This is a genomic window from Rhizobium sp. AB2/73, assembly GCF_020871915.1.
Taxonomy (GTDB): domain Bacteria; phylum Pseudomonadota; class Alphaproteobacteria; order Rhizobiales; family Rhizobiaceae; genus Rhizobium; species Rhizobium dioscoreae.
The window spans coordinates 171,641-227,296 of record NZ_CP067072.1; the positions used below are offsets into that span (position 1 = coordinate 171,641).

Consider the following 55,656-nt stretch of genomic DNA (forward strand, 5'->3'; position numbering starts at 1 on the left):
CCAGACGCTGGTGCAAGAGGCCGGTGCGACGGGCGCGGATTCGGTCGTCGTTGCCATGCGCACCATGGGTTTCAGCGCCTTCCAGAAGGCAACGGCCGTCGCGCAGAACTCCAAGCTCGGCAATGGCGGCTCCAAACATCGCGAGGGAGCCAAGGGCCATTGGGCGGAGCATGGGCATCATGCGCTGATGCGCGTTGCCGCCTTCCGTGCCGTCGGCGGCTACGACGAAACCTTCAGCCATAACGAGGATGCCGAGCTGGATTATCGGCTGAACAAGGCGGGGTATCGGATCTGGCTGACGGACAAGACCGCCATGACCTACTATCCGCGCTCCAGCGTCCCGACGCTCTTCAAGCAATATCTCGGTTATGGCCGCGGCCGCGCGCGCAATATTCTCAAGCATCGCAGCATGCCGAGCCTGCGCCAGATGCTGCCGCTTGCGGTCGTGCCGATTTTCATCGGTGCCTTCCTGGCGGTGCTTAACTGGATTGCGGTTATTCCGGTTGGTCTGTGGGCTGTGGCCTGTATCGCCTACGGTTTCTGGATCGCTCTTGGCCAGAAGAACCCCTACGGCCCCCTGGCCGCAATTTCCGCCATGGTCATGCATTTCGCCTGGTCCATGGGCTTCTGGATGGAAGTTTTCAGCTTCCGCAATCGCAGGGTCGCGTCATGACACAAGTCCATCGACGCCCCATTAAGATCGACATAGCGGTCTGCACCTATCGGCGGGCAGAGCTCGATCAGACGCTGCTGTCGCTTGCCGTGCTCAACGTCCCCACAGGTGCGGTCATCCGGATCATCGTCGCCGACAATGATGTGACGCCGAGCGCGCGGGGCCGTGTCGATGCCATGCGTTCGGCCGTACCCTTCGAGATCGTCTATGTCCATTGCCCGGCATCGAACATCTCGATTGCCCGCAATGCCTGCCTCGATCATGCAAGCGGCGATTTCCTTGCCTTCATCGATGATGACGAGACCGCTTCGGAAGACTGGCTGACGGAAATGCTCATCATGGCCGACACGACCGGCGCCGACGCCGTTCTCGGCCCCGTGCAGGCGGTTTACGCGAATGTCGCTCCGGCATGGATGCAGCAGGGCGATTTCCATTCGACTCTGCCGGTCTGGGTCGCGGGAGAAATCCTGACCGGCTACACCTGCAATGTATTGCTGCGCCGCGGCGCGCCTTCGCTTGCCGGGCGGCGTTTCAATATCGCGCTCGGGCGCAGCGGCGGCGAGGATACCGAGTTCTTCACCCATATGCACAAGGCGGGCGGCAGGATCGCCTATGCCGCGGATGCGCTGGTCTACGAACCCGTTCCCAACAGTCGGGCAACCGTCTCCTGGCTCTCGAAGCGCCGGTATCGCATGGGGCAGACGCATGGTCGCATGCTGCTGGAAGCCAGGGGTGGCTTCGGGCGCTGGCGCGCGATCGCGCTTGCAGGCACGAAATCTGCCTATTGCTTCGTTGTTGCGGCGTTGCTCTCGGCGTCGCCCATCAAGCGCCATCGCTATGGCCTGCGCGGGATCATGCATGCCGGCGTCGTCAGCGGCCTCTTCGGAGTTCGCGAAATAGAACAATACGGAAATCTGGAGAAGGCACCGCAATGACGGATTTCATCCCCGATGTCAGCTTCGTCATTGCTGCCTATAATGCCGAGGAAACGCTCGAGCGCGCCATTGACAGCGCGCTGGCGCAAGGTGCCGTCAGCATGGAAGTCATCGTCGTCGACGATTGCTCGACGGACGGCACGCGCGAGATCGCCGGCAACCATCCCGATCCGCGCGTACGACTCGTCGCCATGGCCCGCAATGGCGGCCCGGGCGCTGCCCGCAATGCCGGGCTCGATGCGGCTCGGGGCCGCTGGGTGGCCGTGCTCGATTCCGATGATGCCCTGCGTCCGGACCGCATGTCCCGCCTGATCGCCAGGGCGGAAAAGGCCGAGGCGCAGATCGCGGTCGACAATCTCGACGTCATCCGCGAGGACGTGGGCACGATGCTGCCGATGTTCCCCGAGGCGATGCTGGCACGCATGCCGACGCTGACGCTGGCAAAGTTCATAGCCTCCAACATGATTTTCCAGTCCGAGCACAATTTCGGTTATATGAAGCCGGTCTTCGAGCGAGCCTTCATCGAGAAGCATCGCCTGCGCTTCGATGAGACCCTGCGGATCGGCGAGGATTACATTTTCCTGGCTTCCGCGCTCGCCCGTGGTGGCCTCTGCGTCGTCGAGCCGACCGTAGGCTACTTGTATTACATTCGCGATGGATCGATCTCGCGTGTTCTCAGGCAAGACCATGTCGAAGCCATGCTTGCCGCAGACACCAGATTCTTCGCCGAACATCCCTTCGGGGCCGCTGCCCTTGCCGCACAGCGGCGACGCACGCGCAATCTGAAGGACGTCATCGCGTTCCTGAAGCTGGTCGACAGCATCAAGGAACGTGAATTGCAGGCGGTGCTCAAGATCGCATGCCTCAACCCGCGGGCGGTGCGCCATCTCAGCATGCCGATCTTTGCGCGTTTTCGTCGGTTGGCCGCATCTCTGCGGAGCGGTCGCCAGCCGTCGCCTACCTCCCAACTTTCCTCCCCCCTGCCCAACATGGGCGCAGGCCCTCACTCTAACAAAGGATAGAGCCATGGACCCCAAACGTCGTGTGAGAAAAGCAGTCATCCCGGTTGCCGGCAATGGAACGCGCTTCCTGCCCGCCACCAAGGCGATGCCAAAGGAGATGCTGACGATCGTCGATCGTCCGGTCGTGCAATATGCCGTCGATGAAGCCATCGAAGCCGGCATCGAGCACATCGTCTTCGTCACCAGCCGCAACAAGTCGGCGATCGAAGACCATTTCGACGACACGCCGGAGCTGATTTCTTCGCTGCAAAGGGCAGGCAAGAGCCACCAGGTCAGCGAGCTGGAACGCCTCCTGCCGCGGCCGGGCGCTGTCAGCTTCACCCGCCAGCAGGCTCCGCTCGGCCTCGGCCACGCTGTCTGGTGTGCCCGCGATCTGATCGGCAACGAGCCATTCGCGCTGCTTCTGCCTGACATGCTCTGCTACGGCATTCGCGGCTGCATGGCCGGCTTGATGGACCTCTATAACGAGACCGGCGGCAACATCGTCGCCGTCGAGGAATGCGCTCCGGAAGAAACCTCGAAATACGGCATTATCGGCAAGGGCGAGTCCGTGCGCCATGGCTTCGCCGTGACCAAAATGGTCGAGAAGCCGCATCCGTCCGAGGCGCCTTCAAACTTTTACCTCAATGGCCGTTATATTCTGCAGCCCGAGATTTTCGACATTCTGGCCCGTCAGGAGCGCGGCGCCGGCAATGAGATCCAGCTGACCGACGGCATGCTGCGTCTTTCCGAGACGCAGACCTTCCATGCCCAGGTCTATAACGGACGCACGTTCGACTGCGGGTCCAAGCATGGCTTCATCGAAGCGAACGTCGCCTTCGCGCTCGCTCGCTCCGATATCGGCAGCTTGGTCTATGACTCGATCCGCAACATGGTCGTCTCGCACGAAGCGCAGATGACCGCCGCTTAAGCCTGTTCACATTGTGGCCTGCGGCCGGTAAGGCCGCGGGCCGTGGCTATTGTTCATTCGGGCTTCTCCGACAAGGTGGTCGCCATGCATCAGAAGAACTTCACTTTCCACAGCGCTCTTCCGCAAGCGGAGTCGCAGGATAGCTTTATCGATCTCGACCGGCTGATGGCCGTCGTGGTCCGGCGCATCCGCACCATCATTTTCGCCGTGGCCGCCTTTGTCATCCTGGCCGTCGTCTATCTGTTGACGGCCACCTCGAGCTATACGTCGATGACGCAGATATTGCTCGACGAAACCATGACGAAATATGCCGAGGATCAGCCGCCGGCGGCAAGCAGCCAGCAGGCGGACATGGAGATCGCCAGCGCGGTCGAAATCCTCAAATCGAACGAGATGGCGTTGCGTGTCGTCGACACGGCGGGCCTCGCGGACAACAATACCTTGCTCAATCCGCCCGTATCTCCGGCGGCGTTGCTCAAATCCGGCGTTAGCCTGATCGTCAGCGTCTTCACGCCTGGCCGCCCGCCCATGACGCCCGAGGAACAGCGGGAAGCCCAGCGCCAGAAGGTTGCTGCTGTTCTGCAGGACAATCTGAAGGTCGAGCGCGTCACGCGAAGCTCGGTCGTAGCCGTCTCCTTCAGTTCGACAGACAAGCGTCTCGCCGCCAAGGTTACGAGCGCTTATGCCGACGCTTATCTGACCGACCAGCTGAACGCCAATTTCGACGCAACCGAACGCGCTTCCGTCTGGTTGCAGGAACGCTTGAACGACCTGCGCCAGCGCGCTCAGGAGGCTTCGCTGGAAGTCGAGAAATACAAGGCGGACAATGGCCTGACGTCAACCGGCGGCGAACTGATGTCGGAACAGCAGATTTCCGACCTCAACAAGCAGCTGATCATCGCCCAGGCCGACACAGCCAGCGCCGCCGCCCGCTACAATCAGTATAAGTCGATCATCGACCAGGGCCCTGATAACGCCGTCAAGAACGCGACCATCTCATCGAGCTCGACCGACAATTCGGTGCTGCAGGATTTGAAAACGCGCTATCTCGCCGTCGAAAAGCGCGAACAGGATGTCACGCAGAATTTCGGCGCCGATCATCCGCAGGCAGTGGCGCTCAAAGCCGAGCGGCAGGACATCACCCGGCAGATCTATCAGGTCCTTCAGCAGCTCACCGCCAGCTACAAGAACGAGTATGATGTCGCTCAGTCGCGGGCGGAATCGCTGCGCGAAAGCATCGACAAGGTGGTCGGCAAGAATTCCGAGGCCAACAAGTCGCTGGTTCACCTGAATGAGCTGAACCAGAAGGCATCGGCGCTGAAGACGCTTTACGAATCCTATCTCGGCCGCTTCGAACAGGCGACCCAGCAGCGCTCGTTCCCCATCGCCAAGGCCCGCGTCATTTCGGTGGCCGGCGTGCCCACTGCGCCGTCCAGCCCGAAGAAGACGCTCGTCATGGCGCTCTCAGTCATCCTCGGTCTGATGGTCGGCTGCGGTGTAGCTGCATTCCAGGAGTTCCGCGACCGTTATTTCCGCGTCGAGGCCGACGTGCGGGCTGCTCTCGGTTTGAAATTCCTGGGCTATCTGCCGCTGCTCGGTCAGCAGAGCAAGAGCAAGAAGAAGTCGCGCAGGGCCGATGCCGGAGCGGAGCCGATAACGGCGGAAGAGGGAGAAAACGGCGTCGCCTTCGAGCGCATAATGCGCATCTCCGTCGAAGCGCCGCGCTCGATCTTCGCCGAGACCTTGAGGAATGCGAAACTCGCCAGCGACGTGATGCTGCAGGGGCGTGCCGACCGTGTTATCGGCGTCGTCTCGGCACTGCCGGGCGAAGGCAAGTCAACGACGGCTGCCAATTTTGCCGCTCTGCTTGCGAGCAGCGGCAAGCGCACGCTTCTCATCGACGCCGACTTGCGCAATCCAGGTCTTAGCCGGACGCTGAAGACGCCGCCGCAGGCGGGCCTGATCGAGGCTGTGCTTGGCGAGGTGCCCTGGACGAATGCCGTGAAGGTCGACCCGCGCACCAAGCTTGCCATTCTTCCGGTCGCCGTGCGTGATCATCTGCTGCACACCAGCGAGCTTCTATCCTCGCAGGGCATGCAGCATCTGATGGAAAATGCCCGCAAGATGTTCGACTACATCATCGTCGATCTTGCGCCGCTTGGTCCCGTCATCGACGCAAAGGCCTTCGCGCCGCAGGTCGATGCCTTCCTGCTGGTGACCGAATGGGGCGCAACGCCGACCAATCTGGTGCGTGATGTTCTCGAGCAGGAGCCGCAGATCAACTCGCGCATCCTCGGTGTGATCCTCAACAAGACCGACATGTCGGAACTGCCGCGCTACAGCGATTTCGGTGGAACGGAGCGCTACCGGCAGAAATATGTGAGCTACTATACCGAGGTGCAGCCACGCGCCCAGGTGGATGCTTAGCCCGCCGGTCTCTTGCAGGTCTTGAGCCGGGTTCTCGCCAGCGCATGTTCGCGCCAGATGGTGAATATGCCCGCCGCAACAACGATGAGCGCGCCTAAGATCATGGGCGCGCTCAGCTTTTCTCCGAATATCATGACACCGATAATGGCGGAAAAGACGAGCTGCAGATAGGTCAGCGGCTGGATCACCACCGCGTCCAGCATGTCGTAGGCTCGGATGAGGAAATAATGGCTTGAAACACCGGTCAGGCAAAGAATGCCCATGAAGATCCAGTCATGGGGCGCAAGCGGTGTCCAGAAGAACGGCCCGATGCAGGTCATGGCGATCGCGCCCACCACGCCCGTATAGAAAAAGCTGGTCATGGCGCCGTCTTCGCGGCTGACATAGCGTGTCAGGACGACGTAGAGCGAAAATAGCAATGCGCCGAAGAGCGGCACCAGGAAGCGCGCATCGAAGACGCCGCTTTCCGGCTTCAGGATCAACAGCACGCCGAAGAAACCGAAACAGATCGCCAGCCATCGCCGCCAGCCGACCTTCTCGCCGAGGATGGGGATCGACAGCAAGGCCACCATCAGCGGACCGGATGAAAAGATCGCCTGCGAATGGGCAAGGCCGACGACGACGAAGGACGAGATGGCGACGACGATCTGCGCGGCGAGCAGCAAGCCCCGGGCAATCTGTAGGACAGGACGCTTGGTTCCGACGTTGCGCCGCAAGCCGCCCGGTGCGCGCGAAGCCATTGCGATGGCGAAAAGCATGAAAGCCCAATAGCGGATCATCGCCACCAGAAGCGGCGGGTAGGCGCTGACAAGGTGCTTGGAGATGCCGTCCTGTATGGCGAATATGCTGATTGCCAACAGCGTGAAGACGTAACCGGTACTATTGGATTTCATGGCTTTCGAAGGAAGACGATGCGCGGGGCCAGGGAGGCGCCGGGACTCGGCACCACATTCACATTAGGTCATTCATCGGTTCAATCATAGGCTCCATGTTTGCGGTCCGGTCCACCCGCAGAGCCACGCATCAGTCCTTTTTGCGATCCGCGACGAAGGTCGTGAAGCCATCGATGAAAGCCGCAAGATTGTGCTTCACTTTCTCGTCGACGATTGCGCCATCGGCATCAAAAACACTGCCGGCACGTGACACCATGAGCCGACCGCCGAACCAGGCTTCGGCGCCGAGCGTGCGCAACACCGTCAACCAGGCGTTCTGGCTGAGGATGGTACCGAAATTGCCCGGCGAAGCGCCGAGGACGGCGATCGGCTTTCCGCCGAAAACCTGAGCGATGTCTGTAGAGGGCCGGCTCATCCAGTCGATTGCGTTCTTGAAAACGCCAGGAAGTGAATTGTTGTATTCCGGCGTAAACAGGATGAGGCCATCGGCTGAAATGGCGAGGTCTTTGAGTTCCCGTACTTTTTCCGGAATGCCATCCGCAGCCTCGAGATCGGCGTCGTAAAGCGGCACGCCGTGGATGGTGCGGGCGATCAGCTCGACGCCGTTTGGTGCCAATTCGACGGCCGCGTGCAGCAGGGCCGTGTTGAAGGAGCCTTTACGCAGGCTGCCCGGTATGCCGAGTATCTTCATCGCTTCCCCCATTTGCCGTGATGGGAAGACATTTACGCTTCGTCGTACTTCGTCAAGGCCTGACGGAATCTTATGTGGTGAGCAAGAACTTCGTTTGACCATACTTGCCGTCGGGGAGGCATGACCCGGATCGGCGCTGAAGCCGATGCTGGCCGCCGCCGGCATCGCTGGCCCTGTTGAAGCCGCTTGGTTTTGGTTGCCGCTCTCAAGGAGTGTCGCCTATATCATCAGCTCTGACGGGGTAGTCCGCGGGCAACTTGCCGTCCGCTCAGTCATGCAAATGGGGTACGGGGTGGTCTGCGCCGTCGTCGGATGGAATGATGTGCAAGTTCCCGAAGCGTACGCCGCGCTGCGTCACGACGCTGTCGGCAAAGGTCTTTATCTCGTCCACCTTACCCTTCAGCACGGAGACTTCGAGGCAATCTTGCCCATCGATATGAACATGAAGCGTCGAGACCGAAAGATCGTGGTGATCGTGTTGCGCCGTCGTCAGCCGGCGCGACAGGTCGCGGGTCTCGTGTTCATAGACATAGGCAAGGGCCGCGTAGCATCGCGCTTCGCCATCTATGGTCGGCTGCGCGCGGGTCACGGCATCGCGCACGAGATCGCGCAAGGTTTCCGAGCGGCTTGCATAGCCGCGCTGCGCGCTGATCTTGTCGATCGTCTCCAGAAGATCGTCATCAATGGTGATGGTGATGCGCTGCATTTCCTGATCCTCTTTTCCCCAACGGCTTGCCGCGATCGACTAGAGGAAATTTCGAGGGGATTTGCAACGGTGTCCGGCGTTATTGGCGGCCACGGAAACGACGCTGATAGGTGGGATCGTAGAGCGAGCTTTCGCGGAAATCGCTGGCGGCGAGCGACGGGCCGACGAAGATCAATGCGGTGCGCTCGATCGGCTGCGCCGCTACCTTTGCCTCAATCGTGGCTAGCGTGCCCCGGATAATCCGCTCATCGGGCCAGGAGGCCTTGACGACAATCGCAACCGGACAGTCCGCGCCATAAAGCGGCGTCAGATCCTCGACGACTTCCTTGAGTGCATGGATGGCCAGATGGATCGCGAGGGTCGCGCCGGTCGCGCCGAATTTCGCTAGCGTCTCATTGTTTGGCATCGGCGAGGCACGACCGGAAACGCGGGTCAGAACTAGGCTTTGGGCGACGGCTGGTATGGTCAGTTCGCGGCCGAGCGCCGAGGCGGCAGCCGCGAAAGCGGGAACGCCTGGGGTCAGTGTATAGTCGATGCCATGCTGCTCCAGCCGGCGGATCTGTTCGGCAACCGCGCTCCAGACCGAGAGATCGCCCGAATGCAGGCGCGCGACATCCTCGCCCGCTGCATTGGCTTTCAGGTATTCGGCCTCTATCTCGTCAAGCGACATCGGCGCGGTATCGATGATGCGGGCGCCGGGTGGGCAATATTGCAGCAGTTCCGGCGAGACGATCGAGCCGGCATAGAGGCAGACCGGGCATTTGCCGATCAGGTCGCGGCCGCGCACCGTGATCAGGTCGGCGGCGCCTGGGCCTGCGCCAATGAAATGCACTGTCATCACTCTACCTCATTCTCAATTATGGCTTGATCCAAGACCATTGCATCACCGGCATGGCTGGCCGCCAGCCGGTCATTCGGCCGACAGGTGCGGCGCGTGCTATATCGATGCGGATCAGGGAGCCGCCCCGGCGTGCCTGTTCGGCCAGCAGCAACGCTTCCATCTCGGTCGTAACGGCATTGGCGACCAGCCTGCCACCGCTTTTCAATTGGCCGATGGCGGTCTCCAGCACGCCGGCATTGCTGCCGCCGCCGCCGATGAAGATCGCATCCGGTGCCGGCAGGCCGGTAAGAGCAGCCGGCGCCCCGCCTTCGACAACTGTCAGGCCCGGTACACCGAAATTCGCTGCGTTTCGGCGGATTCGAGCGGCGCGTTCGACGGAAGCCTCAATGGCAATGGCGCGTAGCGAGGTATCAGCCAGCATCCATTCGATGCCGATCGAGCCGGAGCCGGCACCTATATCCCAGAGCAGCTCACCATAACGCGGCGCCAGAGCGGATAGCGTCATCGCGCGGATCTCCCGCTTGGTGATCTGGCCGTCATGCTCGAAAAGTTCGTCGGGGAGGCCTGCGCTTAGCGGCAAAATCCGCGCGCCGGCTTCCGCCTTCACGTCGACGCCGCAGATGTTCAGATCGTTGATGCCGGAGAGGCTAAAACTAGCCGCAGTTTCCCGGGAGACTTTTTCGTATGGACCGCCAAGCGCTTCCAGAACCGCCAGTTCTGACGGACCGAAACCAGAGCTGCGCAGTAGGGCGGCCAATTCGGCGGGGCCTTTGCCATTGGATGTCAGCACTAGGATCTTGCGGCCCGAATGCAGGTGCGGCCGGATCAAGTCGATGGACCGGCCATGGAGCGACAGAACCGTCGTCTCCTGCAGGGGCCAGCCGAGGCGCGACGCGGCAAGGCTGAAGGAGGAGGATGCTGGGATAACGGTCATTTCAGCGGCCGGAATGTGCCGCGAAAGTGTCGCGCCGACTCCGTAGAAAAAGGGGTCGCCAGAGGCGAGAACCACGGTCGGCTTGCCGCGCCGGGCAAGCACCACCTCGATGGATTTTTCGAATGGCGAAAGCCATGTCTGGGTCTCTCCGGTGATGACAGGACCCATCAAGTCGAGATGGCGCGCTCCGCCGAAGACGATGCGCGCTTCGGCGATCAGTCGCTTGGCGTCGTCGCCGATGCCGGCTGGACCGTCTTCGCCGATGCCGATAAGAGTAAGCCAGCGTTGAACTGAAGGTGTCTCAGCCATGGGCAAGGTCCGCATTCTGATCCTCGGCGGCACGACCGAGGCCCGAGCGCTGGCGGCGGCGCTTGCCCCGCGCACTGATCTCGATATTGTTTTGTCGCTTGCCGGACGAACCGCCGATCCGGCGCCGCAGCCCGTTCCGGTGCGCAGCGGCGGTTTCGGGGGCGCAGAGGGACTTGCCCGCTATGTCAGCGATGAAAAGATCGATCTGGTGATCGATGCCACCCATCCCTTCGCGGCCCGCATCTCCGCCAATGCCGCGCAGGCGGCTGCTCAATGCGCTGTTACGGCCTTTGCGTTGCGCCGTCCGGCGTGGGTGCCGGTCGAAGGCGATGACTGGCTTTCCGTACATAGCGTTTCGCAAGCCATCGCTGCACTCGGCGATGTGCCTTTGCGCGTTTTCCTGGCAACGGGGCGGCAGGAGGCGCATTATGCGAACGCGGCGCCGCAGCATCATTACTGGGTCCGCAGCGTCGATCCCGTCGAACCGCCGCTGACCGTGCCTGACGTCAGCTACATCCACAGCCGGGGTCCGTTCCGCCTGGAGGATGAGCTGGAGATGCTGCAACGGCATGGAATCGAGGTGGTCGTCGCCAAGAACAGCGGCGGTGACGCGACCTATGGGAAGATCGAGGCAGCGAGGCGGCTCGGCATCAAGGTGATCATGGTCGAGCGCGCGGAGACCGCCGGCTTGCCGGTGGTCGAAACGGTAGACGCTGCGCTCGATCGGATCGATCATTTCGTCTCTTCCCTGATGAAGCGTGGCGTATAGACCAGATCCGGTCGTCCCTCGCGGGCAATGACGCGCGTCTCGGCCGAGCCGATGATGACGCAGGTCGCCATATCCGCCTGCGAGGCCTCGGCATCGGCGAGCCGAGCCACTGTCATGCGCTCGTCGGGACGACCGGCGGCCCGACCGAAGATGACAGGTGTTTCACCGGGCAGCACGGCGCTCAGGATTTCGAAGGCTTTGCCAAGCTGCCAGGGCCGCGCCTTGCTGATCGGATTGTAGAACGCGATCACAAAGCCCGCTTCGGCGACGGCGCGGAGGCGACTCTCGATCAGCGGCCAGGGCTTGAGATTGTCCGAAAGCGAGATCGCGCAGAAATCGTGCCCAAGGGGAGCGCCGATGCGGGCCGCAACGGCAAGCATGGCCGTGATACCCGGCACGACGATAAGGTCTACCGTCCGCCATTCAACCGGACCATGATCGATCGCCTCGCAAACGGCGGCCGCCATGGCAAAAACACCAGGATCGCCGCCGGAGACGACGCAGACATTGACGCCGGCTGCCGCCCGCTGCAGCGCCACCTTGGCGCGATCCAGCTCCTCTCGATTGTCGGATGCCTGGCGCATTTGATCGCTGCGCAATGTCAGGCGGTCGAGATAGGGGCCGTAACCGTAAAATTCATGAGCATCCGCCACGGCAGCAAGTGCCTCCGGCGTCGTCTGCTGGGGATTACCGGGGCCGGTGCCGATGACATAGAGACGTCCGCTCATGGCCTGTTTTCCCAGCCAGGAACCAGCACAAGGGAGAAATAGGGCGCTTCGGCATCGTCGCGGCTGGCAAGCGGCGTCATTGCGCCGTTCGCCATCGTGCCGCGCTCGACATAGATCGCTTCCTCCAGCCGGCCGGCGGCATCGAGCGCGCGGCGGATTTTTGGCAGATTGCGGCCAACCTTCATGATCACGGCAGCCTGCGTATCGCCGAGGCGGCGGGTTAGCTCGGCCTCCGCCATCGTTCCCGGCAGCACGGAGAGAATGTCGTCTCCCTGCACCATTGGCAAGCCGGCGAGAGACCAGCAGCCGGACATGGCTGTCACGCCCGGGATGACTTCAGTGGGGAACCTATCGGCAAGGCGCACATGCAGATGCATGTAGGAGCCATAGAAGAGCGGATCGCCCTCGCTGAGTACGGCAACCGTCTTTCCTTCGCGAAGATGCGCCGCCACCATCTCGGCCGAGGCGTCGTAGAAGGCGGTGATCTGACGGAGATATTCCGGCGCGTCCTTGTCGATCTCGGTCGTGACGGGATAGTAGAGCGGCAGCAGCGTTACGTCCGCCTTCAGCAGATCGCCGACGATGGCTTTCCCATTGCCGCCTCTACCCTGCTTGGCGAAGTAAGCGACGACATCGGCGCGCTCCAAAGCCTTGACGGCCTTGACTGTCAGCAGTTCGGGATCGCCAGGCCCGGTGCCGACGCCGATCAGATTTCCGTTGGACGGCGCACTCATAGACCAGGCCTCGCAAGCGCGTTGAGGGCGGCTGCCGTCATGGCACTGCCGCCTAGCCGGCCGCGCACGATGGCAAAGGGAACGCCGTAGGAGTTCTCGGCAAGGGCATCCTTCGATTCCGCCGCGCCGACGAAGCCGACGGGCATGCCAATGATCGCGGCTGGTTTCGGCGCACCATCGCGCAGCATTTCCAGAAGGTGGAAGAGGGCGGTCGGGGCGTTGCCGATGGCGACGATCGAGCCGGCGAGGCGGTCTGTCCAAAGATGCATGGCCGCAGCCGAGCGCGTGTTGCCGATGGACTTGGCAATCTCGGCCGTGCGCGGATCCTGCAAGGTGCAGATCACTTCGTTGGCGGCAGGCAGACGGGCGCGGGTGACGCCGCGGGCGACCATCTCCGCGTCGCAGAAAATCGGCGCACCGTCAGTCAGCGCCTTGCGGGCGGATGCGACGAAATCGGGAGAGAAGAGAAAATGTTCTGCCGCTTCAACCAGCCCGCAGGCATGAATCATGCGGACGGCGACATCGGCCTCGGCTTCAGGGAAACGCTGGAGATCGGCTTCGCTGCGGATGATCGCAAAGGAGCGCTCGTAGATCGCATCCCCTTCGCGGATATAGTCATAGTCAGGCATTTCTATCCCTGTCGTAAGGCCGTCGCGATTGCGTCCCGGCCGAGCCGTTTAAGACACTGCTGTGCCGATTCGCCAGCAGCTTTGTTGTTTCGCACCAGTTCCCCGAGCGCAGCCAGCGCCGATTTCAGATCTTCCTTATGGATGTAAGCCACGGGCTCTGATGATGCTGACCCATTTACGACAATAGCATAGCCCGTTGCAGCACCGACGATGGTCAGCATCGCCGGGGAGGGATGGGCACAGCCTTTTGCGCAGCCGGATAGATGCACCTTGAACGAACCATCCAGCAGCTCACGCCCGATTTCGACCAGATCGGCGGCCGCCTGTTTCGTGGCGTAGTGGGCAGAGGCGCATGCGCCGGCACCGGAACAGGGAACGGCATAATTTGCGGGATCATCGGCGCGTGTCTGAAAGCCGCAATCAGCTGCCGCGGCGAGAATGCCTTTGATCCGCTCGCGCGGAAGGCCGAGCAGCAACAGGCTGTGTTCGGGGCCTGTCCGTAATTCATGCGCCCCAGCCATCTCTGCAAGGTCGAGAAATCGGATGAGGTCTTGAGCGTGGATTTGACCGAAGGCGGGCCGCAATCCGAGAGCGGGCTGTTCGTTGTCGAACGGAATGACGCCGATAGCAAGGACGGATGAGTTAGTTTCTCGTCGAGGGAAGCTGGAAGGGGCAGGAAACTGAGCTTGCAGGGGGGCAATCTCCAAGTCGCGGCCACGGGCGCGGGGTCCGATTCCAGCCAAGGTTTTGAGCAATGCCATGACACAGGCTATCGCTTCTTCGCCAGGCAAGACGACAAGCCGTGTGGCCGTCGCCTCGGTCCCCGCAACGGCAAGAGTCCAAAGCTCTCGGCCATCGGCGGCAGTGACAGCCTTCAGCCTGATATCCGCCGAGAGTTCGTCAAGCACGAGCCGTCCGCCGCCGTCAACGATAATGGCGAGCTTTGCAGCGAGCAATGGCTTGGGACGAAGTGCACTGATGGCGCTTCGCAGACGCTCAGAAAGCCCACGCGCATCAGCAATCTCGGACGGATCGACACCGCTGAGCGGCGGGACTTCGATCGCGATGCCGCTCTCTGGCACGATGCCGGCCCGATCGATATCGGCGGCCAGTCCAGGCATGCTTTGCAGCGTCATGCCACGTAGCTGAAAATTGCCGCGCGCAGTGATCTCGATCAGGCCATTGCCGTGTCTCTCGGCCGCTTCCGCCAAGAGGCGTAATTGCGCGATAGTCAGCCCCGGGGTCGATGGCCGCAAGCGAACAAGAAGGCCGTCGCCGGTCTGCATCGGTGCACTCACCGAGGGGCAGGCACCGCGAACCATGGACGGGAGGGGCGATGCAGCGCCCTCCTCGGCAGCCCCCCCCTGAGAGAAGCACGCTTGTTCCTCCACTGTCTGCGCGTCGACCGCAACCATAAGACTGTCCTTCATAAGGGACGTTTCCTTGCACAAACCGGATCGACGGGCAAACGATTTGGTACTTGGCGCTTATTCAAGATCGTCGAAGTCCCGCCCCTTACGCATAAGATAGATATCCATGATCCATCCATGCCGGGCGCGGGCTTCGGCGCGGGTCGCAAGAATCCGCTCGGAAACGTCCGCCAGCCTGCCGGCGATGATGATTTCATCCTTGGTGCCGAGATAGGCTCCCCAATAGATATAGGCATCGGGATCGTCGATCTTGCTGAAGGCCTGCTCGCCATCAAGCATGACGACGGCCGTTTCGGCGATTCCGGGAAAGCTCTCGGCCAATCGCCGACCGGTGGTGATCTGCACCGGCTTGCCGACGAGGTTGAGGGGGATGCGATGGCTTGCCGTCAGCGCCTGGATGCTGGTGACGCCGGGAACAACGCTGTAATCGAAAGCGACTTTGCCGCGGCCGACGACACGCTCGAGGATGCGAAGCGTGCTGTCATAAAGGCCCGGATCGCCCCAGACGAGGAAGGCAGCGCTCTGGCTTTCCGTCAGATGTTCCAGAAACAGCCGCTCGTAGGTCGCGGAAATCGCGTCATGCCATTCATCGACGCTCCGCACATAGCTGCGATCAGCCGTCTGGCGTGACGGCACGTCGTAATCCACGTAGCGCGTGGCTGGATTGGTGACATAACGTTGGCAGATTTCACGCCTGACATCGGCAAGCTCGCTCTTGGATGCACCCTTGCTGGGGATAAGGATGACGTCGGCCGCGTTCAGCGCATTGATGGCCTGCACGGTCAGATGTTCGGGGTTTCCCGTGCCGATCCCGACGATGTGAATATGCCGCATATGCTTGCCCTCGCTCTTCAGCGCTGTTTGCCGGAAGCATACGATCATTTCAAGAGGAGCTTCAGGCCGATTGCCGCTCAAAGGTCCAGCGGCTGGCCATATAGCTGCGCGGCGAGGTGCCGAGCATGCGGCGGAACATGGTGGTAAACGCCGCCACGCTCTCATACCCTGCTTCGAGCGCGACGTTGGTGACGGGCTGGCCCTCCGCCAGTTGCGGCAGGCAGGCAAAGACGCTTGCCTGCTGGCGCCAGGTGGTGAAGCTGATGCCGGTTTCCTTGCGGAATTGCCTGGTGAACGTTCGCCGGCTTACCGAAAGCTTTTCGGCCCAATCATCCAGCCTGGCATTAGGCGATGGGTTGGAGAGATAGTCGCGGCAGAGCGCAGTCAATCGGCGGTCGTACGGGAAGGGCAGGCCGAGCGGACGCTCGGGCAACGTTGCGATTTCCTCGACCAGTAGCGACAGAACGAGCTTGGCCTTGCGATGGCTGACCGGCGCCTCCCGCAGCCGAATGGCTTCGAGCAGCAGGCTGCGGGCAAGGTCGGTCACTTCGACGACACGCGGCGCTTCATCCTTCGGCGGCTGGCCGCGCGGCGTCACGTAGACGGATTTCATGCTGACGTCGCTCAAGATCTCAATCGAATGCTCCAGCCCGACGGGGATGAATAGGGCATGGCCGGGCGGCACCATCCAGCGGCCGCGCGCCGTCATGATCAGGGCGACGCCGGCGAAGATGCAAAGCAGCTGCGTGCGGCGGTGGTGATGCCAGGGAACCGTGTAGCCCTGCGGCGGCTCGGCGCTATGGACGAGTACGTCGGCTGGCGATTCCTCCATCCAGCGCATGTTTCGCACATGGTCATCGTCGAGGGTTGCCAGCAACTGTTTCGATAGCTTTTCCATTTTGGCCCGATCGAGAAACTATTGGACCAAAACACGAAAGAAGGACATTCGCAAGCCGTGCTAAAGGCGGACTAAGTCATATCGTCGGCAAGTCTCGCCGGCGCAGGAGGATTCCCCACATGGTTGCGGAAGTTGCGGGTACGCAGGCCCGATATCAAAAGACGACGATGTCGATCGTTATGGCGGTCAGCGCCTGTCATCTGCTGAACGATACGATGCAATCGCTGCTGACGTCGCTCTATCCGATGTTCAGAGAGAATTATGCGCTCGATTTCGTGCAGATCGGCCTGTTGACGATGATGTTCCAGATCACCGCCTCGCTGCTGCAGCCGGTGGTCGGTATCGTGACCGACAAATGGCCGATGCCCTATTCGTTGCCCGTGGGCATGGTGAGCACCTTTGCAGGCCTGGTGCTGCTTGGCTATGCCGGCAGTTTCGGCGTGCTCCTGATTGCTGCAAGCCTGATCGGCTTCGGTTCGGCAGTCTTCCATCCGGAGGCGTCGCGCGTCGCACGTCTCGCTTCGGGCGGACGTCACGGGCTGGCGCAGTCGCTGTTCCAGCTCGGCGGTAACGCCGGCTCGGCGATCGGGCCGCTCATTGCCGCGTTCTTCGTCCTCCAGCATGGCCAGAAGAGCGTCGCCTGGCTTTCGGTGCTGGCCGTCATCGGCTTCATCGTTCTGAGCTGGGTCGGCAACTGGTTCATCAACCATCGTCGCCAGCAGTCGGCGCGTCCCGCCCCGAGCCGCGCCTTGCCGATCGCGCGCAACAAGGCGATGTGGGCGCTTGCCATCCTCATCCTGCTGACGGCGACGAAGAACGTCTACATGGCGAGCATTTCGAGCTATTTCACCTTCTACGTCATCGACAAGTTCCATCTCGATGTCCGGGATGCGCAGCTGATGCTGTTCCTCTTCCTCGGCTCCGTTGCTATTGGCACCATCATGGGCGGGCCGGTGGGCGACCGTCTGGGTGCGCGTTTCGTGATCTGGTTCTCGATCCTCGGCGTCATCCCCTTTGCGCTGCTGATGCCCTATGCGAACCTGTTCTGGACCTGCGTCCTGACCGTCGTCATCGGCCTCGTGCTTGCCTCGGCCTTCCCGGCGATCGTGGTTTTTGCGCAGGAGCTGATCCCCGGCCGCGTGGGACTGATCGGCGGCATCTTCTTCGGTTTCGCCTTCGGGGCGGGTGGATTGGGTGCGGCTTGGCTCGGCGATTTCGCCGATGCGCGTGGCATCCCCTTCGTCTATACGCTCTGCTCGTATCTGCCGTTGTTGGGATTATTCACGATCTTCCTGCCACGAATTCCGCGGCATTGATCGAAACCGGCGGGCGATCAGCCCGCCGCTGTTTTGAGCGCCCGCTTTGAGACCCCTTTGTCAGGCGTAGCGGCTGATCGCGAGGTCGGTCGCGTCGATATCAGGCTTGCGGCCACTGACGAGATCGCTGATGACGCGTGCCGAACCGGAACTCATGGTCCATCCAAGCGTGCCATGACCTGTGTTGAGATAAAGCCCCTTGATCTTCGTCGGTCCGATGATCGGCGTGCCATCCGGCGTCATCGGCCGCAGGCCCGACCAGAACGAGGCCTTGGCGACGTCGCCGCCGGGGAAGAGATCGGTGACGGAATGCTCTAGCGTCCGGCGCCGGGCAAGCCCGAGATCATTGGTATAGCCGGAAATTTCCGCCATGCCGCCGACGCGGATGCGGTCGCCGAGGCGAGTGATGGCGATCTTGTAGGTTTCGTCCATGACGGTCGATTCCGGGGCGCGCGAGGCATCGGTGATCGGGATCGTCAGCGAATAGCCTTTAACCGGATAGACGGACAGGCTGATGCCGAGCGGTTTCAGCAGCAGCGGCGAATAGCTGCCAAGCGCAACAACGATCGCATCGGCATCCATGCCTCCACGATCGGTCACCGCGCCACGTACTTGGCTGCCCTCGATGTCGAGCCCCTTGATCGTCGTGCCGTACTGGAACCGGACGCCAAGCTCAATCGCTTTTGCAGCAAGCGCATTGGTGAATTTGAAGCAGTCGCCGGTCTCGTCCTTCGGCGTCAGCAGACCGCCGGCGATCTTGCCGCGGACATGCCGGAGGGCCGGTTCGACGCGGATGCAGCCGTCGGGATCGAGCACCTCATACGGAATGCCATCGGCCGCAAGAGCCTTGACGTCCTTGGCCGATGCATCGAGCTGCGCTTGCGTGCGGAAGAGCTGCAGCGTGCCCTGCATTCGCTCGTCATAGGCAATACCTGTCTCTTCGCGAACCTGGGCGAGAGAAATGCGGCTGTAATCGGCAAGGCGCAGCATGCGGCTCTTGTTGATCGCGTAACGCTCCGACGTGCAGTTCGACAGCATCTTGACGAGCCATGAGAGCATGGCGCCATCGACCTTCGGGCGCAGGATGAGCGGCGCGTGGTGCATGAACAGCCACTTGATCGCCTTCATCGGAATGCCGGGGGCCGCCCAGGGCGAGCAATAGCCGAAGGAAACCTCGCCGGCATTGGCGAAGCTCGTTTCCAGCGCCGGCCCCTGCTGCCGGTCGATGACCGTAACCTCGTGGCCCGCCTTCGCAAGCTGATAGGCTGACGTCACGCCGATGATGCCGGCACCCAGAACGACGACTTTCATGATGTCCTCAGAGACTTGAGAGATGGGAAGGTCAGCGATATTGACGGTGGAAGCGATGGCCGAGACTGGTTAGGATTTCATAGGAAATCAAGCCGGCGTCGCGCGCAAGATCATCCACGGTCTGATGATCTCCCAGAACTTCCACCATGCTGCCGAAAGAGAGCGCGCCTTCGGGCAAGGCGCTGATATCGATTGTCGTGCTGTCCATCGAAACGCGGCCGACAATCGGCAGACGCACGCCGTTGTAATAGACGGCGCCGCGATCGCTGAGGCTGCGTGGCAAGCCGTCGGCGTAGCCAGCGGCGATCGTCGCGAGCCGGGTCCTGCCTTTCGTCACATGCACGCCGCCATAGCCGACCCGGGCGCCTTCCAAAACGGTCCGTGTCTGCACCACGGCAACTTCGAGCCGGACAACCGCTTCCATGGGGTTGGCAACGCCACCGGTGGGAGCACCGCCATAAAGAGCGATGCCTGGCCGCGCCAGTACGCCATGGAAATCTCCGCCAAGAAAGATGCCGCCGGAATTGGCGAACGAAACATCGTATTGCGGAAACTCCGTTGCGACGCGGCACATTTCGGCAAGCTGATCGCCGTTTTGCCTGCTGTCTGTCTCATCTGCGGAGGCGAGGTGGCTCATGATGAACAGGATATCGATGTCGTCGGATGTCTGCAGACGAGCTGCGACGGCGCTTCTTTCTTCCGGCGGTATGCCGAGCCGCGACATGCCGGTATCGAATTGGAGAACCGCAGGCAGTCGCCGCTGCAGGAAGCGCGCGACGTCTGACCATTGCTGCAGCTGCTCGAGAGAATTGATGACAGGCACGATGCCGCCATCGGCGCAAGCTACCTCGTTGTCGGGCAGCAGGCCGTTCAGGACGAAAATCGTCGCATCGCCAGGGAGCTGCGAACGCAGCCGCAGCGCCTCAATGAAGTGGGCGACGAAAAAGTGACGGCAACCGCGCTCGTAGAGTGCTTTCGATACCTGATTGGCGCCAAGTCCGTAGGAATCCGCCTTGACGACGGCGGCGGCTCGCGCCGGTGCGACGATAGTGGATAGCTTGTCATAGTTCCGGCACAGCGCCGCCAGATCGATCGTCAGATAGCCACACGCTCCACTAGCGATCGCCAATTTTGGCGCCCGGGAATCCACAATACCACCGTCCATATCCGCCCTCGCTTTCAAAATAATATTATTGAAAGGATCGCGAAATTGCTCGCTAAACAGTGATTGATTATTGTCTAAATGCATTGATATTGAAAGGATCTGCGAATTTTTGAAAGAATCCACATGCCCGCTCTCGACGCCATCGACCGCAATATTCTCCGCTTGCTTCGCCTCGATGCTCGAGTGAGCAACGCCAAGCTGGCAAGCGAAGTGGGGCTGTCGCCATCGGCCTGCCTGCGGCGCATTAAATTGATGGAACAGGCGGGCGTGATCAGGGGCTATACGGCCCTGGTGGACACGTCCCAGGCAGAAGCATCGATCGCCGTCATCATCAACATCACGCTCGAGCGGCAAACGGAAGAGCATCTCGATCGTTTCGAGGCGGCGGTACGCAAACATCCCGAGATCAAGGAATGCTTTTTGATGACGGGCGGCTCCGACTATCTGCTGCGCGTCGAGGTCGCCAATCCCGGCGACTTCGAACGCATCCATAAGGATATTCTGTCGACCATGCCGGGAGTGCTGCGAATCCATTCGAGCTTCTCGATCCGCAATGTGCTTGCGACGCGGCCGAAGGGGCTGCGTTGAATCGACCGGGATTGAGCACCGGGTGCGGCGTTACTCTGCCCTGTCGCGGGCTTGATCCCAACCGATTCCTGCGGCGGCATCCACTTCGCAGATCAAGCCGCTCGGCTCGTAACGGACTTGGACCTTGCCGCTCAATTCCGCCGCCAGCAGGCTTTCGATCAAGCGAGAGCCGAAGCCCTTGCGGGTCGGAGGCTTTACGATTGGCCCTCCCGATTCCTGCCAGCGCAGTTTGAGGTGATCCGTCCTGCCCGTTTCCAGTGACCACAGGATCGCAACACGGCCATCCGCCACCGAAAGCGCACCGTATTTGGCGGCATTTGTCGCAAGCTCATGCAGCGCAAGCGATATGGAAACGACAGCTCGCGGCGCGAGTTTGATTGCCGGTCCGGAAATTTCGAACCTGTCCTTGGGATAGGGGGATAGCGCCTGGGCAATGACGGCGGTCAATTCCGCCTGCTCCCAATGGCCGTGGATCAGCAGATCGTGGGCGCGCGCCATCGAGGAGAGCCGCGCCTCGAATGTCTCGACGGATGCCTTGTCCACATCGTCCCGCCCGAGCGTTTGGCGCGCAATGGCCATCACGGTTGCGAGCACATTCTTGACGCGATGATTGAGCTCGCCCACCAGCACGGTCTGCAGGCGCTCGGCCTCCTTCTTGGCGCTGATGTCATGGGCGATCTTCGATGCACCTATGATACGGCCATAGGCGTCATAGATCGGCGAAACACTGAGCAGCACATCGACAAGTTCGCCATTCTTGCAGCGCCGCTTGGTTTCGTAGGGTTCGACCTTCTGGCCAGCGCGGATCTGCGCAAGGATCGCCGGCTCCTCTTCGCTTCGGTCATCCGGAACGAGCATCATGACCGAGCGCCCGATGGCCTCTTCCGCCGAATGGCCATAAAGCCTTTCTGCACCGGTGTTCCAGCTGGTGATCACCATGTTGAGATCGGTGCTGAGGATGGCTTCATCCGACGAGGCGATGATGGCCGCAAGACGCTGTTCCACCTGTTGGGCTTGCTTGCGTTCGGTGATATCCGTGACGACGCTGGCGACCCGCCGGATGCGCCCTGACTCGTCCCGCAAGCCGGAAACCGAGTTTGCGACCCAGACGAGGCTGCCATCCTTGCGGATATAGCGGTTTTCGATCTCGAAGCTCTCGCCGGTCGCCATCATCGTTTCGAACATGCGGGTGTTCTCCCGCAGATCGTCCGGATAGGTAATGTCATGCGTCCGCATGCCGAGAAGCTCGCTCTCGGCATAGCCGACGATCTCGCAGAAGCGCTCGTTCGCCGAAACGAAACGGCCATCGAGCTCGCATTGGGCGATACCCGTTGCCGATTGCGAGATGACGGCGCGAAATCGCTCCTCGCTTTCGCGCAACGCCCGCTCGGACCGGACACGTTCCGTCGTCTCGCTGACGATGCAGAAGACGCCCAGCGTCTTGCCGTCCGCATCGTGAACAGGCGAATAGGAAATATCGAAGTAAACCGTTTCGGGATAGCCGTAGCGCTCGATGTAGAACGGTCGGTCCTTGGCGGCGATCGTCTTGCCATCGTGAAGAACGGATTGCAGAAGCGGTTCGAGATCATTCCAGAGCTCGGCCCAGTTTTCGCGCGCGGGACGGCCAAGGGCCTGGGGGTGCTTGTCGCCTATCGTCGGCGCATAAGCGTCATTATAAAGCGCAATAAAGTCGTCGCCCCAGAACATGACGATCTGGGCTTGCGCGGAGAGCATGATATCGATGGCGGCGGTAAGGCATGGGGGCCATGCCGATTTCGGGCCAAGACTGGTCGCCGCCCAGTCGAAGCCAGAGATAAGCGCTGCCATCTTGTTGGTGTGACTTGCCTGTTCGGGCACGATATTCAGGATGCATCCTCTCTTGAGCGATCGCAACCGGCAAGGATTGCTCCGTTCCGCTCATGCTTGCGAAAATTCATAGCATATTCTTCGTCGCGAAGTGCAGAGAGAAAATCCGCTGATTTCAATGTATCTTAAGTGACATAAGCGAATTTTCGCGCCGAATGTTTCGGGCTGCTCAAAACCGACCCGGGCGACAGGCCTTTCTCCTTGGCGAGCTTCCGTTTGACGCCAGTTTGATGGAGCTCAGGTGTCCGGCCTTGCATGCATTTCGGCCGTCAGCCATCTTTCGAGCGCCAGCGCATCCGGCCTTCCGGCAATATGCGGCGCGATCCAGAGCACCATGCGGCGCGGGCCGGGCAGAAAACCGAAAGGTGCCACCAGCCGCCCGGAAGCAAGCTGATCGAGCACGAGCATTTGCGGCACGACCGCCATGCCGAGGCCGCATGCGGCGGCCTGGATCAGCAGATAGAAATGATCGAAGGCCGCCTGTGATGTCAGACGCAGATCCGCCTGTCCGGCTATGGCCTGCCAGTCGCTCCAGGCTTGCGGTCGTGTCTGCGTGGAGAGGATCGCTGCATGTTCCATATCATCGGGACGCGAAATGCCGGAGCGGTTCAGATATTCCGGCGAACAGACAGGACCAATAGCCTCGCCGCCGAGCTCCCGGATGATCGCATCCTTCGGCGGATCGATGACACTGGAGCGGATGGCGAGGCTGATCTTGTCTCGGACGAAGTCGACCTGATCGTAATTCATGTTGAACTGAAGGGCGATATGCGGGTGGCGCTCGTGAAACTGACCGATGCGCGGAATGATCCAGCCCATCATGATCGAGGAAGAGCAGGAGAGCGTCAGCGGGCTTGGACGGACGCGCTCGACGCTTGCCTGCATCAGGCCGAAAGCACTTGCCAGCCCTTCAGCAAGCCGCGATCCCTCGGGCGTCGGCTCTGTCGAATGGGCGCGGCGGGTCACGAGGATGACGCCGAGCGTCTCCTCCAGCCCACGAATGTGTCGGCTGATCGCGCCATGCGTAACGCAGAGCTCGTCGGCGGCAAGCGTCATCGACCTGTGCCGCGCGGTTGCTTCGAATGCCTTCAGCGCATTCAAGGATGGAAGAGGGCCGCTCATTTTTCGATTCCGCTACCTCATGATGTGATTTTTCCTCACATGATGGAGAGATTAAATCGTTTGCTTGCGGCTTGTCCATACCGCTAGAGATCAAGGTCATTCGAAGGCGCATGCGGCTGAAAGCTGGGACTGGAAGGGAAGTCGGAGTTTCCGTTCTGTCAGCGACGCAAGCGGATCGCTGCGTCGTCAAGATTTCAGCACGGGGGGAGGGATTTTCATTGCAGCCCGCAAATCAGGAAATGTCACAGGTCGAGCGTTCGGCCATATCAAAGGTTTCGAAGCGGCTGGTGCCGTTCATCGCCTTGATGTTCTTCATCAACTTCCTTGACCGCACGGCGATTTCCTTCGCCGGGCCGAACGGCATGACGACGGATCTGGCGCTGACGGCAGCCCAGTTCGGCTTTGCCGCCGGCATCTTCTTTTTCGGTTACATCGTTCTCGAGATCCCGAGCAATCTCGCGCTTCACAAATGCGGCGCGCGCCGCTGGCTTGCCCGCATCATGGTGAGCTGGGGCATCGTGGCGCTCTTGTTCACCTGGGTATCGAGCGCGACGGAACTCTATGTGCTGCGCTTCCTGCTCGGCGTTGCCGAAGCCGGCTTCTTCCCGGGGGCGATCCTGTTCTTGAGCATGTGGGTGCCGGCCAAGCATCGCAGTAAAATCCTGGCACTGTTCTACCTTGCCCAGCCGCTGACAACAGTTGTCGGCGCGCCTTTCGCGGCCACGCTGATCCAGATGCATGGCCTCTTCGGCCTCGAAGGCTGGCGCGTCATGTTCTTCGGCGTTGCCATTCCGGCTGTCATCGTCGGCATCATCACATGGTTCTATCTCGCTGATCGGCCCGATGATGCGAAATGGCTGACCCGGGCCGAGAAGGATTGGCTGAACCGGGCGCTTGCCGGCGAGGAAAAGGCAAAGGCCGCCGCTCATGGCAAGATGACCGGCCTCGCCTTGACGGACGGCCGCGTCTGGCTGCTGTCGGTCATCTATTTCGGCCTGATCTACGGTCTCTATGCGCTGGCCTTCTTCCTGCCGACGATCATTGCCGGCTTCGAAACGAAATTTGGCACCAAGTTCGATGTCTTCGACAAAGGCTTGATCACGGCCGTTCCCTATCTGCCGGCAGCCGTTGCCCTCTTCTTCTGGAGCCGCGATGCGTCCAGACGTGGTGTGCGGCCCTGGCACATCGGCATTCCGGCCCTGGTGGGCGCCTTCAGCATTCCGGCCGCGCTTTATATGGGCTCGCCTGAAGCGACGATCGTCATGATCACACTGACGGCTTGCGCGATCTTTTCCGCCCTGCCGAACTTCTGGGCCATTCCGTCGCGCTTCCTGACCGGGCCGGCGGCTGCGGCGGGCATTGCTCTGATCAATACGATCGGCAATATTGCGGGCTTTGCCGCACCCTATGTGACCGGCCTCGTCAAGGATGCGACCGGCCTTTATGAGCTGCCGATGTTCATCGTCGGCGCACTGATGCTGTTGTCGGCCCTGCTGGCCTTCTCGTTGAATGGGCGGGTCCGCGAGCCGGAACTGGTTGCTTACGGCAGCAAAGGCTGAATTCGCCTGGCGTGAAGGATGGGTGGGTTTGATGGCGGCCGTGGAAATGGCCGCCATTATCTTTCGTCAGGCTGCGCGCAGCAGCATGCCGAAGAGATCGCGCGGATCGTCCGGATCGGCGATGATGTCGAGCTTCTGGAAATAGTTCGTGCCCGCCAGCTTCTCGCGAACGTAGCGCAGGGCGGAGAAATCCTCGATCGCGAAGCCGACGCTGTCGAATAGTGTGATTTGCCTTTCGCTACTGCGGCCCTTGGCGCGCCCGCTCACGACCTGCCAGAGTTCGGTGACCGGATAATCCGGATCCATCTGCTGGATTTCGCCTTCGATGCGCGTCTGCGGCGGATATTCGACGAAAGTGTCGGAGCGCAGCAGGATATCGCGGTGAAGCTCGGTCTTGCCCGGGCAATCGCCGCCGATCGCGTTGATGTGCACGCCGGCGCCGACCATATTGTCCGTCAGAATGGTCGCGAATTGCTTGTCGGCCGTACAGGTCGTGATGATGTCGGCACCTTCGATGGCGGCCTGGGCGGAGATGCAGGGCACCAGGCGCAGGCCTGTTCTGGCGAGATTGCGAACCGTCTTTTCCGTGGCTCTCGGATCAATGTCGTAGAGGCGGACTTCCTCGATGCCGAGCACCGCCTTCATCGCCAGCGCCTGGAATTCGGCCTGTGCGCCATTGCCGATCAGGGTGAGGCAGCGCGAATTGGCAGGTGCGAGATGTTTCGCCGCCATCGCCGAGGTCGCTGCGGTGCGGAGCGCCGTCAGCAGCGTCATTTCCGTTAGCAGCACGGGGTAGCCGGTCGAGACCTCCGCGAGCAGGCCGAAGGCGGTTACCGTCTGCAGGCCCTGCGCCATGTTTTTCGGATGGCCGTTGACATATTTGAAGCTGTAGACGGCGCCATCCGAGGTGGGCATCAATTCGATGACGCCATCATGCGAATGCGACGCGACGCGGGGCGTCTTGTCGAAGAGGTCCCAGCGGCGGAAATCCGCTTCGATAGTGTCCGTGAGTTCGATGAGCACGGTTTCGATGCCGATGTGATGGACAAGCCGCATCATGTTTTCGACGCTGACGAAGGGAATGAAAGCTCTTTCCGATGGGAGCGGTGCGGACATTCTCGTATCCTCGATGGAAATCATTTCCCATAGGGTATCAAGCGGGTCGATTGACTGAAATCGCAAAACTGTGCCAGTTCTGGTATGGGTTTGCACAAATTGCCTATAATTTTTGACGGATTGAACAAGATCAGGATCGTGCGATGACGCTCGCCAAATATATTCCCGATGATCTCGACCGGCGTATCATCGCTCATCTGCGTGCCGACGGGCGGGCTTCGCTCTCGAAACTCTCCGATGTTTTGGGCGTCGCGCGTGGCACGGTGCAGAACAGGCTGGATCGACTGATAGAGACCGGCACGCTGCTTGGCTTCACCGTAAGGGTTCGGGAAGATTATGAGGAGCAGACCGTGCATGCCGTCATGATGATCGAAGTCGTCGGGAAATCGACGACGCAGGTCATCCGTAAACTGCGCGGCCTTCCCGAAATATATTCGCTGCATACGACGAATGGCAATTGGGATCTGGTCGCCAATATCCGCGCGACCAGCCTGTCGGATTTCGATCGGGTCTTGCGCGAGGTGCGGATGATCGATGGCGTTGCGAACAGCGAGACAAGCCTTTTGCTGAGCAGCCTGTGAGAGGCATCGTTGGCGGATGTGGCCGATGCGAAGCCGCATACAGCCAGCCATCATGGATTCTCGCGCTGCCGAACGGAAGCGCAGACAGGCCGTGCCCCGCAGCTTGAAAACTCACGGCTTGTTGTTATGATTTTCGCATGGAACTTGCGCTGCTCGCTCATGCTCTTGCCTGGATCGTGCTCGGTCTGATCGCCGTGACGACGGTCGTTCCGGTCGGGACGAAGTATCCGTTCATGGCAATGGCGAGCATCGACAGCGTCATCCCGTTCGGCCTTCTGGGATTTCTGTTTGTCATGGCTTACCCGGAAGACCGCCGCATCATTGCTCTTGTGTGCATATTGATTGCAGCTGCAAGCGAGTCGCTCGCGCTCATCCTGCCGCAGAAGTGCCTCAGGATCGAGCGCGCGATCTTGAAGGTGCTTGCTACGGTTTCGGGCCTGCTTTTGGGCGCATTATTTATGGAGTGCATGCTGCAGGCATCGTAATTAGCCGACAGCACCCAGCCCATTCGATCCCTTCTGCATCCTTTGCGCTTTCTCAAAGCGAATGAATGCTCATATCTTCCATATACAACTAACGATCAGACGGTTTGCCGCTTTGGCTCTCCAACCGATAGCGATGTCCCGGATAAACCAGCCGCGCCGTGGAGACGATGCCGCGCGCCGACCAGGTGCGCCTCCAGATCGTCAGGCAGGGTTCGGTCTTCAGGATCGTCAGCAGCTTGCATTCCCAGGCTTGCGGCATGACGGCTTCGACGACATGTTCCGATCCGCTGAGCGGAGCAACGGCCGAGAGATAGGCGTTCGGCGTCATGTCGGTAAAATCCTGCTGCAGATAGTCGGGTGCGGCGTCCGGATGGACATGTCGGTCTTCGATCTGCACGGGCACGCCGTTCTCGCTATGCACGATCAGCGAATGGAAAACCGGCGATCCGATGTCGAGTTCCAATGCGTCGGCAATGTCGGGCGATGCGGCTTCCCGGGCGAGAACGACTACGCTTGCCTGATGGGAATGGCCGCGTTCGGCGATCTCCTCGGCGATATTGCGGACCTCGAACAGGGCGGAGGCGCCCTTGCGCTCGGCGACGAAGGAGCCGACGCCCTGGATGCGAACGAGTTCGCCTTCATTGGCCAGTTCCCGCAGCGCACGATTGGCCGTCATTTTGCTGACGCCAAGTTCGACCACCAATTCGTTTTCGGAGGGAACGCGATATTTGGGCGGCCACTCACCACTATGAATGCGGTCGAGTATCATCTGCTTGACGCCGGCATAGAGGGGCGCGGCGTCATTTTCCGCCAGTTCGCGTTTCATCTCGCCGGAACGTTTCATTGCCTATTCCCTTTGCACAGAGTGAATCTGCCTCGAAAACAACTTTCCCACTTGCATATCATAAATTATCACATATGGTACCCTATACAACCTCGCAATCAATCCTAAAAATTAATTGGGAAAGCGGGCAAGCCGGCGAAGATCGGTAGGAAATGCTGCAAGGCTTAATTTCAACCTCAGAGGAGCTCTACACGATGAAATTCAGTGCAATTCTCTTGTCAGGCGTCGTGGCTGCCGCCGCTTTTGCCGCGCCGGCCTTCGCCAAGGACTGGAAGACGGCAACGATTACCTTGGAGGGTGCCTACGCGCCGTGGAACATGACGAACGCCGACGGTACGCTCGGCGGCTTCGAGCCGGAGCTTGCCAAGGTTCTGTGCGAACGCGCCAAGATCGATTGCAAGCTTGTCGCTTCCGACTGGGATGGTATGATCCCGGCGCTGAACGCCGGCAAGTTCGACGTCATCATGGATGCTCTGTCGATCACCGACGAGCGCAAGCAGGTCATCGGCTTCACCATTCCTTATGCTGCAACGCCCGCCGCTTTTGCGACCGCCAAGGACAGCCCGCTTGCCAATGCTGCCGGCACCGGCACCACGATCAAGATGACCCCCGGCCAGACCGGCGTTAAGGAAATCGACGTGCTGAAGGAAGCCTTCAAGGGCAGGACCATCGGCATCCAGGCTGCGACCGTCTATGCCAAGTTCGTCTATGACAATTTCGGCTCGATCGCCACGATCCGCGAATACAAGACCGGCGCCGACCGCGATCTCGACCTGCAGAACGGCCGCATCGATCTCGGCTTCGACGATGCCGTCTACTTCGCGAACGCTTTTGCCAGCGCGAATGATTCGCTCGCCTTCACCGGCCCCGAAATCGCCGGTTCCATCTGGGGCGAAGGCGAAGGCCTTGGCATCCGCAAGGCGGATACCGACCTGCGCGACAAGTTCAATGAGGCGATCAAGTCCGCGCTTGCCGACGGCACCATCAAGACCCTGTCGATGAAGTGGTTCAAGGTCGACGTCAGCCCGAATTGATGAGAACGCCTTTGGGCCGTTATCATCGGTCTCCGGCTTTGCGGCCGGAGACCCTATGATATCCTGACGCCTGAAACTGCCACGGACAGGGATTGGATCTATGGCAAGCTTGCAATTGCTGGGCTTCGGCTCGAACGGGTGGGGCGCGCTGCTGCTCGTGGCCGCCTTGATGACGCTTGCCGTCACGGCAACGGCCTTGGCCATCGGGGCCGTATTGGGTGCGATCGTCGCTTTCGCGAAGCTCTCCGGAAGTCTGGTGCTGAAGACGCTCGGCAATATCTACACTACCGTTTTCCGCGGTGTGCCCGAACTTCTGATTATCTATCTGATCTATTTCGGCGGGTCGTCGGCGGTAACCTCCATCGGCAAATGGCTCGGCTATGAAGGCTTTCTCGGCCTGCCATCCTTTGCCGCCGGTGCTCTCGCTGTCGGCATCATTTCCGGCGCTTATCAGGCAGAGGTTTTCCGTGGAGCCTATCTCGCCATTTCCAAGGGCGAGCTCGAGGCAGCGTCCGCAATCGGCATGCATCGCGGCCTGCGCTTGCGCCGCATCATTATTCCGCAGGTCTTCCGCTTCGCCATTCCGGGGCTCGGCAATGTCTGGCAGCTCAGCCTCAAGGATTCCGCTTTGATCTCGGTCACGGGCCTTGCGGAATTGATGCGCACCAGCCAGGTGGCTGCCGGTTCCACCCGCCAGTATTTCCTGTTCTTCATCGCCGGCGGCATTCTCTATCTGGTCCTGACCAGCCTGTCGGACCGCATCTTCAACAAGGCTGAACGTCGCGCCAATCGCAGCATGCCGGCTGCGACGATCGGCCAGGCTTGAGGAGGACGGTATGGATTTCGATTTCCTTTCGAGCACGATGGTCACACTGCTGAAGGCAGTGCCAATGACGCTGCTGCTGTTCTTCCTGTCGATCTTCTTTGGCGGCATTCTGGCGCTTGTCATCGTCGCCATGCGCGTTAGCGGCAATCCGATTCTCTCCGGTTTTGCCAAGGGCTATATTTTCGTGTTTCGCGGCTCGCCGCTGCTGATCCAGATGTTCCTGGTCTTCTACGGTTTGGCGCAGTTCTCCATCATCCGCTATTCGTTCCTCTGGCCGTTCCTGCGCGAGCCGGTCGTCTGCGCCATCCTGTCGCTGGCGCTTTGCACCGCCGGCTATTCGGCCGAGATCTTCCGCGGCGGCATCCGTGCCGTTTCGCCGAAGGAGATCGAAGCGGCGCGTTCGATCGGCATGTCCGGCTTCCTGCTGGTGCGTCGCATCATCGCGCCGATCGCCTTCCGGCATGCGCTCCCGGCCTATTCGACCGAGATCGTGCTGATGATGAAGTCGACCGCGCTCGCGAGCCTCGTCACGGTCTGGGAGGTCACGGGCGTCGCCCAGCGGCTGATCTCGCAAACCTACCGCACGATGGAGGTCTTCATCTGTGCCGCGATCATCTATCTCGTGCTGAATTTCATCATTCTGCAGGCCATGGCCCTGCTGGAATATTCTCTGTCCCGCCATCGCCGCGCCATCCCGCCGGCGCTGAAGGTCTAAAGCTTACTGGAGCAGGCAAATCATGCCAGGTGTCACCCGACTTTCCGTCCGCAACATCCGCAAGAGCTTCGGTACTCACGAGGTCTTGCGCGGCATTTCCCTCGATGCGCAGGATGGCGATGTGATTTCGCTGCTTGGTGCTTCCGGCTCGGGCAAATCGACCTTCCTTCGCTGCATCAACCTCCTCGAAATCGCCACGGATGGCGAGATCTGGGTGGATGGCGAGCAGATCCGCATGGTCCACAAGAATGGCAAAAGCTATCCGGCGAGCCATAAGCAAGTGGATCATATCCGCTCCGAACTCGGCATGGTCTTCCAGAGCTTCAATCTCTGGTCCCATATGACGATCCTGCAGAATGTGATCGAAGGTCCGGTTCATGTCCTGAAGCGTCCCCGCGCTGAGTGTATTGCCGAGGCCGAAGCGCTGCTGGAAAAGGTCGGCATTGCCGACAAGCGCCATGCCTATCCCGCGCATCTCTCCGGTGGCCAGCAGCAGCGCGCCGCGATTGCCCGTGCGCTTGCCATGAAGCCGAAGGTCATGCTGTTCGACGAGCCGACTTCGGCGCTCGATCCCGAGCTTGTCGGCGAAGTGCTGCGCGTCATGCGCGCCCTTGCCGAAGAAGGCATGACCATGCTGGTCGTCACCCATGAGATGAGCTTTGCCCGCAATGTCTCCAACCGGGTCGTCTTCATGAAGGAAGGCCTCGTCGAAAGTACCGGTACGCCGGACGAGATGTTCGGCGGCGGCGCCTCACCGGCCTTCCGTCAATTCATTGGCCATTTCGGAAATGGGCAATGACAGTCATCATCGATAAGTCGCTATCCTGGCGCGACGTCGCTCGTGTCGGCGGCGGCGAGCCGCTGACCCTGTCCGATGCCGCCTGGGAGCGGGTTGCCAAGGCGAGCCGCATCGTCCAGCGCATCGTCGAAACCGGCGTGCGCGCCTATGGCGTGAATACTGGCGTCGGCGCCTTGTCTGACACGGTGGTCGACCGCGATTCCCAGAGCCGGCTGTCGCGAAACATCATCTTGAGCCATGCCTGCGGTGTCGGCCCGCTTTTGCCGGCGCGTGAGGTGCGTTCGATCATATCGGCGCAGATCGCCAATTTCGCCCATGGCTATTCCGGTGTGCGGCCCGAGATCGTCAGGCATCTGGCTGCGTTTCTCGAATATGACTGCATTCCGGAAGTGCCCTCCAAAGGCTCTGCCGGCTATCTCACACACAATGCCCACATCGCTCTCGTTCTGATCGGCGAGGGCAGGGCTGCCGTCAAGGGCAAGTCGATGAGCGGCGCCGAGGCGCTCGTCGCAATCGGCCTGAGTCCCCTGGTGCTCGGCGCCAAGGAAGGCCTGAGCCTCGTCAACGGCACGGCATGCGCCACGGGATTGTCGGCGCTAGCCGTTTCCCGCGCCGAGCGCCTGCTCGATTGGGCCGATGCCATCGCCGCGCTGACCCTGGAAGCCGTAGGCTGCCAGATGGCGGCTTTCGATGAGAATGTGCTGGCGCTGCGTCCATCGGCTGGCATCGCCAAGGTCGGGCGCAGGCTTCGTGGCCGCCTGCATGGCAGCGGCCTCATTGCTGCCGCAGTCGGACGGCGCACGCAGGATGCCTTGAGCCTGAGATCGGTGCCTCATGCCCATGGCGCGGCCTGGGACGTCTTCGAGCAGACGGCTGATATCGTCGATCAGGAATTGGCTTCGGTCACCGATAACCCGGCCGTTTCGGGCACGCCTGAAAAGCCCGTCGTCTCCTCCGAAGCTCATGCCGTTGCCCCCGCCCTCGCCCAGGCGGCCGATAGCCTGGCAATCGCGATCTCCCAAATTGCCGCGATGAGCGAACGGAGGACGGATCGTCTCGTCAATCCGCTGGTCAGCGGCCTGCCGCCTTTCCTTGCCAGCGACGCCGGCAGCCATTCCGGTTTCATGATCGCGCAATATACGGCTGCAGCGCTGAGCAACGATAATCGACGGCTTGCCGCTCCCGCATCGCTCGATGGTGGCCTGACCTCTGGTCTGCAGGAGGATTTTCTGGCCCATCCGACAGCGGCGGCCAACAAGCTGCTCGCGATCCTCGACAATGCTGAATATATCCTGGCGATCGAACTGATGGCGGCGGCCCAGGCGCATGATTTTCTTACCTCGCACGGGACGCGGGCGCCAGGAACCGAGCGTATCTACGCGGCCGCCCGTTCCTGCGTGCCCATCTATGGCGATGACCGTCCGCTGAATGCGGATATGGAAGCCTTGCGGGGCATGATCGCCAAGATCGCGCCGCCTGCGGAAGATGAAACTGGAGCATGAAATGACTGCGGAATTCGACCTTGCCGTCATTGGCCTCGGCGCAATGGGAAGTGCAGCCTTGTCTTTCGCCGCGGCGCGCGGCGCAAAGGCGATCGGGATAGAGGCGCATTTCCCCGCACATGCGCTCAGCTCCTCGCATGGCGACAGCCGCCTGATCCGCCTCGGTTACTTCGAAGATCCGTCCTATGTTCCGCTGCTGAAGCGTGCCTATCAAAACTGGCGCTCGCTGGAAGCGCGGCTGCGGGCCGAAATCCTGACCGTCACGGGGGTCCTGCAGATCGGTACGCCTGACAGCAAGATCGTCAGCGGCACGCGCGCCTCTTGTGATATGCATGGGTTGCAGTACGAAGTACTCGACCGTGACGCCATGAACCGTCGTTTCCCGGCTTTTGCGCTGGAAGTAGGGGAGGTCGGTGTACTCGACCCGCAGGGCGGCTATGTCAGGCCTGAAGCGGCGATCATGGGCTATTTGAAGCTTGCGGCGGAAGATGGTGCCGTTTTGCATTTCGGCGAGCGCGTTATCGCGATCGATCCCGACGATACGGGCGTGACCGTCATTTCCTCGACGGGACGATATCGCGCCCGCAAGGTGATCGTTGCAACCGGTGCATGGATTGCCGAACTCGTGCCGCAGCTGAAGGCGCGCGAACAACCGATTCGGCAGGTGGTGGCCTGGTATCAGCCGAGGGACGGCTTTGTTGCCGAGCCGCAGCGCATGCCATGCTTTCTGCGCGATGAGGGAGCGGAAGGCTCCTATTTCGGCTTCCCGGCCATTGGCATCGATGGCGTGAAAATCGGTCGCCATGCGCATTTCCGGGAACCGATCGACCCGGCCAAGCCCAACCCGCCGGTCAATGACGCCGACACCGATCTGCTCGACAGCTTCGCCCGCAAGCGCTTGCCGAATGCTGCGTCATATCGCGTGCGGGCGACGACCTGCCGCTATACGATGCTGCCAAGCGAGGATTTTCTCATCGATAAAGTGCCTGGACAGCCGAATGTGGTGGTCTCGTCAGCCTGTTCCGGCCACGGCTTCAAGTTTACGAGCGTGATCGGCGAGATTCTCGCCGATCTGGCGCTCCAAGGCGGCAGCGCGCTGCCGACTGCTCTGTTCTCCTTCGAAAAGCACTTTGGCGGCCAACCCGCTTAGCGGCCAATTTCAGATGATCTAGCCGATCGTCATGCGTCGCAGGACATCCGATTTGAAATAGAAGTGCTGAACAAACGCTCCGAATATGTGCAGTACGACGGCGATCCAAAGCAGCGTCTTGATCGGGCCGCCATGGACGAAGGCGGCTGTATCGATACCGAAATAGTAGGCTGCCATTCCCGATAGGGGCATTGCGAAGATCAGTGCATAGAGCAGGAAATGCGTGATGTTTGCGATGTAATGCAGAAATGCGGGCTGATTGTCGGGCAATGCTGGGACATCGGACACCAATCTCAGGCAAAGGCGCACGATAGCCAGCAGCAGGATCGCGATACCGGCATAGGCATGGATATTGGCACTGGCGACATCGGCCGGTGTTGGCACCTGGCCATGCCGCACAAGACGCCGCCATGCGTTCATGCCATCGGGGAACAGGAGATTGAAAAAGATGAGAATGGCCATGAGCCAATGAAGAATGCGTTGCGGAGCAGAGTAGGTCGATCTGGCGGGCATTGGGTCCCCTTAAATTGGAATTGTTCTAAAGGTAGAACATGATTCTAACGAGAACCTGAATGCGAGCCTTCCAGCGTACTTCGTTCGGCATCCTCACATCAGCTGAGCACCGCGCGCGGTTCCAGAAATGATTCCAGGCCGAAGGCGCCGAATTCCCGGCCTATGCCCGATTGCTTGAAGCCGCCGAAGGGTGCAGTCGGTTCATGCGGTGCGCCATTGATGACAACACGGCCCGCTTCGATGCGATCCGCCATCCGCTTTGCCTTGTCGACATCGGCGGAGAAGATGTAGGCCTGCAAGCCATAGACGGTATCGTTGGCGATCTCGAGTGCATGTGTCTCATCGCGATAAGGGATGACGCAGAGTACCGGGCCGAAAATCTCTTCGCGAGCGATCCTCATGTCGTTATTGACGCGGGAGAAGATGGTTGGACGAACGAACCATCCGCGATCGACCCCTTCCGGCCGCCCTTCACCACCCGCGAGCAGCCACGTGCCTTCTTCCTGGCCGAGACGGATATAGGACTGCACGCGATCCCATTGTTTCCGGCTGACCATGGGGCCGATCCTCACGGCGGGATCGCTTGCATCGCCCACCTTGAGTGTCGCAACCGCTTGAGCAAGACGATCGTGGATTTCCGCCAGCCGGCTTTCAGGGGCGAGAATGCGCGTGCCGGCGATGCAGGCCTGGCCGCTATTGGCAAATCCGGCTGCCAAGACCTGCGGGATAACAAGATCGAGATCGGCATCGTCGAGAATGATGTTTGGGCTCTTGCCGCCAAGCTCAAGCGTCACGCGCTTAAAGGTCGCCGACGCCGCCTGAAGGATCGCCCGTCCCGTCACCGTCGAGCCGGTGAAGCTGATCTTTGCGACATCGTGGTGGCTGCTGAGAGCGGCGCCTACCACATGGCCGTAGCCGTTGACGATGTTGAAAATCCCATTCGGCAGGCCGGCCGCATGCAGGCACTCGGTGAGGAGCTGCGTCTGGATCGCGCTCATCTCGGAAGGCTTGATGACCATGGTCGCACCTGCCGCGATGGCTGTGGCCAGCTTGTTGCAGATGAAGCCGTAATTGCTGTTCCAGGGCGTGATCGCGGCTGCAACGCCGGCCGGGCGCATCTCGATTTCCGCATGGCCGATGCGGCGGCGAAATTCATAGGTTTCGAGTGTCTTGGCCATGTTGAGGAATGCCGTGGCGGCATGTGGCACCGAAAAACCGATGAATGATGCCGGCGCGCCATATTCTTCGCGCATGGCGTCGGTGAGGTCCGAGGCTCTCGCTGCAACCGCATCGTGCAGGCTATGCAGCATGGCGACGCGCTCGGCCTTCGAGCTTTGCGACTGGCTTGCAAATGCTGCCTTGGCGGCGCTGACAGCGTTGTCGACATCCTGCTCGTCGCCAAGGCATACGGTGCCGATCCGCTCTTCCGTGGCCGGATTGAAAAGAGGTGCTTCCTCTTCGCCATGGGGCCGAACGAAGCTGCCATTGATGTAAATCGTATCTATCGCGCGCATGAGCGTCTCCTTCATATTCACGACAGAGGTAAGACGCGTTATTTGTTCGTTGTAGTAGGACAAAATGGTACAAGCTGATAAGGAAAATCGCGCAATGAAGGCAAGTCTGACGGAGCTTGAAGCGATCGCTGCGGTTGCCCGCCATGGCGGCTTTCGCGCGGCCGCCCGCGAACTCGGCATGTCCTCCTCGGCGCTCAGTCACGCGGTCGCAACACTGGAGGAGCGCCTGTCCGTACGGATATTCAACAGGACGACGCGCAGTGTCACGCTATCGGACGCCGGTGAGCGCTTCGTGGCGGAAGTGGCGCCGGCGCTTGTGGCAATCGACAGGGCGATCGAAAATGCAGGCCTGTCTTCCGGTACGATATCAGGCACGCTTCGTCTCAATATGGCGCCCGGCGCAGCGCGCATACTACTGACGCCGCTTATTCTCGAATATGGCCGGCGCTATCCCGATGTCGAAATCGAGATCGTCACCGACAACGCCTTGGTCGATGTCATTGGCAAGGGTTTTGACGCCGGCATTCGGATTGCCGAGGCAGTTCCGACCGATATGGTCGCAATCCCGATTATTCCGACGCTGCGCTCGCTGGTGGTCGGTTCACCTGCCTATTTCAGCAACAGGCCATACCCGCTTGTTCCGGGCGATCTCCTGCGACATCGCTGTATCCGTGCCCGCATGGCGAGCGGCAAGCTTTATCGCTGGGAGTTCGAGCGCCACGGCCAATCCATTCTGATCGACGCGCCGGGAAGCCTCACTCTCGATGCTTCCGATCTGACGCTGAGCGCTGCCCTCGCTGGGGCGGGGCTTGCCTATATCAACGAAGCATCCGTCGCCGACCATAGAGCGGCGGGCAATCTGATCGCGGTGCTGGAGGATTGGAGCCCACCCTATCCGGGGCTCAGCCTGTATTTCGCCCAGCGCCGCCAGATGCCGGCGCGGCTACGGGCCTTGATCGAACTGATCCGCGAGTAGAATGCGTCCTGCTGATCGCCGACCTCGGATAAAGGCAAGCAGCGGCTCCATTGATGAAGCCGCTGCCGGTTTGTCGTTACTTGCCGGCGTCCTTGGCTGCCTTCTCGATCACGGCGGCAACCTTTTCCGGCTGCGAGGCGAAGACGGCGTGGCTTGCCTTGACTTCGGTCACGTCGCTGCCGGCGCGCTTGGCCATGTCGCGCTCCAGCTCGGGGTTGATGGAGCGGTCGTTGGTTGCGACGACCGTCCAGCTCTTCTTCGCCCTCCAGGCGGGATCGCCGACCTTGGCGGTGAAGGCGGCCTTCGAGGCGAAGACCTGAGATTTCGCCATGAAATCGGCCTCGTCCTTCGGCAGATCCGCTGCAAAGTCCGCCGCAAAGGCCGCTGGATCGAGATAAAGATATTGGCCGTCCTTGGTTTCCCGAATGTTCATGCCGCCCGCCGGCTTGGAGCTTGCGAGGCTAATCAGGCTTTCGCCCTTGTCCGGCTGGAACGCGGCGACATAGACGAGACCTGCGACATCCGGGCGATTGCCCGCCTCGGTGATGACCATGCCGCCGTAGCTGTGGCCGACGAGCAGGCTCGGTCCGTTCTGAAGGTCGAGCACGCGATTGGTGGCGGCGACATCGTCGGCAAGCGAGGTGATGGGTTCCTGCACGACCGTGACCTTGAAGCCGTCCTTTTCAAGGATCTCGGCGGTCTTGCGCCATCCCGAACCGTCGGCCAGAGCGCCGTGGACGATGACGATATTCTTGATCTCGGCTGCCTGCGCAGCAAAGGCAAAGGTGCTTGCGGCAAGGCCGAGAGCGATGATGGAGAGAAAACGGGTCTTCATGGGTATAACTCCTGTCAGTTGGGGTTCATGCTTGGGGGTGAAGGGGAATTTCAGCCGAAAGTGAAAGCGTAGGCCTGCACCCCGGGATCGAGGAAACGGATCTCGAATTTGCGGGCGGTGACATCACCGGACTGGCGGACGAGCTGATAGAGCTTGGTGGCCGTCACGGTGCCGTTGCCGTCGGGGTCGATATCGGAGCCATGGTCCATACCCGGTGCTTTTCCGTCCACGGTCACCTGGAAGCGGATCGGCTTTCCATCTGCCGAGGGGCCAAGGACGAGGTGCAGGTCGCGGGCGCTGAAGCGGTAAGTGATGCCGCCGCCTGCCTTGTCGAGCGATGCCTGTTCCGGGCCGACTGTCCAGGTGCCCGTCAGACCCCATTGATTGAGGCCGGGATTGGTAGTGGAATAGTCGGCGGCCGTATCTGCCTTCAGCCCTTCGGGGGAGACGAAGCCTGTTGCCTGGCTATAGCCGACATAGGTTTCGCCGGAGCGGATATGGCTGAGATCGGGGCTTGCTTCCGCACCCTTTGCATCCGGAACCACAGGGGCACTCTGAGCCATGTCGCTGCCTGCTTCGCGCAGGAGATCCTGGATTGCCTGTTCGGTCTGGCGGTAGTTGCCTTCGCCGAAATGCTGGTAGCGGATCTGCCCCTTGGCATCGATCAAGTAATGGGCCGGCCAGTAGTTATTCTCGAAGGCGCGCCAGATGCGATAGTCGTTGTCGATCGCGACGGGGTAGCCGATCTTGAAGTCGGCGACCGCCTTCCTGACGTTGTCGACATTCTTCTCGAAGGCGAATTCCGGGGCATGGACGCCGATGACGACGAGGCCCTGATCCTTGTATTTTTCCGCCCAGGCACGAACATAGGGAATGGTGCGGATGCAGTTGATGCAGGAATAGGTCCAGAAATCGACGAGGACGACCTTGCCGCGAAGCTGAGCTGTCGTCAGCGGCTCCGAGTTTAACCAGGTAACGGCGCCATTGAGGGAAGGGGCAGCACCTTCGATCGGAAGATCGCTATGGAAGGGACGGGTCGCGTCACCGGCAGTCTTCAGTGCGCTATTGCTGGCAACTTCGGTCTCGGGATCTGAGGTCTTGGGGTGGAGTCTCTCCAGCACAGCTTGTTCGAAGGAGCCGGTGCTTGCGTAGGAGAGGCGGGCGAGCAGACCGGTATCAAGGCCAAGGGCGATAGCCGCAACGCCGGCGAGTACGGCGGCGCCTGCGAATTGGCGGATGCGTTCGCTGACGCCGAGAGACTGCTTCATGCGGGCAAAGATCTTGCCACCGGCAAAGAGTGCAACGGCAAGCGAGGTCGCAGCGCCGGCGCCATAGGCAAGCAGCAGGAAGGTCGTCTGCAGATTGGCGCCTTTCAATGCAGCGCCTGTCAGCACAAGTCCAAGAATCGGGCCGGCGCAGGGCGCCCAGAGCAGGCCGGTCGCAATGCCGAGTACGAAGGAGCTTCTGACGCTCGCTGTTGCCCGATTAGCCCCGGCGGCGTTCAGCAGGTTGTTGCCGAGATCGACGGCCGGTCTGGAGAGGGCGCTGGCGATGCGCGGTGAAATCAAGCTCAGTCCAAAGAGGCCGAGCAGAGCGATCGCCACGAGGCGGCCATATTCATTGGCGCGGATCGCCCAGGCGCCGCCGACCGCGGCCAGCGTCGCGACAATAGCAAAGGTGAGTGCCATGCCCGCGAGCATGGGTAGCGTGCTCCGGACGAAGGGCTGTCCTGCACGGGCAAAGACGAAGGGCAGGATGGGCAGGATGCACGGACTGAGAATCGTCAGCGCTCCTCCGAGATAAGCTATGATAAGAAGCGCCATCGTCTTGCTCCTTTAGAAGCGATTGACCGGCTGCGGACGGCGATGAACCGTACTCAGCAATGACGCCATCTGCCGTTGGCGACGTATCTCAAATGTGTCTGATTGGGCGGCCGAATGTACCGAAACGTCGAGCTCCCCGGCTTGGATACACTCCGATACAAATTGATTGCTGCGGGCCGATTTGGACAGGGGTCTCGGCGCGTATCGAATGTTTGCGGGCAGGCATAGTGGATTGTATCACACTGTATCTGTGCCGCCTGAAGCTACAAAGGCATTCAAAACGCCACTGGCTGCGACACATCGGCGATACATGCGGCTGGCTTTCTTATGCTCACGATCCAATCCACAGGAGAGACAGATGTCCGAGGAAATCAACCACACTCGCCGCCGCTTTTTCGGTATGGCCGCCATCGCTGTCGCAGCCGCCGAATTCGGTCTGCCTGCAATCGCCGGCGCGCAAGAAACAAAGGCTTCCGCATCCACCCTGCCCGCGATCAAAGCCGGCAGCCATACTTCCTTCGGCGCGCTGAAGCAGATCAAAGCCGGTGTGCTCAATGTCGGTTACGCGGAAGCCGGTCCGGCCAATGGCCCCGTCGTCCTGCTGCTGCATGGCTGGCCCTATGACATCTACAGTTTCGTCGATGTCGCGCCGCTTCTGGCCGGCGCCGGCTATCGGGTCATCATCCCCTATCTTCGCGGCTATGGTACCACCACCTTCCTTTCGAAGGACACGCCGCGCAATGGCCAGCAGGCCGCACTTGCCGCTGATATGATCGACCTTCTCGATGCGCTGAAAATCGATAAGGTCATCGTTGCCGGCTACGACTGGGGTGGCCGCACCGCCGACATCATGGCGGCTCTCTGGCCTGAGCGCTGCAAGGCGCTGGTATCGGTCAGCGGCTATCTCATCGGCAGCCAGGAAGTAAACCGCAAGCCCTTGCCGCCGAAGGCCGAGCTTGCCTGGTGGTATCAGTTCTATTTCGCAACCGAGCGCGGTCGCCTTGGCTATCAGGAAAATCGCCATGATTTCGCAAAGCTGATCTGGCACACCGCCTCGCCGCAATGGGCTTTCGACGATGCCACTTTCGATCGCTCGGCTGCAGCATTCGACAACCCCGATCATGTTGATATCGTCATCAATAACTACCGCTGGCGCCTCGGTCTGGTCGAAGGCGAGGCGAAGTTCGATGCCTATGAAAAGAGGCTCGCCGCCGGCCCGGTGATTTCGATCCCGACCATCACCATGGAAGGCGACGCCAACGGGGCGCCTCATCCGGAGCCTGCGGCCTATCGCGGCAAGTTCTCGGGCAAGTACGAGCATCGCACGATCACCGGCGGCATCGGCCACAATCTGCCGCAGGAAGCGCCGCAGGCTTTCGCCCAGGCGGTAATAGATGTTGATCGTTTCTAGTTCGGCGGTAGCGTGCGGGAGGGTGCCGGCGTAAGCTGGCGCCTCCTGTCGTCGGTGCTATGAGGGAGTATTCGTAGCTCGATGCTTAGATGATGAGTGGGAAATCGAAATGGATCATATCGACCATATCCTGATCGTGGATGACGATCGGGAAATCCGCGAACTGGTATCGAGCTATCTGAAAAAGAACGGTCTGCGGGCGACGACGGCTGCCGATGGCCGGCAGATGCGCAGTTTCCTCGAGGCCAATTCGGTCGATCTGATCGTGCTCGACGTGATGATGCCGGGCGACGACGGCCTCGTGCTGTGTCGCGAGCTTCGTGCGGGAAAGCACAAGGCGACACCCATTCTGATGCTGACAGCGCGCAGCGACGAAATGGACCGCATTCTCGGCCTGGAAATGGGCGCGGACGATTATCTCGCAAAGCCTTTCGCCGCCCGCGAGCTCCTCGCCCGCATCAAGGCGGTTCTGAGGCGCACCCGCATGCTGCCGCCCAACCTGCAGATCAGCGAAGTCGGTCAGATGCTGGTGTTCGGCGATTGGCGGCTGGATACGGTCGGCCGTCATCTGCTGGACAAGGACGGCACTGAGATCACGCTCAGCGGTGCCGAATACCGCCTGCTGCGCGTCTTCATCGACCATCCGCAGCGGGTGCTCAATCGCGACCAGCTTCTGAACCTCACTCAGGGTCGAGACGCCGATCTCTTCGATCGGTCCATAGACCTCCTCGTCAGCCGTCTTCGCCAGCGGCTGGGGGATGACGCCCGGGAGCCGATGTATATCAAGACGGTGCGCAGCGAAGGCTATGTCTTCTCCGTGCCAGTGGAAATTGCGGAGCTTCGCCCATGACGGTGGTCGACCTTCCGGGTCACCGGCCATGGTGGCCGAGCACCCTGCGTGCACGCATTTCGCTGATCCTGCTGGCCGGGCTCGCGATCGCTTACGGCCTGTCTTTCAGCGTGCTCTACATCGAGCGCTACATGTCGGCAAAGGCGGTCATGCTCGGCACGCTGGAAAACGACGTTGCGACCTCGATCGCCGTTCTCGATCGCCTGCCGGCCGATGAGAGGGCGAATTTCGTCGATTGGCTCAGCCGCGGCAATTACAATTTCGAGCTGGGGACGGGCCTGCCTGGTGTGCCCGATACTTCCGCGCATGGCGCGGAGATTGCCGCCAAGATAGAGGACGCGGTCGGCCATCGCTTTCCCATTCGCATGGAATCGATACCAGGCCCGATCTCTCGGCTGCAGGCACATCTCAATTTGAGCGATGGCAGCCCGCTGACGATTGATGTTACGCCCAAGGGCGTCATGCCGATCGCGGCCTGGCTGCCCTATGTCTTCGTCGTCCAGATGCTGTTGATCGTGTTTTGTACCTGGTTTGCCGTCCGCCAGGCCACACGTCCGCTCGCCGAGCTTGCTGCTGCGGCCGATGCGCTCGATCCCAACAACAAGAGTCCGGCCTTGAGCGACCGGGGGCCGAGCGAAGTGGCGCATGCCGCCAGGGCCTTCAACGCCATGCGGGATCGAATCGCGCATTATCTTGAGGAGCGCGTGCAGATCCTTGCGGCGATTTCGCACGATCTGCAGACGCCGATTACGCGCATGCGCCTGCGCGCCGACATTGCCGATGATTCGCCGGAGAAAACCAAGCTGCTGCAGGATCTCGGCGAGATCGAGCGGCTGGTGCAGGATGGGATCGCCTATGCACGCAGCGCGCACGGCAACGGCGAGAAGAGCGCACGCATCGATCTTGCCTCCTTCATCGAAAGCATCTGCTACGACTATCAGGACACCGGCAAATCCGTTGAGATTCTCGGCCTCATCCAGGGCACGGCGACGACGAAGCCGCATGCGCTCCGTCGCATCCTCACCAACTTCATCGATAATGCCCTGAAATTTGCCGGTGCGGCGGAAATCGCCGTGGAGCGGCGGGATATGGGCCAGATTGCGATCACCGTTCTGGATCGCGGTCCCGGTATTCCGCAGGACCAGATAGAAGCGGCGATGCAGCCCTTCTTCCGGTTGGAGCAGTCACGCAACCGTAATACCGGCGGCACCGGGCTTGGTTTGGCGATTGCCCAGCAGCTCGCCCAGACACTCGGCGGCTCCGTCAGACTCTATAACCGCGAAGGCGGGGGGCTCGCCGCCGAAGTTGTTATTTCCTGATCGCGCCTCAAAGATCTTCAGGATCTTTGTAAGCATTTGTATCCGGCGTGTTAAGGCCTACGTTTTGTAACATTTCCCGCGATTCCGGAAACATGCCGGATACGTCGATCCATCAAAAACAACTCCGTCAACAGACGTTGCTCCCACGACACGGCAGAGCGGGCAGCGCAACAAAGGAGTGTTCCATGACCAAGATCGACAAGGTTCTCTACACCGGCAAGACCCACACCATCGGTGGCCGCGACGGCTTCGCGCGCAGCGATGACAACCAGCTGGATGTCAAGCTTTCGCCTCCCGGCAGCGCCCATGCCGGCACCAATCCCGAGCAGCTCTTTGCCGCCGGCTGGTCGGCCTGCTTCATCGGCGCAATGGGCCTTGCTGCGGCCAAGCGCAAGGTCAAGCTTCCGGCCGATCTCGCCGTCGATGCCGAAGTGGATCTGGGTACCACGGATGGTGCTTACTTCCTGCAGGCCCGCCTCACCATCAGCATGCCCGGCATCGAGCCTGAGCTTGCCCGCACGCTGGTCGAGGAAGCTCACCAGACCTGCCCCTATTCGAAGGCGACTCGCGGCAACATCAATGTCGAGCTGAAGCTCGCCTGAGAATCGCTCAAGCGTCGATATTGCGCGTCGTTCCGGAAGGTGCGGCGCGCCGAATCGTTAATTTTCCGCATCGACTATCAAGCAAGGCGGCGCCTGCTTTTCCCTCTGGAGGATCTCATGCGACCAATCATTCTTCTCCTTGCGGGGGCTGCGATTTTCGCCGTTCCATGCGTCTACGACCCCAGCTCCAACGAGCCTTCGGCGCTTGCGAGCCTCGCCGTTTTATGGGGCGGTTCGGGCCTCAATCGAGCCCCGAATTAACCATTTGTTAACCATATCAACGGTACACAGGATCAACGATTTATTCACATAGATGACCAAAGTGCTAACAGACGCTCGTTCGATCCGTATCAAGGGCCGCTCCTTTCTTGCGGTCATGCTTTCGCCGGATCTTCCGCTGGACCAGTGGTTGACCAGGCTTGACGACCTCGCAGCCCGTTCGGCCGGCTTCTTTCTGGGGCGGCCGGTCGTGCTCGATATCACCGATCTGCCGATCGACAAGGCACAGCTCAAGGAGCTGATTGCCGAGCTTTCGGCCCGCAATGTCAGCATCATGGGCATCGAGGGCGGTCGCCCGTCGATATCGGGGCCCGGTATGCCGCCGATCCTGAAGGGCGGGCGTCCGGCTGCCGATTTCGAAGTCTCCGAGGCCGAACCGGTCGTGGAGCGCCGCAACAGCGAGCCCAAGGCGCCGCCGCCGGAAGTTCGTGCGGTTACGCAGTCGCTGATCATTCGCGAGCCGGTACGATCCGGCCAATCAGTGATCTTTCCGGAAGGTGACGTTACCGTCATCGGTTCGGTGGCATCGGGCGCGGAAGTCATCGCGGGTGGATCGGTCCATATTTACGGCGCCCTGCGCGGCCGCGCCATGGCGGGCTCGATCGGCAATGCCTCGGCGCGAATCTTCTGCCGCAAGCTCGAGGCCGAGCTGCTGGCGATCGATGGCATCTACAAAATGGCGGAAGACATATCACCCGGCCTCAAGGGGCAAGCCGTCCAGCTCTGGCTGGATGGTGAAACGATCATGGCCGAAAAACTAATCTGAGCCGAAGCCGGCCAAAACAGGAGAGCAAGATGGGCAAGGTAATCGTCGTCACATCAGGCAAGGGCGGAGTTGGAAAGACGACTTCGACGGCCGCATTGGGGGCGGCTTTGGCGCAGAGAAATGAAAAGGTTGTCGTCGTCGATTTTGACGTCGGCCTGCGCAACCTCGATCTGGTCATGGGCGCGGAACGCCGCGTCGTCTATGATCTCGTCAACGTCATCCACGGCGATGCCAAGCTGCCGCAGGCCCTGATCCGCGACAAGCGGTTGGAGACGCTCTTCCTCCTGCCGGCTTCGCAGACCCGCGACAAGGATAATCTGACGCCCGAGGGTGTCGAGCGCGTCATCAACGAGCTCAAGAATTATTTCGATTGGGTCATCTGCGACAGCCCGGCCGGCATCGAGCGCGGTGCAACGCTTGCCATGCGCCATGCCGACGTCGCCGTCGTCGTCACCAACCCGGAAGTCTCCTCGGTGCGCGATTCCGACCGGATCATCGGCCTGCTGGACTCCAAGACGCTGAAGGCGGAGCGCGGCGAGCGCATGGAGAAACACCTTCTGCTGACCCGCTTCGATGCTAGCCGCGCCGAACGCGGCGACATGCTGAAGGTCGACGATGTGCTGGAGATCCTCTCCATCCCGTTGCTCGGCATCATCCCGGAAAGCACTGATGTCCTGCGCGCGTCCAACCTAGGCTCTCCGGTGACGCTTGCCGATGCGCGCTGCGCGCCGTCGCTTGCCTATTTCGACGCCGCACGCCGTCTTGCCGGCGAGCAGGTGCCGATCACTATCCCCGGCGAGAAGCGGGGTATCTTCGGCAAGATCTTCGCAAGGAGGGCCGCATGAGCATTTTCGGACTGTTCCGCAAGCAGAGATCTGCACCGATGGCGCGCGAGCGTCTGCAGATCCTCCTTGCCCATGAGCGCGCCTCGATAGGCTCGGATCTCGTATCCGTGCTGAGGGAGGAAATCCTCGCCGTCATCGCCAAGCATGTGCAGGTCGATCGCGACAAGGTGCAAGTGAAGATGGACCGCGACAAGGATGTCTCCATGCTGGAGATCGATGTCGAGATCCCGCGCGACGCGGCCTTGCAGGCCGCCTGACGAAAGATCAGCGCTTGTAAAATGTGCGAATTCTGTCACATGGAATTCTCGTGTGACAGAATTGCTAAAATTTTCGCAGCCGCCTCTTGCAAAGGGTGCGATTCGCGATTATTTGCAGCCCATCACCTGTATCGATGGCCTGCCGCGCTGACATTTCTGTGTCGAGCCGGTGTTCGCTGTCCGGGTCAATAAGCAAGGGCGCTCCCCAGAAATGGGTAGAGCGCCCTTTGCTTTTGTCGCATTCCTGATGCTTTTCTTGTTCCATGCGATATGCCAGTTTGCAGCGATGAGGCGGGAGGCGGCTGGCTTGAGCGGGTTGAATTATCGATGGAATGCGATCTTCAGATGGCTGCTCGCCAGCCTCCTGGTTGCGGCCTACGCCGTCTCCGCTCGCGCGGCCGACAGGACGATCTTTCTGACTTTCGATGACGGCCCTTTGCCTGGAACGCAGAACATTCTTTCCGTGCTAAGTCAGGAAAATGTCCCCGCCGCCATGTTCATGGTCGGCCAGCATGTCGAAACCATTCCAGCCGGGCGCGACCTCCTGGCAGAGGCCAAGGCGATGCCGCTGGTGACCGTCGGCAATCACAGCTACAGCCACGCCAATAATCGCTATAGACGATACTATTCCAACACCCAGGCCGTGGTTGCCGACATGCTGCACGCCAATGAGGTGCTGGGTCTGACGCCGATCGTCAATGCGCGACTGCCGGGCAGGGACGTCTTCCGGCTTCCGACCGTATCGAGGGAGGATCTATCCATCAATGTCGCCCAATGGGAACGCGAGTGGCTGGATTATGAGCTCGTTGCAGAAGCAGGCTTCTATCTCTATGGCTGGGATTTCGAGTGGGTGCATAGCGACGACGGCAAGCCGGTCCAATCGGTGGACCATCTCGTCAATGAGATAGACCACCTTTTCCAATACGGTCGTTTCACGCAGCGTGGAAAGATGATCCTGCTGATGCATGACGAGATGTTTCAGGACCAGTTCAATGGCCGCGAAAACCTGCAGTCGCTGATCCGCAAGCTCAAAGAGCGCGGCTACGCTTTCGGCGACATCAGGAATTATGCACCCTCGAAACCGTGAATACTTCTGTATCTTCAGGTTCAGGTCTGTGATCTCTCGGACATAGCGCGAAATCACCGCGCATGTTTGCGCGGCAGGGCGAAGGCTCGGGGAAGAAGCGATCGTCGTTTTCGAATATGCTCGCCTTATGTATTCGCGCGGGCGTCATAGTTTTCCTGTGCCTCTTCGATGTGCCGCAGATGGTTGATCGCCCATTCGTAGACCGCGCCGAACGGCACCTGAAGCGTCCGGCCAAGATCGGTGATCGAATATTCCACCGCGACCGGTGAGGTTGCCAGCACTCTGCGCGAAATCAGCCCGTTTCTTTCAAGCCGTCGCAGTGCCTGGGTCAGCGCCTTGTGAGTAATTCCTTCCAACCTGCGCATGAACTCATTGAAGCGGGTGGGTTTTTCCTCAAGCACGGTCAGTATCATGACGGACCATTTGTTCGCGACCTGATCGAAGAACGAGCGCGCCGCACAGTCCGCGAAGAAGACGTTGTCCACCTTTCCGGGCATCTGGATATCCTCCGGTATATCTACGCACTTTAGGGTGCGTAATTGATCGTAGATTGACAACGTATATCTAGAAGTCACCGAGCAATCAACGCCGGGCCGCCGAGCGGGTAGCTCGCGGGCATGCCAGAGATTTCAAAGGAGACTACCAGTGGCAGAGAGCAATTTCGACCTATCGCGGCGCGGTCTGATGACCATCCTGGGAATGACGGTGGCGGCGGTTGCCGCCGGCCCCAATCCTGCCCTCGCTGCGCCGGCGCCCATCGCTAACCTTTTCCACACGGTCTCTGGAAAGGGTCGAAACGTAATGCTGCTGCACGGCTGGACGTGTGATTCCCATGACTGGAGTTGGCAATTGCCCGCCCTCGAAAGCCACTACCGGGTCGTTGCCGTCGATCTGCGTGGCCATGGCCGGTCCGAGATCATGCCGTCCGGCAGCTACATGCCTGGCGACTATGTTCGTGACATCGAAGCTCTGATCGAAAGGAAATTCGAGGGTGAGAAATTTGTATTGATAGGACATTCCATGGGTGGGCAGGTCGCCGCGCGCCTTGCGACCAAGCGGCCGGATCTTGTCGACGCGGTCGTGTCCGTCGATGGCTCCCTCGGCTTTGCGGACAGCCTTGGGCCGATCTTCAAGAAAACCGTCGACGGCCTCCAGACGCAGAGTCCCGGCGTGGTCGGTCCGGCCCTGTTCGAGAGCGTCTATGACCCTTCGACCGATCCGGCACTCAAGCGCTGGCATGCAAGACGACTTCAGGGAATGCCGGAGCATCCTGTTCGAGAATCCTTCGGACCGCTATTCTTCGGATCTGATCAGGTCGGCCTTGGCAGCAATAGCGAAACCTTCTGCAAGACGATCACAGTTCCTTTCTATCATCTCTGCCGCGACGAAAGCCAGGCCGTACGGATGCGCAGATGGTTCTCGAACGAGAAGTCCAAGGTCGATGTCTGGAAGAACGCCGGGCACTGGATCATGCAGGACCGCAAGGACGATGTGAACTCGGCGATCGTGTCTTGGGTAGAGTTGCTATGAGCGACGGGGGCTGAGTGCTCCCTTAATGAAGTTTCAAGCTGATACAAGGGGTAGACGGGGATATCGAGGCAGTCAGGAAACCGTCCGTTGACGCGGCGGTCTGAACGGCACCATACGACGGAGCGCGTTTCCCTTACAACGGCTGTTAGCCTTGCCTCGCCGCAGCTCCTGCTGCGACCGTCAGGATGAAATCGTCGAGCTCCTGTTCCAGGCTTTCGATCGGCAAGCCGACGAAACGCCCTTCGAGGCTGATGCTGACGACGCCATGCACGGCGCCGAAGAGCGTTCTCGCCCGGATTGCACGTGCCGTTTCCGGCATGTTCGGCTGCAACTCCGCGAGCGGCTCGGCAATGACTCCCATCAGGAACATATGCTCTTCCAGATGCCATTCGGGGCTGGGGCGATCATCCGGAGGCCGATGGTCGAACAGCGCTTTCCATAGATTGCGATGGGTGACCGCAAAGCGCAGATAGCCCCGTGCGAGATTGCGCAGCCGGTCGGTTGGGGTGTGATTCTTGACTTCGGCCAGCGTCAGCGACGCTTCCAGCGCCTTCAACGTTGCCGAATTGACGTGAATGACCAGATCGTCGAGATCAGCAAAGACAGTGTAAAGACCTCCGAGAGCGCAGCCGACATCCTGTGTGACGTCGCGCGCCCTGAGGTTGGAAAGCCCATCGGCTGCGATGCGATTGCGCGCCGCCTCGATCAACCTGAGCTTCAGGTCCTCGCGCTTTTCCAGCGTTTTTCTCGCCATTGACAATTCCAATTCAATTTTTTGAACATCGTTCAAAATTTTTCTTGAACGATGTTCACGGTTTTGGCATAAGTGGTTTCGTGAACATCGTTCATAATCGGGAGACGGCAAATGTTCAATTCGATTCTGACGCTCATTCGCGTTCGGGCCTACGATGCCGAACAGGCATTCATCGATCGCAACGCGGTGCCGCTGCTGGCCCAGCAGATCCGCGAGTCTGCCAGCGCGATTCAGTCGGCGCGGCGGGCCGTGGCGATTGCCATCGCGCAGAATGAGCAGGAAAAGAACCGACACGCAGCGATCAACGGCCGCATTGCGGACCTGGAAATGCGCGCCGTCGTCGCCCTGGAGAAGGGAAGCGACGAACTTGCGCGGGAAGCGGCTGAGGCGATCGCCCAGCTCGAAGCCGAGCGGGAGGCTTCTGAAAAAGCCCAGGCGCAATTCACCCAGACGATCGGCAAGCTCAAGGCAACCGTTCGCACATCGGAAGCGCGGCTGCAGGAACTGCAGCGGGGCGAGCGCCTGGCGCGCGCCGCCGAGCAGACACAGAAGCTCAATGTCGCCTGCGACGACAATTCCGGCCTGGCGACGCTTGATGACGCCGAGGAAACGCTTGCCCGTCTTCAGGCGTACCAGAGCCGCTGCGAGATAGCAGCCTCGGCCATGAAGGAAATGGATGCCGCGAGCCGGCAGGCACATATCATCGAAAAACTCGCCAATGCCGGTTGCGGCGCACCGTTAGGCCCTTCGGCCGACGACGTGCTTACCCGCCTGCGTGAGCGCATGAATTCGGCAGCCTGAAAACAAACCCATCAGATAATTGAGAGGATACGATCATGAACGACAGCTTTCAGAAACATTCCCAGGCTTGGGTCAGCTTCTCCTACATCTCTTTTGCCGCTGCCGCATTTATGCTCCTCATTGGCCTTTACATGATGCCGATCGATCTCTGGGGCAAAGGCTATCTCGCCATGGGTATCCTGATGCTGGTGCAGACGGCGGTCAACGTCACCAAGACGATCCGAGACAATAGCGAGGCCGACAAGCTGATCCGCAAGGTAGAAGATGCCCGTACGGAAAAGCTTCTGGTCAAGTTCAATCGTGACGGCCAGGACTAGTCTTTATTAACGACGCCGTAGAGTTGTATCCGCGCTCAATCTTTGCGTAACAACTCTATGGCGTTCTGTTGGCCGAATGAGGGATACGCCATGCAAACGCACCTGATGAGATCGAGGAAGTTCGCGCCGCTGTTCTGGACGCAATTTCTGACCGCCTTCAATGATAATTTCTTAAAGCAGACTCTGGTTTTCGTCATTCTCGCGCAGATGGCGACCGAGGGTGCGGCGCTGGTCACCCTTGCCGGCGGCATCTTCATCGTGCCGTTCCTGCTCCTGTCGGCGATAGCGGGCGAGCTTGCCGACAAATACGACAAGGCCAAGATGGCAGAGCTTTTGAAGCGCTGCGAACTCGGTGTCGCGGCGATCTCCGTCGTCGGCATTGCCTTCTCCTCCATCTGGATCCTGATGCTTGCCCTCTTCGGCTTCGGCGTCATCTCCTCGCTCTTCGGGCCGATCAAATACGGCATCCTGCCGGATCATCTGCAAAGCCGGGATCTTCCAAAGGCGAATGCCTGGATCGAGGGCGGTACTTTCATTGCCATCTTGACCGGCACGATGGTTGCGGCGGTCGCCTTCCGCGAGGGCGAAAATATCTGGATCTTCGGGCCGATGATGATGGGGCTCTCCATCCTCTGCTGGTTCGCCGCCCGTCTGATTCCTGCGACCGGCTCCAAGGCACCCGATCTCATCGTCGACACCAATGTCGTGCGCTCGAGCTACAGGCTGGTCAACGAGCTTCGCGCCGATAACCGCATCTGGCGGGCGTCGCTCATGAACTGCTGGTTCTGGTTCGTCGGCGCCTTCATCATGTCGATGCTGCCGGTCATGGTAACCGATATTCTCGGCGGTTCGGAAATCGTCGTTCCCGCCTATCTGGCAATCTTCGCCATATCGGTTGCCATCGGCTCGGCCATTGCCGGATGGATGGCTGCCGGCCGCATCGTGCTTCTGCCGGCGCCGATCGGCATGCTGATCGTCGCGCTCTTCGGCCTCGATCTCGGCTGGAACCTGTGGGGTCTGCAGTCGACCAGCCATGCCGAAACCATACTTGCCTTCTTCGCCGGACCGAAGACCATTCGCGTCGCCATAGATCTCGCCGGAATGGCGATCGGCGGCGCCTTCCTGGCCGTCCCGACCTTCTCGGCCATGCAGAGCTGGGCACATGAGGATCGCCGCGCCCGTGTCATCGGCGCGTCGAATGTGCTTTCCGCTCTCTTCATTGCCGTCGGCCTGGCGCTTGTGGCGGTGCTTCAGGCTGTAGGCCTGTCGATCCCGATGATCATTCTCAGCATTTCCGTGCTCAACGTGGCGATCGCCTGGCTCATGCTGAAAATGCTGCCAACCAATGCCTTCCGTGATCTCATCTCCATCATCTTCCGCGCCTTCATGCGGCTGGAGGTCGAGGGCCTTGAGAACATCCGCAAGGCCGGCCCCGCGCCGATCATCGCGCTCAACCATGTAAGCCTGCTCGACGGTGCACTCGCGCTCGCCATCACCGAGGAAGAACCCGTCTTCGCCATCGACTATGCCTTCGCGAGGAAATGGTGGGTGCGGCCGCTTTTGAAAATGTGCAAGTTCCTGCCGCTCGATCCGACCAAGCCGATGGCAACGCGCTCGCTGATCAAGGTCATCCAGGACGGCAGTCCAATCGGCATCTTCCCCGAGGGCCGCCTGACAGTGACGGGCACGCTGATGAAGGTCTATGACGGTGCCGCCATGGTTGCCGACAAGACCGGCACGATGATCGTGCCCGTTCGCATCGATGGGCTGGAGAAGAGCTATGCCTCCTATCTGACCTCGAGCCATGTTCGCCGTCGCCTCTTCCCCAAAGTCAAGGTGACGATCCTCGAGCCCGTCAAGCTCGATGTTTCCGCGGAACTCAAGGGCAGGAAGCGCCGTATCGCCGCGGGTGCCGCTCTCTACCAGATCATGTCGACGCTGATGTTCCGCACCGCCGACACCAATAATACCGTCCTTGGACGCGTCATCGACAGCGCCCATGAATATGGCGGCAAGAAACTCGCCGTAGAGGACCCGATCGCCGGCAAGCTCTCCTATGCCAAGCTGCTGACAGGCGCTGCGGTATTGGGTGCGAAGTTCAGGAAGATGTTCCCGAACGAGAAGACGTTCGGCGTGATGCTGCCGAATGCCAATGGCACGGCCGCGACCGTGCTCGGCGTGATGTCGGCGGGCAAGGTTCCGGCCATGCTGAACTTTACGGCCGGTGCGGCCAACATCCTATCCGCCTGCCGGACGGCCGAGGTCAAGCATGTGCTCTGCTCGCGTGCCTTCATCACGCAGGCAAAGCTCGGTCCTGTGGTCGAGGAGCTCGAAAAGCATGTGACCTTCGTCTGGCTGGACGAACTGCGCACGCAGATCACCTCTTTCGACAAGATCGTCGGCCTCATGCGTAAATATCGGCCGCTGGCAAAACGCAATGCCGATGATCCGGCGGTCATTCTCTTTACCTCCGGCTCGGAAGGGGCACCGAAGGGCGTCGTGCTGACGCACCGCAATGTCCTCTCGAATGCCGCCCAGGCCGCCTCGCGTATCGACTTCCACCCTGGCGACAAGGTGTTCAATGTCCTGCCGATGTTCCACTCCTTCGGCCTGACGGCAGGCACGATCCTGCCGCTGGTCTCGGGCGTCCCGGTGTTCTTCTATCCGTCGCCGCTGCACTACCGCATCGTGCCGGAACTGATCTATGTGTCGAACGCCACGATCGTCTTCGGCACGGATACGTTCCTGAACGGCTATGCCCGCACAGCCCATCCTTATGACTTGCGGTCGATCCGCTACATCTTCTCGGGCGCCGAGCCGGTGAAGGCATCGACCCGCGAGGTCTATATGGAGAAATTCGGCTTGCGTATCCTGGAGGGCTACGGCGTGACCGAAGCCGCGCCGGTCATCTCACTGAACACGCCGATGTACAACCGCACCGGAACGGTCGGCAAGATCATGCCGGGCATGGAATGGAAGCTCGAGCCAGTTCCCGGCATCGATGAGGGCGGCCGCCTCCTGATCCGCGGCGCCAACGTCATGGCCGGCTACCTGCGCGCCGACAATCCCGGCGTCCTCGAGCCGCTGCCAGAGGGTTGGCACGATACCGGCGACATCGTCACCATCGACGAGGACGGTTTCGTCAAGATCCGCGGCCGCGCCAAGCGCTTCGCCAAGATCGGCGGCGAGATGATCTCGCTTGCCGCGGTGGAAACGCTTGCCGCACAGCTCTGGCCGGGTGCTCTCAGCGTCGTCTCGGCGGTGCCTGACGCCAAGAAAGGCGAGCGTCTTGTGCTGCTGACCGATGCGCCGGATGCGACGCGAAGCGATTTCCTGGCATTCGCCAAATCGAAGGGTGCTACGGAAATGATGGTCCCGGCCGAAGTGACCGTTGGCAAGGTGCCGGTTCTCGGCTCCGGCAAGGTCGATTTCGTGACGGCGCGCGCCATGGCTTTGGAAGCTCAAGCGCAGTCACAGGCGGCGTAAGCTCCGGATCCTGAAGCAGTGGAGCGGTCGATGGTTTCTGCCATCGGCCGCTTTTTGCTGCCAGTTCATGGCGGAGTGCATCACTTTCGTTTCAGGCGGCAATTGGCAGGATGATCTGAAACGTCGTGCCATCCTTGCCGCTATCCAACAACTCGATGCTACCGCCATGCGAGGCGAGCATCGCTCTGACGATGCCGAGGCCCATACCCGTGCCGCCATCGTCCCGCCGCGTCGAGAAGAAGGGCTCGAAGACGCGATCCCGATTGCCATCGGCAATGCCACGACCATTATCGCGCACCTGGATCGTCATTCTCCGCCCTTCGTCGCTTGCCTTGATTGTAAGGCTTGTAGCGGCGTTCTGAGAGGCATTTTCCGCCAGATTGGCGAAGACAATACCGGCGGCCTCGACTGGCAGCGGCAGCATCTTGATGACGCTGCCTTCGTCGATGATCGTCAATTGGCGAAATTGCATCTCCAATTGGGCAACGATGGCGCGAAGGTTGCTAAAGCCCTGTTCGGATGGAAGCTCGGCTTTCGCGAGTTCCCGAAGGCGCGACAACAGCTTGTCCAGCCGTTCGGTGTCGGCGATGATGTTTGCGAGAAAGCGGTTGCGCTGCTCCTGGCTCATCGGATTGCGGTCGTCATCGTCGCGCAGCAACTCCGCCGCTCCCTTGATCGAGGTGAGGGGCGATTTCAGTTCGTGCGAAACATGGGTGGCAAAGGAGCTGACATAATCGGAATGATCGACCAGTTTGCCGGCTAGATCGAGAAAGCTCTGCGAAAGGGTCGCGACCTCGCGCGTGCCGTAGATGTCGAGCGGCCGGATTGCGGAGCGTCCGCCGCGGGCGATCTCTTCGGTGCGGGCAATCAGGGCATTGATCGGCGTAGTCAGCGTGCGCGTGAGTACATAGGCGACGATGAGGGTGAGGATCAGAACGGCAGCGAGGGTGGCGATCTCCGCCGGTGCCATGGCTCCCGAGGCGGCGCGTACGGCGCGAAACCAGATGACAGTCAGCAGCGGCAGCATCATCACGGTCAGAAGCACGGCATAGACGATGAGGGCAAGCGGCGGCCGCCATTTCGGCTTTACCCTTGGCGCATGCATCAGACGCTTCCTTCTGCTGGTGATGTCAGCTTGAAGCCGACGCCGTGCACCGTGGCGATGATGCCCTTGCCGCCAGCGGCCGAAAGCTTGGCGCGAAGATTGCGTATATGGCTGTCTATGGTGCGGTCTGCGACCTGCATGTCAGCGCCATAGGCCGCTTCCATCAGCTGATCGCGGCTGAAGACGATCTCGGGGCGCGACAGCAGCGTATCGAGGATCGAGAATTCAAGTGCGGTCAAGGTGA

The 55,656-nt window shown here is 60.6% G+C and carries 56 protein-coding genes (2 of these 56 only partly in view); 31 read left to right on the top strand and 25 right to left on the bottom strand.

The features are described 5' to 3' along the window. The 5 genes from I8E17_RS20460 to I8E17_RS20480 form a co-directional block, all read left to right on the top strand. Window positions 1–673, top strand: the 3' portion of a protein-coding gene (locus tag I8E17_RS20460) for a glycosyltransferase family 2 protein (RefSeq protein ID WP_069610326.1). The gene continues 326 nt to the left of window position 1, outside the view; only the last 673 of its 999 coding nucleotides appear in the window; its start codon lies beyond the left edge, outside the window; its stop codon occupies window positions 671–673. Then, complete coding sequence (locus tag I8E17_RS20465) at window positions 670–1,608, top strand: glycosyltransferase family 2 protein (protein WP_069610327.1); 939 nt, start codon at window positions 670–672, stop codon at window positions 1,606–1,608. Before I8E17_RS20460 ends, I8E17_RS20465 begins: the two co-directional genes overlap by 4 nt. Continuing rightward, window positions 1,605–2,630, top strand: coding sequence for a glycosyltransferase family 2 protein (locus tag I8E17_RS20470; protein WP_069610328.1), 1,026 nt, complete (start codon window positions 1,605–1,607; stop codon window positions 2,628–2,630). Before I8E17_RS20465 ends, I8E17_RS20470 begins: the two co-directional genes overlap by 4 nt. 4 nt (window positions 2,631–2,634) lie before the next feature. Beyond that, window positions 2,635–3,540: a UTP--glucose-1-phosphate uridylyltransferase GalU gene (gene galU, locus I8E17_RS20475; RefSeq protein WP_069610329.1), complete on the top strand. Its 906-nt coding sequence runs from the start codon at window positions 2,635–2,637 to the stop codon at window positions 3,538–3,540. 84 nt (window positions 3,541–3,624) lie between these two features. After that, entirely contained in the window at window positions 3,625–5,967 is a 2,343-nt protein-coding gene (locus tag I8E17_RS20480; protein ID WP_069610467.1) for a polysaccharide biosynthesis tyrosine autokinase, read from the top strand. On the opposite strand, the gene I8E17_RS20485 is transcribed toward I8E17_RS20480, so the two are convergent. The 5 genes from I8E17_RS20485 to I8E17_RS20505 form a co-directional block, all read right to left on the bottom strand. Then, entirely contained in the window at window positions 5,964–6,860 is an 897-nt protein-coding gene (locus I8E17_RS20485) for a DMT family transporter (protein WP_069610330.1), read from the bottom strand. The two genes, I8E17_RS20480 and I8E17_RS20485, sit on opposite strands and share 4 nt — an antisense overlap. Window positions 6,861–6,990: 130 nt before the next feature. Next, the gene (locus I8E17_RS20490) at window positions 6,991–7,551 is read right to left on the bottom strand and encodes an NADPH-dependent FMN reductase (RefSeq protein WP_113366215.1); all 561 of its coding nucleotides are present in this window, start codon (window positions 7,549–7,551) and stop codon (window positions 6,991–6,993) included. A 268-nt stretch (window positions 7,552–7,819) separates the two neighbouring features. Continuing rightward, entirely contained in the window at window positions 7,820–8,257 is a 438-nt protein-coding gene (gene nikR / locus I8E17_RS20495; RefSeq protein WP_069610332.1) for a nickel-responsive transcriptional regulator NikR, read from the bottom strand. 79 nt (window positions 8,258–8,336) lie between these two features. After that, a complete protein-coding gene (cobM, locus tag I8E17_RS20500) occupies window positions 8,337–9,095 on the bottom strand; it encodes a precorrin-4 C(11)-methyltransferase (RefSeq protein WP_069610333.1) in 759 nt (252 codons plus the stop codon). A 19-nt stretch (window positions 9,096–9,114) separates the two neighbouring features. Then, complete coding sequence (locus tag I8E17_RS20505) at window positions 9,115–10,356, bottom strand: bifunctional cobalt-precorrin-7 (C(5))-methyltransferase/cobalt-precorrin-6B (C(15))-methyltransferase (RefSeq protein ID WP_069610334.1); 1,242 nt, start codon at window positions 10,354–10,356, stop codon at window positions 9,115–9,117. Here I8E17_RS20505 and I8E17_RS20510 point away from each other — a divergent pair. Next, entirely contained in the window at window positions 10,340–11,110 is a 771-nt protein-coding gene (locus tag I8E17_RS20510; protein ID WP_113366216.1) for a cobalt-precorrin-6A reductase, read from the top strand. The two genes, I8E17_RS20505 and I8E17_RS20510, sit on opposite strands and share 17 nt — an antisense overlap. On the opposite strand, the gene I8E17_RS20515 is transcribed toward I8E17_RS20510, so the two are convergent. The 6 genes from I8E17_RS20515 to I8E17_RS20540 all read right to left on the bottom strand — a co-directional run bounded on the left by I8E17_RS20515 (window position 11,074) and on the right by I8E17_RS20540 (window position 16,363). Next, window positions 11,074–11,838, bottom strand: a complete 765-nt coding sequence (locus tag I8E17_RS20515) for a precorrin-3B C(17)-methyltransferase (protein ID WP_069610336.1) — start codon at window positions 11,836–11,838, stop codon at window positions 11,074–11,076. The two genes, I8E17_RS20510 and I8E17_RS20515, sit on opposite strands and share 37 nt — an antisense overlap. Continuing rightward, window positions 11,835–12,572, bottom strand: a complete 738-nt coding sequence (locus I8E17_RS20520; RefSeq protein ID WP_069610337.1) for a precorrin-2 C(20)-methyltransferase — start codon at window positions 12,570–12,572, stop codon at window positions 11,835–11,837. Before I8E17_RS20520 ends, I8E17_RS20515 begins: the two co-directional genes overlap by 4 nt. Then, window positions 12,569–13,201, bottom strand: a complete 633-nt coding sequence (locus I8E17_RS20525) for a precorrin-8X methylmutase (protein WP_069610338.1) — start codon at window positions 13,199–13,201, stop codon at window positions 12,569–12,571. The genes I8E17_RS20520 and I8E17_RS20525 overlap by 4 nt, the downstream gene beginning before the upstream one ends. A gap of 2 nt (window positions 13,202–13,203) precedes the next feature. Next, window positions 13,204–14,631, bottom strand: coding sequence for a precorrin-3B synthase (gene cobG, locus I8E17_RS20530; RefSeq protein ID WP_083258023.1), 1,428 nt, complete (start codon window positions 14,629–14,631; stop codon window positions 13,204–13,206). Between the two features lie 57 nt (window positions 14,632–14,688). Continuing rightward, the gene (cobF, locus tag I8E17_RS20535) at window positions 14,689–15,465 is read right to left on the bottom strand and encodes a precorrin-6A synthase (deacetylating) (RefSeq protein ID WP_069610468.1); all 777 of its coding nucleotides are present in this window, start codon (window positions 15,463–15,465) and stop codon (window positions 14,689–14,691) included. Window positions 15,466–15,526: 61 nt separating this feature from the next. Continuing rightward, window positions 15,527–16,363, bottom strand: coding sequence for a helix-turn-helix transcriptional regulator (locus tag I8E17_RS20540; protein ID WP_069610340.1), 837 nt, complete (start codon window positions 16,361–16,363; stop codon window positions 15,527–15,529). Window positions 16,364–16,482: 119 nt separating this feature from the next. Here I8E17_RS20540 and I8E17_RS20545 point away from each other — a divergent pair, with 119 nt between their 5' ends. Continuing rightward, on the top strand, window positions 16,483–17,679 hold the full coding sequence (locus tag I8E17_RS20545; RefSeq protein ID WP_069610341.1) for an MFS transporter: 1,197 nt from the start codon (window positions 16,483–16,485) through the stop codon (window positions 17,677–17,679). Between the two features lie 60 nt (window positions 17,680–17,739). On the opposite strand, the gene I8E17_RS20550 is transcribed toward I8E17_RS20545, so the two are convergent. Both I8E17_RS20550 and alr read right to left on the bottom strand, forming a co-directional pair. After that, entirely contained in the window at window positions 17,740–18,990 is a 1,251-nt protein-coding gene (locus I8E17_RS20550; RefSeq protein ID WP_113366217.1) for a D-amino acid dehydrogenase, read from the bottom strand. A gap of 31 nt (window positions 18,991–19,021) precedes the next feature. Then, a complete protein-coding gene (gene alr / locus I8E17_RS20555) occupies window positions 19,022–20,155 on the bottom strand; it encodes an alanine racemase (RefSeq protein WP_069610469.1) in 1,134 nt (377 codons plus the stop codon). A gap of 123 nt (window positions 20,156–20,278) precedes the next feature. On the opposite strand from alr, the gene I8E17_RS20560 reads away from it, so the two are divergent. Beyond that, window positions 20,279–20,743: an Lrp/AsnC family transcriptional regulator gene (locus tag I8E17_RS20560; RefSeq protein ID WP_069610343.1), complete on the top strand. Its 465-nt coding sequence runs from the start codon at window positions 20,279–20,281 to the stop codon at window positions 20,741–20,743. A 30-nt stretch (window positions 20,744–20,773) separates the two neighbouring features. Here the strand turns inward: I8E17_RS20560 and I8E17_RS20565 are convergent, their stop codons facing one another. Both I8E17_RS20565 and I8E17_RS20570 read right to left on the bottom strand, forming a co-directional pair. After that, the gene (locus I8E17_RS20565) at window positions 20,774–22,570 is read right to left on the bottom strand and encodes a PAS domain S-box protein (RefSeq protein ID WP_069610470.1); all 1,797 of its coding nucleotides are present in this window, start codon (window positions 22,568–22,570) and stop codon (window positions 20,774–20,776) included. Window positions 22,571–22,846: 276 nt separating this feature from the next. Further along, complete coding sequence (locus tag I8E17_RS20570) at window positions 22,847–23,731, bottom strand: LysR substrate-binding domain-containing protein (RefSeq protein WP_069610344.1); 885 nt, start codon at window positions 23,729–23,731, stop codon at window positions 22,847–22,849. A 239-nt stretch (window positions 23,732–23,970) separates the two neighbouring features. On the opposite strand from I8E17_RS20570, the gene I8E17_RS20575 reads away from it, so the two are divergent. Next, a complete protein-coding gene (locus tag I8E17_RS20575) occupies window positions 23,971–25,290 on the top strand; it encodes an MFS transporter (protein WP_113366218.1) in 1,320 nt (439 codons plus the stop codon). 66 nt (window positions 25,291–25,356) lie between these two features. Here the strand turns inward: I8E17_RS20575 and I8E17_RS20580 are convergent, their stop codons facing one another. Further along, on the bottom strand, window positions 25,357–26,406 hold the full coding sequence (locus tag I8E17_RS20580; RefSeq protein ID WP_069610346.1) for an ornithine cyclodeaminase: 1,050 nt from the start codon (window positions 26,404–26,406) through the stop codon (window positions 25,357–25,359). A gap of 143 nt (window positions 26,407–26,549) precedes the next feature. On the opposite strand from I8E17_RS20580, the gene I8E17_RS20585 reads away from it, so the two are divergent. Together I8E17_RS20585 and I8E17_RS20590 are read left to right on the top strand one after the other, a co-directional pair. Beyond that, a complete protein-coding gene (locus tag I8E17_RS20585) occupies window positions 26,550–26,987 on the top strand; it encodes an Lrp/AsnC family transcriptional regulator (RefSeq protein ID WP_015343394.1) in 438 nt (145 codons plus the stop codon). 137 nt (window positions 26,988–27,124) lie between these two features. Further along, a complete protein-coding gene (locus I8E17_RS20590; protein ID WP_069610347.1) occupies window positions 27,125–27,472 on the top strand; it encodes a hypothetical protein in 348 nt (115 codons plus the stop codon). Between the two features lie 88 nt (window positions 27,473–27,560). On the opposite strand, the gene hutC is transcribed toward I8E17_RS20590, so the two are convergent. Next, window positions 27,561–28,316, bottom strand: coding sequence for a histidine utilization repressor (hutC, locus tag I8E17_RS20595; RefSeq protein ID WP_069610348.1), 756 nt, complete (start codon window positions 28,314–28,316; stop codon window positions 27,561–27,563). Window positions 28,317–28,510: 194 nt separating this feature from the next. Between hutC and I8E17_RS20600 the strand changes: the two genes are divergently transcribed. The 6 genes from I8E17_RS20600 to solA all read left to right on the top strand — a co-directional run bounded on the left by I8E17_RS20600 (window position 28,511) and on the right by solA (window position 34,342). Continuing rightward, window positions 28,511–29,350, top strand: coding sequence for a transporter substrate-binding domain-containing protein (locus tag I8E17_RS20600; RefSeq protein ID WP_069610471.1), 840 nt, complete (start codon window positions 28,511–28,513; stop codon window positions 29,348–29,350). A 100-nt stretch (window positions 29,351–29,450) separates the two neighbouring features. Next, a complete protein-coding gene (locus I8E17_RS20605; protein WP_069610349.1) occupies window positions 29,451–30,176 on the top strand; it encodes an ABC transporter permease subunit in 726 nt (241 codons plus the stop codon). Window positions 30,177–30,186: 10 nt separating this feature from the next. Continuing rightward, window positions 30,187–30,891 carry an ABC transporter permease subunit gene (locus tag I8E17_RS20610; RefSeq protein WP_069610350.1) on the top strand — a complete coding sequence of 235 codons (705 nt, stop codon included), beginning with the start codon at window positions 30,187–30,189 and terminating at the stop codon, window positions 30,889–30,891. A gap of 22 nt (window positions 30,892–30,913) precedes the next feature. Continuing rightward, complete coding sequence (locus I8E17_RS20615) at window positions 30,914–31,690, top strand: ATP-binding cassette domain-containing protein (RefSeq protein ID WP_069610351.1); 777 nt, start codon at window positions 30,914–30,916, stop codon at window positions 31,688–31,690. Beyond that, entirely contained in the window at window positions 31,687–33,192 is a 1,506-nt protein-coding gene (gene hutH / locus I8E17_RS20620; protein WP_069610352.1) for a histidine ammonia-lyase, read from the top strand. Before I8E17_RS20615 ends, hutH begins: the two co-directional genes overlap by 4 nt. 1 nt (window position 33,193) lies before the next feature. Further along, window positions 33,194–34,342 (top strand): N-methyl-L-tryptophan oxidase, encoded by a 1,149-nt coding sequence (gene solA, locus I8E17_RS20625; protein ID WP_069610353.1) that lies wholly within the window; start codon window positions 33,194–33,196, stop codon window positions 34,340–34,342. A gap of 18 nt (window positions 34,343–34,360) precedes the next feature. On the opposite strand, the gene I8E17_RS20630 is transcribed toward solA, so the two are convergent. Next, window positions 34,361–34,855, bottom strand: coding sequence for a cytochrome b/b6 domain-containing protein (locus I8E17_RS20630; RefSeq protein ID WP_069610354.1), 495 nt, complete (start codon window positions 34,853–34,855; stop codon window positions 34,361–34,363). Between the two features lie 98 nt (window positions 34,856–34,953). Then, window positions 34,954–36,369 carry an aldehyde dehydrogenase family protein gene (locus tag I8E17_RS20635; protein ID WP_113397551.1) on the bottom strand — a complete coding sequence of 472 codons (1,416 nt, stop codon included), beginning with the start codon at window positions 36,367–36,369 and terminating at the stop codon, window positions 34,954–34,956. A gap of 94 nt (window positions 36,370–36,463) precedes the next feature. On the opposite strand from I8E17_RS20635, the gene I8E17_RS20640 reads away from it, so the two are divergent. Further along, a complete protein-coding gene (locus I8E17_RS20640) occupies window positions 36,464–37,345 on the top strand; it encodes a LysR family transcriptional regulator (protein WP_219511633.1) in 882 nt (293 codons plus the stop codon). 76 nt (window positions 37,346–37,421) lie between these two features. Here I8E17_RS20640 and I8E17_RS20645 read toward each other — a convergent pair whose 3' ends face one another. Both I8E17_RS20645 and I8E17_RS20650 read right to left on the bottom strand, forming a co-directional pair. Then, window positions 37,422–38,180, bottom strand: a complete 759-nt coding sequence (locus I8E17_RS20645) for an alpha/beta hydrolase (RefSeq protein ID WP_219511631.1) — start codon at window positions 38,178–38,180, stop codon at window positions 37,422–37,424. A 50-nt stretch (window positions 38,181–38,230) separates the two neighbouring features. Beyond that, window positions 38,231–40,003, bottom strand: coding sequence for a cytochrome c biogenesis protein DipZ (locus tag I8E17_RS20650; RefSeq protein ID WP_069610357.1), 1,773 nt, complete (start codon window positions 40,001–40,003; stop codon window positions 38,231–38,233). A 358-nt stretch (window positions 40,004–40,361) separates the two neighbouring features. On the opposite strand from I8E17_RS20650, the gene I8E17_RS20655 reads away from it, so the two are divergent. From I8E17_RS20655 to I8E17_RS20695, 9 genes are all read left to right on the top strand, one after another. After that, window positions 40,362–41,414, top strand: a complete 1,053-nt coding sequence (locus I8E17_RS20655) for an alpha/beta hydrolase (RefSeq protein WP_069610358.1) — start codon at window positions 40,362–40,364, stop codon at window positions 41,412–41,414. A gap of 109 nt (window positions 41,415–41,523) precedes the next feature. Further along, window positions 41,524–42,264 carry a response regulator gene (locus I8E17_RS20660; RefSeq protein ID WP_069610359.1) on the top strand — a complete coding sequence of 247 codons (741 nt, stop codon included), beginning with the start codon at window positions 41,524–41,526 and terminating at the stop codon, window positions 42,262–42,264. Further along, complete coding sequence (locus tag I8E17_RS20665) at window positions 42,261–43,583, top strand: HAMP domain-containing sensor histidine kinase (protein ID WP_069610360.1); 1,323 nt, start codon at window positions 42,261–42,263, stop codon at window positions 43,581–43,583. The genes I8E17_RS20660 and I8E17_RS20665 overlap by 4 nt, the downstream gene beginning before the upstream one ends. 185 nt (window positions 43,584–43,768) lie before the next feature. Beyond that, on the top strand, window positions 43,769–44,185 hold the full coding sequence (locus I8E17_RS20670; protein WP_069610361.1) for an organic hydroperoxide resistance protein: 417 nt from the start codon (window positions 43,769–43,771) through the stop codon (window positions 44,183–44,185). Between the two features lie 117 nt (window positions 44,186–44,302). Beyond that, window positions 44,303–44,446 carry a hypothetical protein gene (locus tag I8E17_RS20675; protein WP_176727951.1) on the top strand — a complete coding sequence of 48 codons (144 nt, stop codon included), beginning with the start codon at window positions 44,303–44,305 and terminating at the stop codon, window positions 44,444–44,446. Between the two features lie 52 nt (window positions 44,447–44,498). Then, window positions 44,499–45,230, top strand: coding sequence for a septum site-determining protein MinC (minC, locus tag I8E17_RS20680; protein ID WP_069610362.1), 732 nt, complete (start codon window positions 44,499–44,501; stop codon window positions 45,228–45,230). A gap of 29 nt (window positions 45,231–45,259) precedes the next feature. Then, window positions 45,260–46,075, top strand: coding sequence for a septum site-determining protein MinD (gene minD, locus I8E17_RS20685; protein WP_069610363.1), 816 nt, complete (start codon window positions 45,260–45,262; stop codon window positions 46,073–46,075). Then, entirely contained in the window at window positions 46,072–46,332 is a 261-nt protein-coding gene (gene minE / locus I8E17_RS20690; RefSeq protein ID WP_069610364.1) for a cell division topological specificity factor MinE, read from the top strand. The genes minD and minE overlap by 4 nt, the downstream gene beginning before the upstream one ends. Window positions 46,333–46,639: 307 nt before the next feature. Then, window positions 46,640–47,419: a polysaccharide deacetylase family protein gene (locus tag I8E17_RS20695; protein WP_113366225.1), complete on the top strand. Its 780-nt coding sequence runs from the start codon at window positions 46,640–46,642 to the stop codon at window positions 47,417–47,419. Between the two features lie 125 nt (window positions 47,420–47,544). Here the strand turns inward: I8E17_RS20695 and I8E17_RS20700 are convergent, their stop codons facing one another. Further along, a complete protein-coding gene (locus tag I8E17_RS20700) occupies window positions 47,545–47,916 on the bottom strand; it encodes a helix-turn-helix domain-containing protein (RefSeq protein ID WP_069610365.1) in 372 nt (123 codons plus the stop codon). A 148-nt stretch (window positions 47,917–48,064) separates the two neighbouring features. Here I8E17_RS20700 and I8E17_RS20705 point away from each other — a divergent pair, with 148 nt between their 5' ends. Continuing rightward, window positions 48,065–48,949 carry an alpha/beta hydrolase gene (locus tag I8E17_RS20705; protein ID WP_229002172.1) on the top strand — a complete coding sequence of 295 codons (885 nt, stop codon included), beginning with the start codon at window positions 48,065–48,067 and terminating at the stop codon, window positions 48,947–48,949. Window positions 48,950–49,094: 145 nt separating this feature from the next. On the opposite strand, the gene I8E17_RS20710 is transcribed toward I8E17_RS20705, so the two are convergent. After that, on the bottom strand, window positions 49,095–49,703 hold the full coding sequence (locus I8E17_RS20710) for a TetR-like C-terminal domain-containing protein (protein WP_069610366.1): 609 nt from the start codon (window positions 49,701–49,703) through the stop codon (window positions 49,095–49,097). Window positions 49,704–49,814: 111 nt separating this feature from the next. Between I8E17_RS20710 and I8E17_RS20715 the strand changes: the two genes are divergently transcribed. The 3 genes from I8E17_RS20715 (at window position 49,815) to I8E17_RS20725 (ending at window position 54,307) form a co-directional block, all read left to right on the top strand. After that, complete coding sequence (locus tag I8E17_RS20715) at window positions 49,815–50,504, top strand: PspA/IM30 family protein (protein ID WP_069610367.1); 690 nt, start codon at window positions 49,815–49,817, stop codon at window positions 50,502–50,504. 35 nt (window positions 50,505–50,539) lie between these two features. After that, complete coding sequence (locus I8E17_RS20720; RefSeq protein ID WP_069610368.1) at window positions 50,540–50,821, top strand: YiaA/YiaB family inner membrane protein; 282 nt, start codon at window positions 50,540–50,542, stop codon at window positions 50,819–50,821. A 90-nt stretch (window positions 50,822–50,911) separates the two neighbouring features. Continuing rightward, window positions 50,912–54,307 carry an acyl-[ACP]--phospholipid O-acyltransferase gene (locus I8E17_RS20725; protein WP_069610369.1) on the top strand — a complete coding sequence of 1,132 codons (3,396 nt, stop codon included), beginning with the start codon at window positions 50,912–50,914 and terminating at the stop codon, window positions 54,305–54,307. Between the two features lie 91 nt (window positions 54,308–54,398). On the opposite strand, the gene I8E17_RS20730 is transcribed toward I8E17_RS20725, so the two are convergent. Further along, on the bottom strand, window positions 54,399–55,412 hold the full coding sequence (locus I8E17_RS20730) for a HAMP domain-containing sensor histidine kinase (protein ID WP_069610370.1): 1,014 nt from the start codon (window positions 55,410–55,412) through the stop codon (window positions 54,399–54,401). After that, a protein-coding gene (locus I8E17_RS20735) for a response regulator (protein WP_069610371.1) crosses the window boundary here: on the bottom strand, window positions 55,412–55,656 show its 3' portion. 460 nt of this gene lie beyond the right edge of the window; only the last 245 of its 705 coding nucleotides appear in the window; its start codon lies beyond the right edge, outside the window — the gene reads right to left on this strand; its stop codon occupies window positions 55,412–55,414. Before I8E17_RS20735 ends, I8E17_RS20730 begins: the two co-directional genes overlap by 1 nt.

Excerpts from the sequence above, each read along its gene's own strand:
- I8E17_RS20465 (WP_069610327.1), top strand. The coding sequence starts at position 670 with ATGACACAAGTCCATCGACGCCCCATTAAGATCGACATAGCGGTCTGC.
- I8E17_RS20470 (WP_069610328.1), top strand. The coding sequence starts at position 1,605 with ATGACGGATTTCATCCCCGATGTCAGCTTCGTCATTGCTGCCTATAAT.
- galU (WP_069610329.1), top strand. The coding sequence starts at position 2,635 with ATGGACCCCAAACGTCGTGTGAGAAAAGCAGTCATCCCGGTTGCCGGC.
- I8E17_RS20480 (WP_069610467.1), top strand. The coding sequence starts at position 3,625 with ATGCATCAGAAGAACTTCACTTTCCACAGCGCTCTTCCGCAAGCGGAG.
- I8E17_RS20485 (WP_069610330.1), bottom strand. The coding sequence starts at position 6,860 with ATGAAATCCAATAGTACCGGTTACGTCTTCACGCTGTTGGCAATCAGC.
- I8E17_RS20490 (WP_113366215.1), bottom strand. The coding sequence starts at position 7,551 with ATGAAGATACTCGGCATACCGGGCAGCCTGCGTAAAGGCTCCTTCAAC.
- nikR (WP_069610332.1), bottom strand. The coding sequence starts at position 8,257 with ATGCAGCGCATCACCATCACCATTGATGACGATCTTCTGGAGACGATC.
- cobM (WP_069610333.1), bottom strand. The coding sequence starts at position 9,095 with ATGACAGTGCATTTCATTGGCGCAGGCCCAGGCGCCGCCGACCTGATC.
- I8E17_RS20510 (WP_113366216.1), top strand. The coding sequence starts at position 10,340 with ATGGGCAAGGTCCGCATTCTGATCCTCGGCGGCACGACCGAGGCCCGA.
- I8E17_RS20505 (WP_069610334.1), bottom strand. The coding sequence starts at position 10,356 with ATGCGGACCTTGCCCATGGCTGAGACACCTTCAGTTCAACGCTGGCTT.
- I8E17_RS20515 (WP_069610336.1), bottom strand. The coding sequence starts at position 11,838 with ATGAGCGGACGTCTCTATGTCATCGGCACCGGCCCCGGTAATCCCCAG.
- I8E17_RS20520 (WP_069610337.1), bottom strand. The coding sequence starts at position 12,572 with ATGAGTGCGCCGTCCAACGGAAATCTGATCGGCGTCGGCACCGGGCCT.
- I8E17_RS20525 (WP_069610338.1), bottom strand. The coding sequence starts at position 13,201 with ATGCCTGACTATGACTATATCCGCGAAGGGGATGCGATCTACGAGCGC.
- cobG (WP_083258023.1), bottom strand. The coding sequence starts at position 14,631 with ATGAAGGACAGTCTTATGGTTGCGGTCGACGCGCAGACAGTGGAGGAA.
- cobF (WP_069610468.1), bottom strand. The coding sequence starts at position 15,465 with ATGCGGCATATTCACATCGTCGGGATCGGCACGGGAAACCCCGAACAT.
- I8E17_RS20540 (WP_069610340.1), bottom strand. The coding sequence starts at position 16,363 with ATGGAAAAGCTATCGAAACAGTTGCTGGCAACCCTCGACGATGACCAT.
- I8E17_RS20545 (WP_069610341.1), top strand. The coding sequence starts at position 16,483 with ATGGTTGCGGAAGTTGCGGGTACGCAGGCCCGATATCAAAAGACGACG.
- I8E17_RS20550 (WP_113366217.1), bottom strand. The coding sequence starts at position 18,990 with ATGAAAGTCGTCGTTCTGGGTGCCGGCATCATCGGCGTGACGTCAGCC.
- alr (WP_069610469.1), bottom strand. The coding sequence starts at position 20,155 with ATGGACGGTGGTATTGTGGATTCCCGGGCGCCAAAATTGGCGATCGCT.
- I8E17_RS20560 (WP_069610343.1), top strand. The coding sequence starts at position 20,279 with ATGCCCGCTCTCGACGCCATCGACCGCAATATTCTCCGCTTGCTTCGC.
- I8E17_RS20565 (WP_069610470.1), bottom strand. The coding sequence starts at position 22,570 with ATGGCAGCGCTTATCTCTGGCTTCGACTGGGCGGCGACCAGTCTTGGC.
- I8E17_RS20570 (WP_069610344.1), bottom strand. The coding sequence starts at position 23,731 with ATGAGCGGCCCTCTTCCATCCTTGAATGCGCTGAAGGCATTCGAAGCA.
- I8E17_RS20575 (WP_113366218.1), top strand. The coding sequence starts at position 23,971 with ATGTCACAGGTCGAGCGTTCGGCCATATCAAAGGTTTCGAAGCGGCTG.
- I8E17_RS20580 (WP_069610346.1), bottom strand. The coding sequence starts at position 26,406 with ATGTCCGCACCGCTCCCATCGGAAAGAGCTTTCATTCCCTTCGTCAGC.
- I8E17_RS20585 (WP_015343394.1), top strand. The coding sequence starts at position 26,550 with ATGACGCTCGCCAAATATATTCCCGATGATCTCGACCGGCGTATCATC.
- I8E17_RS20590 (WP_069610347.1), top strand. The coding sequence starts at position 27,125 with ATGGAACTTGCGCTGCTCGCTCATGCTCTTGCCTGGATCGTGCTCGGT.
- hutC (WP_069610348.1), bottom strand. The coding sequence starts at position 28,316 with ATGAAACGTTCCGGCGAGATGAAACGCGAACTGGCGGAAAATGACGCC.
- I8E17_RS20600 (WP_069610471.1), top strand. The coding sequence starts at position 28,511 with ATGAAATTCAGTGCAATTCTCTTGTCAGGCGTCGTGGCTGCCGCCGCT.
- I8E17_RS20605 (WP_069610349.1), top strand. The coding sequence starts at position 29,451 with ATGGCAAGCTTGCAATTGCTGGGCTTCGGCTCGAACGGGTGGGGCGCG.
- I8E17_RS20610 (WP_069610350.1), top strand. The coding sequence starts at position 30,187 with ATGGATTTCGATTTCCTTTCGAGCACGATGGTCACACTGCTGAAGGCA.
- I8E17_RS20615 (WP_069610351.1), top strand. The coding sequence starts at position 30,914 with ATGCCAGGTGTCACCCGACTTTCCGTCCGCAACATCCGCAAGAGCTTC.
- hutH (WP_069610352.1), top strand. The coding sequence starts at position 31,687 with ATGACAGTCATCATCGATAAGTCGCTATCCTGGCGCGACGTCGCTCGT.
- solA (WP_069610353.1), top strand. The coding sequence starts at position 33,194 with ATGACTGCGGAATTCGACCTTGCCGTCATTGGCCTCGGCGCAATGGGA.
- I8E17_RS20630 (WP_069610354.1), bottom strand. The coding sequence starts at position 34,855 with ATGCCCGCCAGATCGACCTACTCTGCTCCGCAACGCATTCTTCATTGG.
- I8E17_RS20635 (WP_113397551.1), bottom strand. The coding sequence starts at position 36,369 with ATGCGCGCGATAGATACGATTTACATCAATGGCAGCTTCGTTCGGCCC.
- I8E17_RS20640 (WP_219511633.1), top strand. The coding sequence starts at position 36,464 with ATGAAGGCAAGTCTGACGGAGCTTGAAGCGATCGCTGCGGTTGCCCGC.
- I8E17_RS20645 (WP_219511631.1), bottom strand. The coding sequence starts at position 38,180 with ATGAAGACCCGTTTTCTCTCCATCATCGCTCTCGGCCTTGCCGCAAGC.
- I8E17_RS20650 (WP_069610357.1), bottom strand. The coding sequence starts at position 40,003 with ATGGCGCTTCTTATCATAGCTTATCTCGGAGGAGCGCTGACGATTCTC.
- I8E17_RS20655 (WP_069610358.1), top strand. The coding sequence starts at position 40,362 with ATGTCCGAGGAAATCAACCACACTCGCCGCCGCTTTTTCGGTATGGCC.
- I8E17_RS20660 (WP_069610359.1), top strand. The coding sequence starts at position 41,524 with ATGGATCATATCGACCATATCCTGATCGTGGATGACGATCGGGAAATC.
- I8E17_RS20665 (WP_069610360.1), top strand. The coding sequence starts at position 42,261 with ATGACGGTGGTCGACCTTCCGGGTCACCGGCCATGGTGGCCGAGCACC.
- I8E17_RS20670 (WP_069610361.1), top strand. The coding sequence starts at position 43,769 with ATGACCAAGATCGACAAGGTTCTCTACACCGGCAAGACCCACACCATC.
- I8E17_RS20675 (WP_176727951.1), top strand. The coding sequence starts at position 44,303 with ATGCGACCAATCATTCTTCTCCTTGCGGGGGCTGCGATTTTCGCCGTT.
- minC (WP_069610362.1), top strand. The coding sequence starts at position 44,499 with ATGACCAAAGTGCTAACAGACGCTCGTTCGATCCGTATCAAGGGCCGC.
- minD (WP_069610363.1), top strand. The coding sequence starts at position 45,260 with ATGGGCAAGGTAATCGTCGTCACATCAGGCAAGGGCGGAGTTGGAAAG.
- minE (WP_069610364.1), top strand. The coding sequence starts at position 46,072 with ATGAGCATTTTCGGACTGTTCCGCAAGCAGAGATCTGCACCGATGGCG.
- I8E17_RS20700 (WP_069610365.1), bottom strand. The coding sequence starts at position 47,916 with ATGCCCGGAAAGGTGGACAACGTCTTCTTCGCGGACTGTGCGGCGCGC.
- I8E17_RS20710 (WP_069610366.1), bottom strand. The coding sequence starts at position 49,703 with ATGGCGAGAAAAACGCTGGAAAAGCGCGAGGACCTGAAGCTCAGGTTG.
- I8E17_RS20715 (WP_069610367.1), top strand. The coding sequence starts at position 49,815 with ATGTTCAATTCGATTCTGACGCTCATTCGCGTTCGGGCCTACGATGCC.
- I8E17_RS20720 (WP_069610368.1), top strand. The coding sequence starts at position 50,540 with ATGAACGACAGCTTTCAGAAACATTCCCAGGCTTGGGTCAGCTTCTCC.
- I8E17_RS20725 (WP_069610369.1), top strand. The coding sequence starts at position 50,912 with ATGCAAACGCACCTGATGAGATCGAGGAAGTTCGCGCCGCTGTTCTGG.
- I8E17_RS20730 (WP_069610370.1), bottom strand. The coding sequence starts at position 55,412 with ATGCATGCGCCAAGGGTAAAGCCGAAATGGCGGCCGCCGCTTGCCCTC.